The following is a 41,801-nucleotide window of genomic DNA, read 5'->3' as shown; positions in this document are numbered from 1 at the left end:
ACCGTGGCTTCATCTTCATCACACCTCCAGATCGAGGTGTTTCCCTGACCGCTTGAACCGAAGCGGACGATCAGCCCGCTTCTTGTGCAGTAGCACGTGGGGGAGGGTCGTCCACAGGTGGCGCCTTGGCCCCGCTCCGTCCACAGATCGGCTCCCTCGGCTGGGCGACCGGCCGGCCCATCGCCGAACGTGGCGTGATGAAGGAGCTTCCCGAGAGCCTGACCGCCCTGCTGAGGACCCAGTCCGGCGTCGCCACCCGCCGCCAGCTCCTGTCGCACGGAGTGTCGAAGGACGCGATCCGCTGGAACGCCGGCCGCACCTGGCGGGTGGTCCTGCCGTGCACCTATGTCATCGAGTCGACCCTGAGCAGCGAGCACCAGCGGCGCATGGCTTCACTGCTGTGTGCCGGGTCATCGGCTGCGCTGGCCGGTGCCACCGCCGCACGCCTCCACGGTCTGGGCAACGCCGAGGAAGGCGGCCGGATCCACGTCGTCGTCCCGGGCTCGCAGGCCTCCCGCGTCCGCGGGTTCGTCAGCATCCGGCGCAGCCTGCTCGAGGACTCCGCGGAGGTGGTGCGGGGCGGCCTGCGGATCTCCTCGGTCGCACGTGCCTGCGTCGATGCGGCCGTGGCGGAGCGCAGTGCTCGGAGCCGGACGGCGCTCCTCGTCGAGGCGGTGCAGCGCAACCTCACGACGGTCGACGAGCTGGCGGAGTGGTGCTACCGGCTGCGGACCCGCGACGTCGCCACCGTGCTGCCAGCGCTCGAGACGGCCGGACTCGGCGTGTGGTCGGTGCCCGAGGCCGAGGTGCTGAGCCTCGTCGACTCCTCGGCGCTGCTGCCCGAACCCTTCCCAACCCGCGGCTCGTCGACGCCAGCGGGCAGGCGCTGGTCAGTCCCGACCTGTGGCTCGACGATGTGGCGATGGCGGTGATGGTGCATTCACGGCAGTTCCATGCCGATGGCGACCAGTTCGTCCGGACGATCGAGCGCGACGGCGACCTGGTGGCTGCGGGCGTGGTGGTGGTGGGCGTGACCCCGTCGAGCATCCGCAGCGACCCGGTCGCGGTGCTGCGCCGGATCGAGGACACGTATGCCGTGGCCCAGCGCCGCCCGCGGCCGGACGTGCGTGCGATCCGGCGTCCGCTGGCCACCGCACCCCGTCCCGCAGCCTCTGCGCCGCCGCCTCACGCGCCGCCTACTGCACAGGAAGGGGGGTGATCACGCGCCCTACGGTGCAGTAGGCGGCGAGATAGCGAGGGGTCAGGAGGGGCTGGGGGTGGGCGTCGGGCTGGGCGGCGTGGCCGTCGGCGTCGGCGTCGGCGTGGGGGTCCGCGTCGACGTGGGGGTCGGCGTCGGCGACGTCACGGGGCGAGGAGGCCTCGGAGTCACCGGCGTCGGGGTGGGCGGCGGTGGCGGCAGCCGCTGCGCCACGGTGATCGTCACCTCGGACCCGATCGCGACGAGCTCCTTGTCCTCCGGGTCCTGGTCGACGACGGTGCCCTCCCTGGAGCGGGAGGTCTGGCGGTACTCCGTCTTCGGCTTCAGCCCGATCGCGAGCAGGGCCGCCGAGGCCTCGTCCTGGGTCTTGCCCTCGAGGACCGGCACCTCGACGGAGCCGGAGGCGACGGAGACGTTGATGACCGTCCCCGGCGCCTGCGACGAGCCGACCGCCGGGGTGGTCGAGACGATCCGGTCCTTGGGCTGGGCGTTGGTGTTGACCTTGACCGTGCGGCCGATGGCGAGCTTGGCCTCCCGGAGGATGGTGGTCGCCTCCGCGACCGTCCGGCCGGCGAGGTTGGGCACGGTCACCGCGGTCGGGCCGGTGGAGATGACCATCCGGACCGTCTGCTCGGCCGGGTCGACGCGTGTGCCGGCCCCGGGGTCCTGTGAGACCACCGAGCCCTCCGGCACGGTCTGGCTGCTCCCCTGGGTCTCGACGTAGCGCAGCCCGGCCTCCCGGAGCAGCCCGATGGCGGTGGCCCGAGGCTTGCCCTCGAGCACCGGGACCGAGACCTTGCTCGCCTCCGCGCGGACCTCGAGGTACTGCTGCACCCCGAAGGCGAGCAGGCCCAGCGCGATCAGCGCCATGATGACGACCGGTGCCCAGAAGCCGGCGCCGCGGCGCCGCCGAGGAGGCTCGTCACCGACGGCGGGGAACGTTGAGGTCGTCGACCCCGCCGCGGCCACGGGTGCTGACCCGTCGTCAGGACTGGTCTGGGCGGCATACACCTCGGTGGGTGCGGACGTGGCCACCGAGCCCGCTCCGGCGGTGAGCAGGGCGAGCGAGCTCATCGCCGACTGGCTGACCGGGCGGCCGAGGCGTGCGGCCTGGAGGTCGGCGCGGAAGGCCTCGGCGTCCTGGTAACGCTTCTCGCGGTCCTTGGTGAGGGCGTGGAGGACGACCGCGTCGAGCTCCTCGCTGAGGGTGTCCTCAAGAACCGACGGCGGGGTGGGTTGCTCGCCGACGTGCTGGTAGGCGATGGAGACCGGGCTGTCACCGACGAACGGCGGCCGGCCGGTGAGCAGCTCGTAGAGCATGCAGCCGGCGGAGTAGAGGTCGGAGCGGGCGTCGACGGGTTGGCCCTGGGCCTGTTCGGGCGAGAGGTACTGCGCCGTGCCGATGACGGCCTGGGTCTGCGTCATCGTCGCGGCGGTGTCGGCGATCGCGCGGGCGATGCCGAAGTCCATGACCTTGACCGTGCCGTCCTCCGAGATCATGACGTTGGCCGGCTTGATGTCGCGGTGCACGATGCCCATGCGGTGGCTGTAGCCGAGGGCGTCGAGCACCCCCTCGGTGACGCGGCAGGCCTGGTCGATGCCCATGCGCTCGTGCTCGGTGAGGACCTCACGCAGCGTGCGGCCCTCGACGTACTCCATGACCATGTAGGGCACGGCCACCCGCGAGCCCAGGGAGTCGACGACCTGGTCCTCGCCGGAGTCGTAGACCGCGACGATCGAGGCGTGGTTGAGCCCGGCCGAGGACTGCGCCTCGCGCCGGAAGCGCTTGATGAACGACGGGTCGCGCGCGAGGTCGCTGCGCAGCATCTTGATGGCGACCTGGCGCCCGAGGCGGGTGTCGTGGCCGAGGTGGACCTCGGCCATGCCGCCTCGCCCGATCAGCTCGCCCACCTCGTAGCGTCCGCCGAGGAGCATCTCCACCGTCATCGCGTGGTCACCTCTGCAGCCCTGCCTCGATCATGGCCTTGGCGATCGGTCCGCCGACGGCGCCGCCACCGCGGGCCTCGCTGTCCGGGTCGCCACCGTTCTCGACCACCACGGCCACCGCGATCTGCGGGTCGTCGGCGGGCGCGAACCCGGTGAACCAGGCGTGCGCCCGCGAGACACCGTCGGTCTCGGCGGTGCCGGTCTTGCCGGCGACCCGGACGCCGTCGACCTGCGCGGGCTCGCCGCTGCCGTTCTCGACGACGGCCTCCATCATCTCGGTCAGCTGCGCGGCCACCTCGGGCGTGACCGCCTCGGACAGCTCCTCGGGTTCGGAGCGCTCGATGACGCTGAGGTCGCTGGAGAGGACCGAGCGCACGAGGTGCGGCTTCATCACGGTGCCGCGGTTGGCGACGCCGGCGCTGAACATCGCGACCTGCAGCGGCGTGACGCGCACGTCGTACTGACCCACGGCCGACTGGGCGAGCTGCGGCTCGTTGAGCTCGGCCGGGACGCTGCTGGGGGTCACCCGCATCGGGACCGACAGCTGGTCGCCCACCCCGAACTTGGCGGCCTGGTCGCGCAGCGCGTCGGCGCCGAGCTCGAGCCCGAGGAAGCCGAACGCGCTGTTGCACGAGATCTCCATGGCCCGCAGGAAGGTCACCCTGTCGTTGTCGCCGCACGCCCGGTCACCGATGTTGGGCAGGTCGGTCGTCGTCTGCGGCAGGTCGAGCGCGGCCGGCCCGGGCAGCACCGAGTCGGGCGCGAAGCGCCCACTGGACAGCGCCGCGGCGGCGGTGACGATCTTGAAGGTCGAGCCCGGCGGATAGAGGTCGCCGCTGATGGTGCGGTTGACGAGCGGCTTGTCCTCGTCCCCGTTGAGAGCCTTGTATGCCGCGTCGACCTTGCCGAGGTCGTGACCGGAGAGCGTGGCCGGGTTGTACGACGGGTTGCTCACCATCGCGAGGATCTCGCCGGTCGAGGGGTTGAGGGCGACCGCCGCGCCCTTGCGCCCGTCGAGGGCCTCGATCGCTGCCTGCTGCACCCGGTCGTCGAGGGTCAGCTCGAGGCTGGCGCCGGAGGTCTTGCGGCCGGTGAAGAAGTCGGAGACCCGGCGGAAGGCCAGCTTGTCGCTGCTGCCCGAGAGCAGCCCGTTCTCGGCCTGCTCGAGCCCGCCCCCGGCGCCGTAGAAGGAGTAGTAGCCGGTGACGTGCGCGTAGCCCGCTCCCAGCGGGTAGGTGCGCAGCCACTTGTAGTCGTTGTCCGCCGGCACCGACTTGGCGATGGCGGTGTCGCCGACGAGGATCTGGCCGCGCTCGCGGGCGTAGCTGCTCAGCAGGGTCCGGCGGTTGTCGGGGCGGGCGTTGAGGTCCTTGGCGTAGACGAACTGGATCATCGTCGTCGAGACGAGGAGCGAGGCGAAGAGGAAGGCGACGACGAAGGAGAGACGGCGGATCGGTGAGTTCATCGGACCTTCACCACCTGGGTCTGCTCGTGGGACACGGGGTGGGGGACCTCGGGGTCGGGGACGGGACGGCGGGCGTGGTCGCTGATCCGCAGCAGCAGGGCGACGAGGGTCCAGTTCGCGAGGAGCGAGGACCCGCCCTGCGAGAGGAACGGCATGGTCAGGCCGGTGAGCGGGATGACCCGGGTGACGCCGCCCACGACGACGAAGCACTGAAGGGCCACCGAGAAGGCCAGGCCGGAGGCGAGCAGCTTGCCGAAGCCGTCGCGGGCGCCGATCGCCGTGCGCAGGCCGCGCTCGACGAGCAGCACGTAGAGCAGGAGCAGGGCGAAGAGCCCGACGAGGCCGATCTCCTCACCGAAGCTCGGCACGATGAAGTCGCTCTCGGCGAAGTAGGTCAGCTCCGGCCGGCCCCGCCCGAGGCCGGTGCCGAACATGCCCCCGCTGGCCATGCCCATGAGGCCGCGCGCCAGCTGGTCGGAGGTGTCGAGCGCCTCGCGGCTGAAGGTGTCGAGCCAGAGCAGGACGCGGCGCTGCACGTGGTCGAAGATCATGTTGGCGATCCAGGCGCCGACGCCGAAGAGCAGCAGGCCGATCGCCACCCACGACGTGCGCTCGGTGGCGACGTAGAGCATGGCGACGAAGAGGCCGAAGAAGAGCAGCGACGAGCCGAGGTCCTTCTCGAGGACGAGCACGCCGACCGAGAGCATCCAGGCGACGAGGATCGGACCGAGGTCGCGCGCTCGGGGAAGGGTGAGGCCGAGGATGCGCCGACCGGCCACGGACAGGGCGTCGCGGGTCTGGACGAGGTAGCCGGCGAAGAACACCGCAAGGACGATCTTGGCGACCTCACCGGGCTGGAACGAGAACGGCCCGAGCTGGATCCAGATGCGGGAGCCGTAGTTCTCACGGCCGAGGCCGGGCACGAGCGGCAGCAGCAGGAGCGCGAAGCCGAACGCCCCGGCGAGGTAGGTGTAGCGGCGCAGGATGCGGTGGTCGCGCAGGATGATGAGTGCCGCGATCGCGAGCCCGGCCGCGATGGCGCTCCACATGAGCTGGCGCAGCGCCATCCCCTCGGCGAGGTTGCGGCCGTTGGCGAGGTCGAGCCGGTTGATCATCACCAGCCCGAGCCCGTTGAGCAGGGTGGCGATCGGGAGGATGAGCGGGTCGGCATACGGCGCGCGCCAGCGCATCACGAGGTGGAACGCGATCGTGATGACGAGGAAGCCGGTGCCGACCGCGATGAGGCTCCGCGGGATGGTGCCCTCCACGGCCAGCCCGACGTTGACGTAGGCGAGCGCGACGATGCCGACCGCGAAGACGAGGAGCGCGAGCTCGACGTTGCGGCCCTTGCGGGCGGGGATGGCGGAGACGGTCGTCATGGTGCGGCCGTGGCGCTGGGCGTGGCGGTGGCGGTGATGGTGCCGGTGGGGGTCGGGACCGAGCCGCTCGGGGTGGGCGACGCGGTGGGCGTCGGCGTGGGAGAGGGGGTCGGGGTGGTCCAGGTCGACGGCACGGTGGTGCAGGCCTGTCCCTGCGTCTTCGCGTAGCGGCACGCCTGCGCCTGCACCTCGAGGTTGCGCACGAGGGCGGACGCGTCCGAGCGGGTGCTCATCGTGATGCCGCGGCCGAGCTGGCCGCGGTAGAAGTCCGGCAGGTCGTCGACGTCGATGCCGCTCGTGGTCTCGGCCTGGGAGAGGTCGATCGGCCCCAGTGCCTGGTCCACGCCCTTGAAGACCGCGACCCGTCCGTCGTTGACGCCGACGTAGAACTGGGACTGCGTCCAGGCGTATGCCGCGTAGCCGCCGGCCACGAGGACCATGACGGCGAGCAGCGAGGCGCCGAGCGCCCGCAGCACCGTGGTGCGGCGGCTGCGCGGGCCCTCCTCGGCGAGCTGGACGTCGTCGTCGTCGGCGCCGGTGGCCTCCTTGGACAGGGCCGCCGCCTTCGAGGCCGGGGTGACCGGGATCGGCCGGGTGCGCTGGCGGCGGGCGGCGGCGGCACCGACGACCTGCGGGGAGTCGCTGGGCACCGGGCCGCGGGTGAGGTCGACGACGTCACCGATGACGACGGTGACGTTGTCAGGTGCCCCGGCGCGCAGGGCGAGCTGGACGAGACGCTCGGCGCACACGTCCGGCTTGCGCTCGGTCGTGAGGACCTCGTCGATGGTGTCGCGGGCGACATAGTCGGACAGGCCGTCGGAGCAGATGAGGTAGCGGTCGCCGACCACGGCCTGGCGCACGACGACGTCCGGCTCCTCCTCGTCGCCACCGGTGAGCACGCGGGTGACGAGGGAGCGCTGCGGGTGGGTGCTCGCCTCGTCGGGCGTCAGCCGGCCCTCGTCGACGAGAGACTGCACGAAGCTGTGGTCCTTGGTGATCTGGGCGACCTTGCCGTCGCGCACGAGGAAGGCGCGGGAGTCGCCGATGTGGGCGAGGACGAGCTTGTCGCGGGCACGCAGGATCGCGATGAGCGTCGTGCCCATCCCGTCGAGGTCGGGATCCTCCTGGACCATCCGGCCCAGCTCGGCGTTGGCGGCGGTGATGCGACGGAGCAGCGCCCGGGTGGCGTCGGCGCCGGAGAACGACTCGCCGTCGAGGCCGACGAGGGCGCCGAGGATCGTCGACGAGGCCACGTCACCCCCGGCGTGGCCACCCATGCCGTCGGCCATCGCGAGCAGGTGCGGGCCGGCATACCCGCTGTCCTCGTTGTTGGACCGGACCATCCCGACATCGGAGCGGGCGGCGAAGTGGAAGGCGATCGCCACCGGCTACCTCCGCAGCTCGACGACGGTCTTGCCGAAGCGGATCTCGGTGCCCGCGGTCACCGGCGTCGGCGTCGCGAGGCGCATCGGCCCGATGAAGGTGCCGTTGGTCGAGCCGAGGTCCTCGACGACCCAGCCGTCGGCGCCCTTGTAGATGCGCGCATGGCGACCAGACGCGAAGTCGTCGTCGAGCACGAGCGCGGACTCCGGGCTGCGGCCGATGAGGATGCCGGACTCGCGCAGCGGCAGGCTCGTGCCGGCGAGCGGACCGCTGGTGACGCGCAGGTGGTTGGGCTCGCGGTCGGCCGCGCGCGGGTTGAACCGGCGGGCCGGCGGCCGGCTGACCGGGCGCTGCTCGGCCGGGACCGAGGCCGGGCTGGCACCGCGGGCGACCGGGCGCGGCGTGGGGTTGCGTGGGGCGGGTGCGCGTCGCGGCGTCACCTGGGTGCCGTACAGGTCGCCGCGGAGCACGCCGACGACGGCGATGACGAAGGCCCACAGCGCCACGAGGAGTCCCAGGCGCATGAGGGTGATGGTGAGCTCGGTCATCGGGTGCTCACTCCTGTCATCGTCGACCCGCGCGGTAGGTCACCGAGGTGCGGCCCACGGTGACGCGGTCGCCGCTCTCGAGGTGCTCGCTGGTGATCCGCTCGCCGTTGACGAAGGTGCCGTTGGTCGAGCCCAGGTCGCGGATGGTCGCCACCGTGTTGGGCCCGTCCTGGGTCACCCGGATCTCGCTGTGCCGGCGGGAGATGCCGGGGTCGTCGAGGATGATGTCGGCGCTGTCGTCGCGGCCGAGGACGGTGATGGCACCCATGAGGGGGTAGCGCTCGCCGTCGACGTCGAGCCACGGGCGGTCGGCGGGGTTGGTCCGCCGCTTCGCCGCGGGCGGCTTCGCCGGTCGGTATGCCGCGGTCTCACCGAGCTCGTCCGCGTCCACCTCGCGCTGTGGTGGGCGAGAGCGGGGGCGCTCTTGCGCCACTGGGTCGGGTGTCGGCGCTGGCGCGGGGACGGCGTCGGGTGCGGCACCGGGCGCCGGGTCGGCATAGGCGTCCTGGCGGGGCGAGCGGCGCACGGGCTGGTGCTGGCCGGTCGTTCCGGTGGCGCGGGGGCGCTTGGCGGTGCTGGGCCGGATGCGGAAGACGCCGGTCTCGAGGTCGACGTCCTCATCGAAGATGATGTCGATCGGCCCGCCCTGCTGGTAGTGCTGGCTCTCGGCGTGCTCCTCGGCGGCCGCGACGAGCTCGTCCTCGAGCTCGACGCCGTGGTCGGTGAGCCGCTCGTAGTCGGTCTCGCTCAGCTCGATCGTGAAGACGTTGGGGACGAGGCTGCGCCCCTTGCCGGCGGTGGCGGCCCGGTCATCCATCGCGCGGCGGATGGCGCTGGCGATCTCGACCGGCTGGACCTCGGAGCGGAAGGCCTTGGCGAAGACGCCGTTGACGGCGCGCTCGAGCTTGCCCTCCATGCGGTCGAACAGGCCCATCGCTCGCCACCCTTCGCTCGTCGGTCGTCGGTCCAGTCGCTCCCGTCGATGCTACTTGGCGGGGCTGTGGTGACTCGTGAGGCGGGCGTGAAGGATCAGCGCAGACGGCCCGGGCGAACCCCGCCACCCGCCGACCACAATCGACCAATAGGTCACGTTCTGTCGCCGATAATTCGTGACCTATTGGTCGAAAAATGTCAGGTACACAAGCCGCGTGCGTGGGGCTCGGCGGCTCGGCGTCGTCCCGATGGGCGTCAGAGTCCGAGGTGCTCGAGGATCGCAGGGGTGATGGTGGCGGGCTGCTCGTCGTTGGCGAGGTGGGCGGACTGCGGCACGACGAGGCAGCGACCGTGCTGCACGGAGTCGGCGATGAGCTGCAGGTGCGGCGGGGGGGTGGCCGGGTCGTCGGCGCCGGCGATGGCCAGCGTGGGTGCGGTGATCGAGGGCAGGTCGGGACGCAGGTCCATGCCGGCGATCGCCTCGCAGCACCCGGCATACCCCTCGGCGGGGGTGGCGCTGACGGTTGCCACGGCCGCCGCGACGCGCTCGGGATGGGCGGTGCGAAAGGGCTCGGTGTACCAGCGCTCGACGACGGCGTCCGCCACGACGGCAGCTCCCTGCGACCGCACGGTCGCGGCTCGGTCCAGCCAGCCCTGGGTCGGCTCCAGCCGCGCCGATGTGCAGAGGACGACGAGCCGGTCGACCCGCTCGGGGTTGCGGGCGGCGAGCCGCATGCCGGTCATCCCACCGAGTGAGAGGCCGACGAGGTGGACCCGGGCCAGGCGGAGCCGGTCGAGGAGCGCGATGACGTCGTCGGCGAGGTCGTCGATCGAGTACGGGCCCGGCACGACAGGAGACGCGCCGTGTCCGCGAGTGTCGTAGCGGACGACCCGGGCGACCCGGCTCAGCTCGGCGACCTGGGCCTCCCACATCGCCATCGTCGACCCGAGCGAGTTGGAGAGGACCACCGTCGGTGCGTCGTCGGGCAGCGACGGGTCGCCGTCGATGCGGTGGGCGACGTGGACGCCGGCCATCAGGCGACGCGCTCGAAGACGGCGGCGAGACCCTGGCCTCCGCCGATGCACATGGTCTCGAGGGCGTAGCGGCCGTCGCGACGGCGCAGCTCGTGGGCCATCGTCGCGAGGATCCGTCCGCCGGTCGCCCCGACCGGGTGGCCCAGCGAGATGCCGGAGCCGTTGACGTTGACCCGCTCGACCTGGGCGTCCGTGAGCTCCCACTCCCGGATGCACGCGATCACCTGCGAGGCGAAGGCCTCGTTGAGCTCGATGAGGTCGAGGTCGACGAAGCCCAGCCCGGCGCGCTCGAGGGCGAGGCGGGCGGAGGGTACCGGGCCGATCCCCATGACTTCGGGGTCGACACCGGAAACTGCCCACGACGTGAGTCGCAGCATCGGGTCGAGCCCCCTGCGCTCGGCCTCGGCGCGGGTGGTGACGACGCACATTGCGGCCCCGTCGTTCTGCCCGCTGGCGTTGCCGGCGGTCACCGTGGACTCGGGGTCGAGCTTCGCCCGGATGGGCCGGAGACCAGCGAGGACCTCGGCGGTCGTGTCCGGCCGGGGGTGCTCGTCGACCGAGACGGTGACGGGCTCTCCGCGACGGGCGGGGACGGTCACCGGCACGATCTCGTCGTCGAAGCGCCCCTCGGCGGCAGCAGCGGCGGTGGCCTGCTGCGAGCGGAGCGCCCAGCCGTCCTGGTCCTCGCGGCTGACGCCGTACATCGCGCGGACGTTCTCGGCCGTCTCGAGCATCCCGCCCTCGATCGGGTGCTGGCGACCGCCGGCGGTGACGCGAGCGCGGGCGAGGCGGTCCATGAGCTGCACGCCGTCGCCACGCACCCCCGTGCGCAGGCCCAGCGCGTAGTGCTCGACCTGTGACATCGACTCCACGCCCCCGGCCACGACGGTTCTCGCGCCGCCGGACGCGACCTGCATCACGGCATACAGGACGGCCTGGAGTCCCGACCCGCAGCGGCGGTCGAGCTGGACGCCCGGGACGCCGGAGCCGAGTCCGGCGTCGAGTGCGGCGATGCGGCCGATGGCCGGCGCCTCGCCGTTGGGGTAGCACTGCCCGAGGATCACGTCGTCGACGTCGCCCTCCCCCAGCCCGGTGCGGCTCGCGAGCTCGCGCAGGAGACCGCTCGCGAGGTCGGCCGCCGTGAGGGTGGCGAAGGCGCCACCGAACCGGCCCACGGGAGTGCGCAGCGGCGAGCAGATGACGACGTCGTCGAAGGTCATGCTCGCCAGCGTAGGGTCGCCCGATCGATACGGGCCAATACCTATTCTGCCGCGACTGGGACGTCACAGGTCTGGACACCGTCGGTTGGCGGGCCTAGCGTCCACAGGATGGAGCTCCGTCACCTGCGCTACTTCGTCGCCGTCGCCGAGGAGCTGCACTTCGGCCGGGCCGCGGCGCGGCTGCACATGGCACAGCCACCCCTGTCGCAGCAGATCAAGCAGCTCGAGGCCGAGATCGGGGTCCAGCTGCTGACGCGCTCGACGCGGCGGGTCGAGCTCACGCCGGCCGGGAAGCGCTACCTCGCGCGGGCCCGGGCGGTGCTCGCCGACGTCGACGACGCGGGGGACGAGGCGCAGCGCGTGGCCGCCGGCGAGGTCGGCCGCGTGGCCCTGGGCCTCATCGGGTCGGCGACCTACGACCTGCTGCCCACGATCGTCCCGGCGCTGCGGGAACGGTGCCCGGACATCGTGCTCGACCTGCGCGGCGAGCTGCTGACCCCGGCGCAGGAGGAGGGGCTGCGCGACGGCTCACTCGACATCTGCATCCTGCGACCGCCCGTCCGGGACCCCGGGCTGCGCGTGCGGGTCCTGCGGCGCGAGCCCCTCGTCGCGGTCCTGCCCGCCACCCATCAGCTCGCCGACAGGGACAGCATCCGGCTCGCGGACCTGCGCGACGAGCCGTTCATCACCTATCCGTCCCGCCATCGTTCCGTCCTGCACGACGCGACCTTCGACGCCTGCCAGCGCGCCGGGTTCGTGCCGCAGGTCGTGCAGGAGGTGAGCGAGACCTCGACCCTCGTCGTCTTCGTGGCCGCAGGTCTCGGTGTCGCCCTCGTCCCCGAGCCGGTGCGCCATCTCACCATCACCGGCGCGGTCTACCGGCCCCTCGAGGGTGCCCCCTCGTCGGTCGAGCTCGCGGTGGCGACCCGAGGTGACGAGCGCTCGCCCCACGTGCTCCGGATCCTCGGCGCTCTCCGCTCGCTCCTCGCGCCCGAAGCCGCCCCGTCCGCGAGCTGACGTCCGCGAGGTGGGCGGACGGCATACCTCGGCAGGGCTGAGAGGTGCAGCCTCTCAATGGCAACGAACTGCGTACTTCACACGACAAGATCACCCGAGCAGACTCGAAGGACCCGGACAACGGCGCCGGCGATCCCAGGAGAGCTCGTGAAGATCACCGCAGTCGAGGCGATCCCCTACGCGATCCCCTACCGCAAGCCCCTGCGCTTCGCGAGCGGCGAGATCCTCGCCGCCGAGCACGTCCTCGTCCGGGTCCACACCGACGACGGCCTCGTCGGCACCGCCGACGCCCCGCCGCGGCCCTTCACCTACGGCGAGACCCAGGCGTCGGTCACCTCGGTGATCCGTGACCTCTTCGCCCCCGCCGTCCAGGGGTTGGGCGTCCTCGAGCGCGAGGTCGTCCACGCGCGGCTCAACCGCACCGTCGCCAACCCCGTGGCCAAGGCCGCGATCGACATGGCCGTGTGGGACGTGCTCGGCCAGTCGCTGGGGGTCTCGGTGAGCGAGCTCCTCGGCGGGTTCACCGACCGGCTTCGCGTCTCGCACATGGTCGGCTTCGCGCCGCCGGAGCAGATGGTCGCCGAGGCCGAGCGGATCCGTGACGAGTACGGCATCACGACGTTCAAGGTCAAGGTCGGCCGCGACCCGTTCACCGACGACGTGGCCGCGGTCCGCGCCCTGCGCGAGGCACTCGGCCCCGACGTCGAGCTCTACATCGACGGCAACCGCGGCTGGACCGCCCGCGACGCTGCCCGGGCGCTGCGGCAGATGGCCGACCTCGACCTCACCTTCGCCGAGGAGCTCACCGACGCCGACGACGTCCTCGGCCGCCGCTGGCTCGTCTCGCAGAGCACCATCCCGATGTTCGCCGACGAGAGCGTCTCCCGGCCGGGTGAGGTGACCCGCGAGCTGCTCGGCGGCTCGGCCAACGGGATCAGCATCAAGACCTCGCGCACCGGGTTCACGACGAGCCAGCGCCTCGTCGGCCTGTGCGAGGGCCTCGGCGTCGACGTCGTCATCGGCAACCAGATCGACACGCAGATCGGGTCGCTGTGCGCGGCGGCGTTCGGAGCGGCCTTCCGGATCACGTCACGGCGGCCGGCCGAGCTCTCCAACTTCCTCGACCAGACCGACGACCTGCTCGCCGAGCCGCTCGAGATCTCCGACGGCGCCCTCCGGGTCCGCCAGGGCACGGGCCTCGGCATCGAGATCGACGAGGACAAGCTCACCCGCTACCGCAAGGACATCTGAACCTCCCTACCGACGGCAACGACGCCGTTCCCGATGAAAGGCACGCCCATGACCACCGAGACCGACCAGCTCAGCGAGACGGACGCCAGGGCCGCCGTCACCGGCGCCGACGCGACGCGCTACTTCAAGGAGAAGGAGAAGTCCGGCGCCGCCGTCAGTCAGGAGCGCGTCTCCGCCGTCGCCGGGGCTGCCCTCGCGGCCCTCCACGACGTCATCCGCGAGCACGACGTCACCTACGCCGAGTACGACGCCCTCAAGGCGTGGCTCATCCAGGTCGGGGAGGACGGCGAGTGGCCGCTGTTCCTCGACGTGTTCGTCGAGCACGTCGTCGAGGAGACGGTCAACAAGGAGCGGGGCGGCACCAAGGGCAGCATCGAGGGGCCGTTCTACGTCCCGAACTCGCCGAACCTCGGCGCCGACGGCACGCTGCCGCAGCGCGACGACGAGCCCGGCACCCCCCTCGACTTCGGCGGTGTCGTGCAGTCCGAGGACGGCACCCCGCTTCCCGGCGCAACCGTCGAGCTCTGGCACGCGGACGACCTCGGCTTCTACAGCCAGTTCGCTCCTGGCCTGCCCGAGTGGAACCTGCGCGGCAGCTTCACCACCGGCGAGGACGGGCACTTCATGGCGCACACCGTGCAGCCGGCGCCCTACCAGATCCCTCACGACGGGGCGACGGGCGCAATCATCGCGGCGGCCGGCTGGCACGCCTGGCGGCCGGCGCACCTGCACCTCAAGGTCGCGGCCCCCGGGCACCAGACGATCACGACGCAGCTGTACTTCGAGGGCGGCGAGTACCTCGACTCCGACATCGCCTCGGCCACCAAGCCGGAGCTGATCCTCGCTCCGACCCCCAAGGCCGACGACAGCGGTGTCGAGGTCACCTACGACTTCACCCTGGCCAAGGCCTGACGTGCTGTATGCCGTGACGATGGTCGTCGACATCCCGCGTGACCTCGACGAGGCCGAGCGGACCGAGACGCTGGCCCGGGAGAAGGCGTACTGCCAGGACCTGCAGCGCGGCGGTGAGTGGGTGAGCATCTGGCGGCTGCCGGGGCAGTACGCGAACCTCAGCATCTTCGACGTCGCCGACCACGACCGCCTGCACGAGATCCTCTGGAACCTCCCGCTCTTCGCGTTCATGGAGATCGACGTCCAGCCCCTCGCGCAGCACCCGTCGGCGCTCCCTCCGGGCGAGCGCTGATGGTCGACTTCGTCTCGACGGCGGCCGAGGCCGTCGCGGGGATCGGGAACGGCGCGACGGTGATGGTCGGCGGCTTCGGCGCCGCCGGCCAGCCGGTCGAGCTTCTCGACGCGCTGATCGAGTCAGGCGCCCAGGACCTCACCATCGTCAACAACAACGCCGGCAACGGCGACCTCGGGCTCGCGGCCCTCATCCGCGAGGGCCGGGTCCGCAAGGTGATCTGCTCGTTCCCCCGGCAGAGCGACTCGTGGCACTTCGACGAGAAGTACCGCGCCGGCGAGCTCGAGCTCGAGCTGGTCGCCCAGGGCAACCTCGCCGAGCGGATCCGCGCCGCCGGGGCCGGGATCGGCGGGTTCTTCACTCCGACCGGCTATGGCACGCTGCTGGCCGAGGGCAAGGAGGTCCGTGAGATCGACGGCCGCCACTACGTCCTCGAGCTGCCGCTGCGCGCCGACATCGCCCTCGTCAAGGCGCACGTCGCCGACCAGGCCGGCAACCTCACCTATCGCAAGACGGCGCGCAACTTCGGCCCGATCATGGCAGCGGCCGCGACCACGACGGTCGTCCAGGTCGCCGAGGTCGTGCGGGTCGGCGGCCTCGACCCCGAGAACGTCGTCACCCCGGCGATCTACGTCGACCGGGTCGTGCGTGTGACAGGAGCAGGACAGTGACGCCCACCACCGGGCCCACCCCCGCGGCCGGGACGGCCGAAGCGGCGGGCGGACACGGCATACCGCTGGACAAGAACGGGATGGCCGCCAAGGTGGCGGCCGACATCCCCGACGGGTCGTTCGTCAACCTCGGGATCGGCCTGCCGACGACCGTCTCCAACCACCTCGACCCGGCGTCCGGCGTCACCCTCCACACCGAGAACGGCATGCTCGGCATGGGCCCGGAGGCGCACGGCGACGACGTCGACCTGGACCTCATCAACGCCGGCAAGATCCCCGTCACCGAGCTGCCTGGGGCGTCCTACTTCCACCACGCCGACTCGTTCGCGATGATGCGCGGCGGACACCTCGACATCTGCGTCCTCGGTGCCTACCAGGTGTCGGCAACGGGCGACCTCGCCAACTGGCACACCGGCCGGCCCGACGACATCCCGGCGGTGGGCGGCGCGATGGACCTCGCGCTCGGGGCCAAGGAGACGTTCGTGATGATGACGCTCCTCGCCCGCGACGGAACGCCGAAGCTCGTGCCCGAGTGCACCTTCCCGCTGACCGGCGTCGGATGCGTCTCGCGGATCTACACCGACCTCGCGACGTTCGTTCTCACCGAGGCCGGGGTCGAGGTGCGCGAGACCTTCGGCACGACCTTCGCCGAGCTCGAGTCCCTGCTCGACGTCCCCCTCGTCAACGCCACCGCCTGACCCCGGCTCATCCTTCGACCAAGAGGTCACGAACTGTCGCGACAGTTCGTGACCAATTGGTCGAAGGATGTGCACGGGGCGGGCAGGAGTCGGCCGCCGCACCGGAGGGATGCGACGGCCGGGCCAGGTGTCGTCAGCGAAGGATGCTGTCGCTGCCGACGATCCTGCTCCACCAGCGACCGAGCCCGAGCGTGTCGCCGGAGAAGGTGTAGGCGAGGACGATGAGGGCCAGCGCCTCGATCCAGTGGCTGTCGAAGATCGGGTTGGTGAAGCCTTCACCGTCGCGGCCGATGGGGAGCTCCGCGACGTACATGAGGGCCATGAGCAGGGTGCCACCCCAGGCCGCGATCTTCATGCCGGCTCCGGCGAGGAACGCGACGCCGATGCCGAGCAGGCCGAACATGAACAGGTAGTCCCAGACCCCTCCGGCGAAGTTGGCGAAGAAGCCGCCGAACGGCCCCTCGACGACGGCGGGGTTCTTCGTGAGGAACCCGGTCGTCGGTGAGCCTCCGTTGACCCAGGCGTTCTCGGCCGGCGTGCTGTAGCCGAGGCCGAAGAGCTTGTCGAGGAAGGGCCACAGGAAGGTGAAGCCGAGGACGTAGCGGAGTCCGACCAGGGCCCACCGGGCGACCGGGTTGCGGACGACGTCCTCCATGTGGGTGATGCCGTCGACATCGTGGGCGGTGTGGTCGCGGGTCGTGATGGTGGCCCGGACCGCCTCGGTGCTCTTGGTGGCGTTCATGGTGTCTACCTCCAGTTGGTAGGTGGTCCGGTGGGGCGGTCCCTCCGGTACCTCCGACGTTAGGTGTGGCGACGAGAACGCGCTTGGGACATAGGTCCCGGCGTCACGACGGTCGTCGCGTGACCTGCGTCACCGGGTCAGGCGACGCGTGAGCCGAGGCGCTCGCGGGCCGACCGGCCGCGACGCTCCACCGGGACGGTGCCCACGATCCCGCCGAGACCGACTCCTTCGGCACCGCCGTAGATCGTCTCGACAGCCCCTGCGCGGACGGCATACGTCTCGTGCCAGATGCCCACGGCGCCAGGGCTCTTGCGCACCGACTGGTTGAACGCCCGCCACGCCGGCAGGTGGGCGTTGTCGGTGGAGCCGGCATAGGCGTAGAGCTGCTCGGTCGAGCGCCACCACTGCAGGACCGTCGGACCCTTCGCGCCGACCATGGTGTTCGCGCCGAGGAAGCCGAGGTCCTGCGCCTCGCCGCGCGCGGCAGCGGCCTTGTTGCGCTCGAGCTCGGCGATCATCCTCGGCATCGCGATGAAGACGGGCAGCCACAGGTCCGGACGGTGCGGCTTGCGGACGACCATTCCGATGTGGAAGACGACGAGGTCTCCGTCGTGGGAGTGCGTGGTGCGGGTGTAGGGCGCGGACATGGGACGACTCCTCAATAAGATAGTGGCACTATCTGATGCTCGTCCCAGTTTGGGGAGCGCTACTATCCAATGTCAAGAACTTTCCCGGTCGAACCCCCAGAGCAGGAGGTATGCCGTGCGGCTCGCCGAGCTGTCCGACTCCACCGGCGTCGCGGTCGCGACCCTGAAGTACTACCTGCGCGAGGGCCTGCTCCACCCCGGCCGCACCGTGTCGCGCACCCAGGCCGACTACGACGAGACCCATGTCGACCGGGTGCGGCTCGTGCGGGCCCTCATCGAGGTCGGCGGGATGTCCCTGGCGGCCGTCAAGCGCGTCCTCGACGTCCTCACCACGCCGGGGGAACAGCGGCTCGAGGTGCTCGAGGCCGCCCAGCGCACGCTGGCGCGCGAGGGCAGCGCCCCGGCGGCGTGCGGCGTCGACGGTGGGCCCCCCCGGGGGCGCGTGCACGAGTGGATGGACCGCCGCGGGTGGCTGGTGGACCCCGCCGACCCGTTCATCGCGGACCTCGAGCGGACCTGGTCGGCCTGCGACGACGTCGGCATCGGCTTCGACGAGGAGCGGCTCGACCGCTACGCCGACCACATGGAGGGGGTCGCCGAGGTCGACGTGCGCTCCGTGCCCGCCGATCCGCAGGCGGCCGTCAGGCACGTCATCCTCGGCACCGTGCTCGTCGACCCGGTCCTCATCGCCCTGCGCCGGCTGGCCCAGCAGCACGTCTCGCGGACGCTCGAGAGGGTGGACCCGGCGGGCCCACCCTCTCGGTAGCAGCTGCGGGAGCAGCCGGTCAGCTCACTCGTTGTCGCCGCCGGTCTCGGCCACGCGGTCGGCGTTGGGGCCGCCTTCCTTCGTGCCGGTCTCGCCCACGTCGGACCAGACCCAGTCACGGACCTCGGGCAGGTCCTCGCCGTGCGTCACGGCATACGCCCGCGCCTCGAAACGCTTGTCCTGCATGCGTTGCCGCAACCCGGCTGCTCGCGAGCCGAGGCTCGGCACGCGGTCGATGACGTCGATGACGAGGTGGTAGCGGTCGAGGTCGTTGAGCATGACCATGTCGAAGGGCGTGGTCGTCGTGCCCTCCTCCTTGTAGCCGCGCACGTGCAGGTTCGCGTGCCCGGTGCGGCGGTAGGTCAGCCGGTGGATGAGCCACGGGTAGCCGTGGTACGCGAAGATCACCGGCTTGTCGGGGGTGAAGATCGTGTCGAAGTCGCGGTTGCTCAGACCGTGCGGGTGCTCGAACTCGTCCTGGAGCCGCATGAGGTCGACGACGTTGACGACGCGCACCCTGAGCTCGGGAAGGTTCTCGCGCAACAGGTGCACCGCCGCCATGACCTCGACGGTCGGCACGTCACCCGCGCACGCGAGGACGACGTCGCACTCCTCGGAGGCGCCCTCCGTGCCGGCCCACTCCCAGATGCCGAGGCCACGGTGGCAGTGCAGGATCGCCTCGTCCACGGACAGCCACGTCGGCCCGGGCTGCTTGCCAGCGACGACGACGTTGACGTACTGGTCGGTGCGCAGCAGGTGGTCCCACGTCGACAGCAGCGTGTTGGCATCCGGCGGCAGGTAGACCCGGATGATGTCGGCCTTCTTGTTGACCACGTGGTCGATGAAGCCGGGGTCCTGGTGGCTGAAGCCGTTGTGGTCCTGGCGCCACACGTGCGAGCTGAGCAGGTAGTTGAGCGAGGGGATCGGCCGCCGCCACTCGATGTCGTTGGTGACCTTGAGCCACTTGGCGTGCTGGTTGAACATCGAGTCGACGAGGTGGATGAACGCCTCGTAGCTGCTCATCATCCCGTGCCGCCCGGTGAGCAGGTAGCCCTCGAGCCAGCCCTGGCACTGGTGCTCGCTGAGCATCTCGAGCACCTTGCCGACGCGGTGCATCGGCTCGCCAGCGTCCAACGGCTCGTATGCCGCGTTCCACTGCTTCGGGGTGACGTCGAAGACGCCGCCCAGCCGGTTCGACGCGGTCTCGTCCGGCCCGAAGATGCGGAAGTTGTCGGGGTTGGCGCGCATCACCTCGGCGAGCCAGTTGCCGAGGACGCGGGTGGCCTCGGCCACCGTCCCGCCCGGCTCGTCGACCTGCACGGCGAAGTCGCGGAAGTCGGGCAGCCGCAGCGGCCGCTTGAGCAGGCCGCCGTTGGCGTGCGGGTTCGCGCCCATCCGCAGCTCGCCCTCGGGAGCCAGTGAGGCAATGTCGGCGTCGAGCCGGCCCTCGTCGTCGAAGAGCTCGTCGGCGGCATAGGACTGCAGCCAGTCCTCGAGGTCCTGAAGGTGCTCGTCGGTGTCGCGGGCGCTGGCGAGCGGCACCTGGTGGCTGCGCCAGTGGCCCTCGGTGACCTTGCCGTCGATGGTCTTCGGCCCGGTCCAGCCCTTGGGGTGCTCGAAGACGATCATCGGCCAGCGGGGCCGCTCCACGTTGTCGGCGCCAGCGGCCGCGGCATCGGCCTTGATCGTCGCGATGTGGTCCATCACCTCGTCGAGCAGCTCGGCGAAGCGGCGGTGGTAGTCCTCCGGCGACTCGTCGTCGAAGCCGGCCCTGAAGAAGTACGGCGTGTGGCCGTAGCCGACCATGAGCGACTCGAGCTCCTCGTGGCTGATCCGGGCGAGGACCGTCGGGTTGGCGATCTTGTAGCCGTTGAGGTGCAGCACCGGCAGGACGACGCCGTCGGTCGCCGGGTTGGCGAACTTGTTGGCGTGCCAGCTGGTCGCCAGCGGCCCGGTCTCGGCCTCGCCGTCCCCGACGACGGCGAAGACGAGCAGGTCGGGGTTGTCGAGCGCCGCGCCGTAGGCGTGCGAGAGGGCGTAGCCGAGCTCACCGCCCTCGTGGATGGACCCGGGGGTCTCCGGTGCGACGTGCGAGGGGATGCCACCGGGGAAGCTGAACTGCTTGAACAGCCGCCTGATGCCCGGCTCGTCGGGCGTGATGTCGTGGTAGGTCTCGCTGTAGGTGCCCTCGAGGTAGGTGTTGGCGACGAGGCCGGGTCCGCCGTGGCCGGGGCCGGTGATGTAGATCGTCTGCTGCTTCCGCTCGTCGATCACCCGGTTGAGGTGTGCGTAGAGGAAGTTGAGGCCGGGCGTGGTGCCCCAGTGCCCGAGCAGGCGCGGCTTGACGTGGTCGCGGTGCAGCGGCTCGCGCAGCAGCGGGTTGTCGAGCAGGTAGATCTGCCCGACGGAGAGGTAGTTCGCGGCGCGCCACCACCGGTGGATGCGGTCGAGCGTCGCCGTGTCGAGCTCGGCGGCCCCGCTGTCCCCCCTCGACTGCCAGACGGGGGCTGGGTCGGGCCTGGAGCTCATACAGCGGTCCTCTCGTCGGGGTGTCCACGTGCCCTACCCACGATAGTGACGGGCCACTCCCGCCCACGTGGCATCGGGAAGGACGGCCGGCTGACACAGTGGGGACATGAGGTCCTGGTGCGCGGTCTACGTCGACGTCGGTTATCTGCTGGCGTCCGCGGCCACCCGCGTCACCGGCTCCTCGCTGCGCAGCAGCGTCGAGGTCGACTACCCCGGGCTCGTGGCGGCCCTCGTGCGGCAGGTCGAGGCCGACTCGGGGCTGCCCGTCCTGCGGGTCAACTGGTACGACTCCGGCGCCCGCCCCGGCGGCCAGCCCGACCACCACCAGGACCAGATCGGTCTGCTGCCGCAGGTCAAGCTCCGGCTCGGACGGTTGTCGTATGCCGGGGAGCAGAAGGGTGTCGACGTGCGCCTCGGTCTCGACCTCGCCCTCCAGGGCAGGTCCCGCGTCGCCGACGTGGTCTACCTCGTGTCGGGCGACGACGACCTCACTGAAGCGGTCGAGGAGGCGCAGGGGGCGGGCGTCCAGGTCAAGCTCCTCTCCGTCCCCGACGTCAACGGGCTGTCCCACGCGGTCTCCAAGCACCTGCGCCGGGCGGCCGACAGCGAGCTCCTCGTCGACTGCGAGACCATCGACACCTGCGTGCGCTCGCGGGCCCTCGCGCCGGGGCTCGTCCCGACCGCCGGTGACGAGGGCGGCGACCTCGAGATCGACGTCGAGGTCGCTGACGCGGTGGTCGCGTCGGCGTCGGCCGACGACGATCTCGACGGAGCCACGGTGGCCCCGGTGGTGCCAGAGGAGGTTTCGTCGCCCGTCGACGCTGTCCCCCAGGCCGAGCTGGTCCCGGAGCCCGAGCCGGACGGCATACCGGTGGGGGTGCCGTCCCCGGCCGTCCTCGGACGGAAGCGGGCCACGGAGCTCGTGCTGCCGCCGCCGCCCGGGTGGTCGGCCGGCGGGGACGTCGAGGCGGGCGTCGCGCTCTTCGACGCGGTCGCGTATGCCGTCGTGTCGTCGTGGTGCCGCACCGCCACCCCTGCGTCGCTCGCCGAGCTGCGGGCGTCGCGCCCGACCATCCCGGGGGAGCTCGACCGCGCGCTGCTGCTCGACCTGTCGAGCCGGTCCGGTGCCTACGACATCGACGACACCGCTCGCCACCAGGTGCGAGAGCGCTTCTGGCACCACGTCGGCCGGGTCCGCCTGTCGTGAAGGTCAACGTCCTCGCGGCCGGGTCGCGCGGTGACGTGCAGCCGATGGTGGCCCTCGGCGTCGGCATGACTCGAGCCGGGCACGAGGTGACGATCTGTGCCGGCGACGACTTCGAGCCGCTGGTCACGGGGCACGGCCTGCGGTTCGTCCCGGCCGGGCTGCGGATCGAGGAGCTCATCGGCTCCGAGCTCGGGGTGGCGTGGCTGGGGCACTCGAGCAGCAACCCGTTCCTCGAGCTGCGGGCGCTCAAGCGGTTCGTGCGGCTCAGCGTCGAGGAGTATGCCGGCGCGTTCCTCCCGCTCGCCGGCTCCGCCGACCTGTGGCTCAGTGGGTTGCTCACGCTGCACGCGGCGGATGCCCTGGCCTCGGTGGGCGGCGGGAGGCATGTCGTCGCCGAGTTCGCGCCGATGCGGCCGGCCAAACTGGGCGCGTCGGGTCTGGGGCCGGTGCTGCCGGGGCGGTCGTCGTGGCTCAACGCGGTGGCGGGGCGGACGCTGCTCGAGGTGGTGGGCTCGGTGTTCTCCCCACCGGGCGACGAGGTGCGGCGCGAGCTGGGTCTGGCGGCGACCGGGCGGCGCGGGGTGGTCGAGGCGATCCGGCGCACTCCCGGGCTGGTCGCCGCCTCTCCCTTGGTCGTGCCGCCGGCGCCGGACTGGCGCGGGAAGGCCGAGGTCACCGGCTACTGGTTCCTCGACGACACGCAGGCGCCGCCGGCCGGGGACCCGGGGCTCGCCGGATGGGTCGCGGGAGGCGAGCGGCCGGCATACGTGGGGTTCGGGTCGATGTCGACGCGGGAGGCGGACCGGGTCAGCGCCCTCGTGGCGGAGGCCGCGCGGGCCGCCCGGGTCCGGGTCGTGCTGCACCGCGGCTCGGCCGGGCTGGAGTCGCTCGACGACGCGTGGGTGCGAGCCGCGGGGGATGTGCCGCACGGGTGGCTGCTGCCGCGGATGGTGGGGGTCGTGCACCACGGCGGCGCGGGGACGACGGGGGCGACGCTGCGGGCGGGGGTGCCGCAGGCGGTGGTGGCGCACATCGGGGACCAGCCGTACTGGGGGCGGCGGGTGTGGGAGCTCGGCGTCGCGGCGCAGCCGATCCGACGGCACGAGCTGTCGGTGGGGTGGCTCACCGAGGTGCTGCGGGGGTTCGCGCGGGGCGAGTGCGCGTCGCGGGCCGCAGCGGTCGGGGCGCAGGTCCGGGACGAGGACGGGGTCGGGCGAGCGGTCGAGCTGCTCTCCCGCTGACGGCTGCCCCGCGACCTACCGCACAGGAAGGGGTGTGACCACGCCCCTTCCTGTGCGGTAGGTGCGGATGCGGCTGGTGCAACGGGGGAGTCGGAGCCGACCGAGTCGTCGCGGGCGGGCGGACGGCATACGGGCTGGTGGTTTGGATGAGGTGGGGTGCGTGCGGCACACTGGTCCACGTTCCCGGCGCAAGTGGCGGAACGGCAGACGCGCTGCGTTCAGGTCGCAGTGTCCGAAAGGGCGTGGGGGTTCAAATCCCCCCTTGCGCACACATGTGATGTCTCAGGACATCGGCAAGACCCCGGACCTCCACGGTCCGGGGTCTTGCTGTGTGTGCCACGTGCGCGCGCACCGGTTGGGGCGTCGCGAGCGCCGTCCGAGGGGTGGCTAGGGTGGACGGCGTGATGGCGTTCCCGTCGGCGACCCTCTCGGCCCAGACCGAGCGGTCCCACGTGCCATCGCACGTGCCGTCCGGCGCCGCGCTGCTCGCGCTGAGGGCCAGCGAAGAGGCTCGCGGCATCACCGGCCTCGACGTCCTGCGCCGCAGCGTCGACCGCGCGCCGCCGACCTCCGTCTGAGTCCTCGCCACCCCCCGCTGAGCTCAACGCTCGCGGCTGCCCAGTCCCCACTTCATATCTGTCGCAGAAGGTCTCTCATGTCTCAGCACGTTGCCGTCGTCGGTGCCGGAATGGTCGGGCTCTCCACGGCCTGGTTCCTCCAGCAGCACGGTCTCCAGGTCACGGTGTACGACCGTGACCACGTCGCCGCCGGCTCCTCCTGGGGGAATGCCGGGTGGCTCACGCCCGCGCTGACGGCGCCGCTGCCGGAGCCGGCCGTCCTGGGCTACGGGATCAAGGCGGTGCTGAGCCCGTCCTCCCCGGTCTACGTCCCACTGTCGCCCAAGCTGCGGCTGCTGCAGTTCCTCGCCGGCTTCACCCGTGCCAGCACGCACCGGCGGTGGGGCCTCGGCATGCGCGCCTACGCGCCGCTGAACCGACTCGCGCTCGGGGCCTTCGACGAGCTGACCGGGGGTGGCGTCGACGGCGAGACGCTCGAGGCCGACCCGTTCCTCGCCTGTTACCGGACCGAGGCGGAGCGAACCGCCATGCTCACCGAGCTCGAGCACATCGCCGCCGCGGGTCAGGACGTGTCGTTCGACCTCCTCACCGGTGACGAGGTGCGGACGGCGGAGCCGTCGTTGTCGCCCGCCGTCGGCGCCGCGGTGCGCCTGCACGGCCAGCGCTACCTCAACCCACCCGAGTTCGTCCGAGCCCTGGCCGCGTCGGTCCGTGACCGCGGGGGCGAGATCGTCGAACGCACCACCGTCACCGACGTCGAGCAGCTGACCGAGGGGGCGCGCGTCACTGCCCACCGAGGCGCGGCCGACGACCGGGTCGAGGTGACCGACCGCTTCGACTCCGTCGTGCTCGCGCACGGTGCGTGGATCGGCGGTCTCGCCCGGAAGTTCGGGGTGCGGGAGCCGGTGCAGGCCGGTCGCGGCTACTCCTTCAGCGTCGCGTGCGAGCGTATGCCGTCCGGCCCGGTCTACTTCCCGAGCCAGCGGGTGGCCTGCACGCCCCTGCTCACCGAGACCGGTCCGCGCCTGCGGGTCGCGGGGATGATGGAGTTCCGCTCGCCGGACGCCGCCCTCGACCCGCGCCGCATCGACGCGATCGTCGAGGCGACCCGTCCGCTGGTGACCGGTGTCGACCTCGACGACCGCAGGGACGAGTGGGTCGGCTCGCGACCCTGCACCGCCGACGGGCTGCCGCTGGTCGGCGCCACCAACGCTCCGTCCGTCTTCGTGGCCGGTGGTCACGGGATGTGGGGCATCGCCCTCGGTCCGCTCACCGGCCGGCTGCTGGCCGAGCGGATCGCCTCCGGGCGCACGCCGGCCGAGCTCGTGGCGCTCGACCCGCTGCGCTGAGCCGGCGCCCCGCGCGCTGAAAGGCTCTGGCGCGAGGCGGGAAACCGGAGGATGGTGAGGAGGCGTGAGTCCCGGCCCCACGCCTCTGCCGGCCACCTGTCCCATCGGGTGGCAGCCACAGCCGTTGGCTCCCGTGTTCCACGGGGCCCGAAGCCTCGGTCCGGCTGACGGCGCCCCGGTGCCGCTGCGGATCTGGTTCCCCAGCCTCGATGGGGCCGTCGAGAGTGCGCCGCTGCTCGAGGGGTGCGGTCGCTACCCGCTCATCCTCTTCTGCCACGGCCACTGCAGCGGTGACACCGAGCACTACCGCCGGTGGTCGTTCCTCCCGTCGCTGCTCGCTCGCGCCGGCTACGTCATCGTGGTGCCGCACCTCGCCGGCAACGCCAGTGGCAGCAGCCCGTCGGTGAGCACGCACCCCGACGAGGCCACCCTGGACGCCGTGCTGGCGTGGGCGCGCACCGGGTGGGAGCACGCCGACGTGCTGCTGCCACCGCCCGCCACGGCCGTGGTCGGCCACAGCTTCGGCGCGATGCTCGGGGCCCGGTTCGCGGTCGGTCGCCCGATCTCTGCGTATGCCGGTCTCAGCGGCGGTTGGCAGGACTGGTTCGGGGACGAGCCGTTCCCGCTGACGTTGCTGGACCTGCCGACCCTGCTCGTCTGGGGGAACGGCTTCGACCTCTTCTCGCCACTGCCGCAGGCGACGTGGGACGCGATGCGCCGACCACGACACCGGGTCGTCTTCGCCGAGGGCGAGCACTGGGACTATCTGGGGAACCACATCGCGGCGCCGTGCCGGCCCGGCGCCGGCGCGTGTCCGCACGTGGCTGCGGCGACGGGCGACCTGCTCGCGATGTTCCTCGGTCGTCACCTGCCTCCGGAGTGCGCCACCGCGGGGGTTGATCGGATCCCGCAGGACCTCGCGCCACCGGCCCTGGTGCTCACGGCGGAGCAGGAGTTCTTCGCCGGGGCGTGGCTGGGCGACTTCTCTGCGCTCGGCGGCAACGCCGAGTGCGGCGTGACCGTCACCGTCGAGCCGGCGCCTCTGGTCGCGAACCGCCGCACGAGAGAGACGCATTCGCTCGACCACCCGTGCGAGTGGGTGTCACAGATCGCCTTCGGCAACCGTCGGCTGGTGACCGAGAAACCTCCCGGCGATCGCTGGTGCGACTACTGCTTCCCGAGCCTGGCCGACGGCTGAGACGGGTTGCGGCCCTGGCGGAGGCCGAAGGACCGGTGGTCGACCCAGCGGGGCGTCGTTGCCCGGTAGGCGTCGTAGGCCGGCCCGAACTTCTCGAGCAGCGCCTCCTCCTCGGGCCGGATCTGGGCACGGTCGATGAAGGCGACGAAGCCCGCGACCGGCAGGACGGCCTTCCACGACCCCCGCCAGAGCGCGTGCGCCAGAAGGAGACCGGTCAGGCCGGCATACATGGGGTTTCTCGTGATGGCGTTCGGACCGCTCGTCACGAGGGTGGACGCGCGGTCGGGCTGGAACGGCTCGAGGGTCGTCCCGCTCCGAACGAAGCGGCTCGCTGCTCCGCCGGCCATGGCTGCCGACGCTAGTGTCATCGCGGCCGCCGTTGCGGTGCGGCTCCGCGATGTTGAACGGGTCTTCCCGGCGAGGGCGCGCTGGGCCAGGGCTGCCGCGAGGGCAGCAACCGGGGGTGGGATGACGGGCACGTTCCCACCTTCCGCCTCCTGCTTGCTCTTGTCGAGGGGCCCGGCGATGTCGGACGTCCCGAGGGCGGCGGTCAGGTCTCGTGAGGGGCGTACTCCTCGTCCGGGTCGCCGACCACTTCCTGCGCCTGCTCGAGGCGGTCGGCCTCGTCCCCGTCCGGGCCACCGGGAGCCGGCCACTCCTCGTCGACACTGACCCTCGGGTCGGCCTGCTGCTCCTGTTCGAGCCGGTCGACCTCCGGGATCGCGCCGTCGAGGGGGGTCTCGTCAGATCGAGCCATGGGTGCGCCTCCGTTCGTGTCGCAGTCGAGCGTTCTCCGCCTCCAGGTACAGGACCATGGCGATGCCGGCCAGATTGAGACCCGCAGCGAGAAGCTCGCCGATCCGCCGCAGCCGGTCCAGGTCGTTGGCGCTGTAGCGGCGGGTGCCCCCGTCGGTGCGCTCGGGCGTGAGCAGACCGCGCGCCTCGTAAAGGCGGAGGTTCTGCACGCCCATGCCGACGAGGTCAGCGGCCACGGAGATGCCGTACACGCCGCGGTCCCCGTCGTGAGGGCTCTTCGCCATGTCCCGGTCCTTCCCTTGCACCATCTGGGTGGTGCCTCTTGCCATCACTATGCCGGTCGTGCTACAAAAAATCTATAGCGGTTGCCACAGAAGTGCGCGGCTGGGGCGCCGCCCACTCAGTCAAGTTCGAAGCACCATGGAGGTGAACACGATGCTCATGCGCACCGACCCATTCCGTGAGCTGGACCGCCTGACCCAGCAGCTCCTCGCCCCGCAGGGCCGCCTGGCGCAGCTCGCCGCGATGCCGATGGATGCGTGGCGAGACGGCGACAGCTTCCACGTCGAGTTCGACCTGCCCGGTGTCACCCGGGACTCGATCGACATCGACGCCGAGAGCAATGTCGTCACCATCAAGGCCGAGCGCCCGACCCGGGCCAGCGACGCGGAGCTCCTTGCGTCCGAGCGCCCGCGTGGGGTGTTCAGCCGCCAGCTCGTCCTCGGTGACAACCTCGACACCGAGCGCATCGAGGCGGCATACGAGAACGGTGTGCTCACGCTGACGATCCCGATCGCCCAGCAGGCGAAGCCGCGCAAGATCGAGATCGGCGGCAGCACCGAGGGTCAGAAGGCCATCGACGCCTGACCCGTGGTCGCCCGCTCACTCGAGCGGGCGACCTCTCTCGACCGACCTCGCCCGGGCCGCGTTCGTTTCTGGCGCCAGACGCAGCCTGCGCGACGCCCACGCCTTGACGGCGTACCCGTTCGCACCCGGGCGAGGTCCACCTATTTCTTCACCCAGCCCGTCAGGGCACTCAGGTCAGAGGAAAAGGACTGTCGGCGAAGCCGTGACCAGCGAAGCGAGCGACCTCTACCGCGTCCTGGGCGTGACACCGGGAGCGACCCAGGCGGAGGTCCGGCGTGCCTACCTGTCGTTGATGCGCCAGAACCACCCGGACACGCGCCCGTCGTCCGACCCGTCGGGCCCTGGGGTCTCGGACGCGGCGCTCCAGGAAGCGCTGGCGGCATACACGATCCTCGGGGACCCGGAGCGCCGAGCCGGCTACGACGAGCGCGTGGCTCGCCAGCACACCCCGTCTGCCAGCCCGGCCGCGCCCCGCCCGGTGCCGCGCTCCTTTCGAACCGATCCACGACAGCCGCCGATCACGGTCGGCCCCGTGCGCTGGCACCGCAGCCGGTGACCGCCGGCGCGGGCCGTCACAACGGTGGACCGTCGAGCACCGTGGGCACGTACTCCATCATCTGCAGCCGGCCGTCGAACGTGCGGTGCTCGACGGTCTCGAGCGCCACGTCGGGCCAGTCGGTGTAGAAGTGCTCGCGGCCCGAGGCGCCGGTCACGACCGGGAAGACGACGACCCGGAGCCGGTCGACGAGGCCCGTCATGACGAGCGAGCGACAGAGGCTGAGGCTGCCAATGGTGCGCAGCTGGGTGTCGCCCTCCTGCTTCATCTCCCGCACGGCCTCTACGGCATCCCGGTCGACGAGGCGCGTGTTCGCCCAGGCGAGCGGCTCGGTCAGGGTGGACGAGAACACGACCTTGTCCATCTCGGTGAGGGCGGTCATGTCCTCCTCGCCCGACTCGACGAAGCCGGCGAACATCCGATAGGTGGTGGCGCCCATCAGTGACGTGGACGGGGTGTTCGCCTGTTCCTCCAGCCAGGCGAAGTACTCCGGCCCGCCCATTCCCCACAGGCCTGGCCAGCCCTCCGCCGAGGCGAAGCCGTCCAACGACGTGATGACGTCGACCATGAGCGGCGACATCGCTCCTCCTTCCTTTCCTGCTCTCTCGAGGTTGGCGCGTCCACGCAGCGGGCACAACTCCCCGAGGAGGTCAGGAAGGCGATCGTCCGGGATCGGCCCTACCGTGCCGGCATGGACGAATTGCAGACACCAGGCTTCCCCGAGCCGCCGGCCGGGGGCGACGAGGTCCTCACCCTGTTGGGGTCCCTCGAACGGCAGCGCGCCACCTTCGCGGCGGAGCGAGGCGGTCATGCAGATGCAGGACCGTCACATGCCGAGCCGTGGCGTACACCGGCACGCGGCCGCCGTCGACATCGAAAGGCGGCACACTGACCGGCGCGTGTCATAGCCTGACCTCGTCATTGCGGCCCGACGGGCTTCCCACGGACATGCCCCCACCCGCACGAGTTACTTCGTGCTGCTTGGGGACCCTTCGTGCACCTGCTTCGCACCTCCGTCGACGGGCTGTCGGCACTCGAGGCTCATCTCGCTGATCGTTTGGCGGAGCAGATGGCAATCCAGGTCGGGCACCGCCCCTCTCCAAGTGAGCGTCATTCGTGGGAGCGATCGATCCCGGCCTTGCGCGCGGATCTCTTGGACGCCGGTCTCGGTCAGGTTGAGGTGCTCCTCGAGTACCGACTCCCACTGACGAGCAAGCGAGCCGATGTTGTCCTTGCCGGCCAGCATCCAGCCACGGGCAACCCGTCGTTCGTCGTCGTCGAGCTCAAGCAGTGGAGCGAGGCCGAAGGCATCGAGGGATCGGACACCCTCTTCCGCGTCTCTCCGCACATCACGCGTGAGTACCTCCACCCCGGCCTCCAGGTCGACGGCTACTGCGACTACCTCCGCGACTTCACCACCTACCTCGCCGAGAACGATCACTCGCTCGTCGGGGCGGCATACCTGCACAACGCCACGGATGCGGGCGTCGGCGACATCGTCGCGGCGCCGAGTGGGTCACGTTCGCGCGTCTTCACCGGCCAGCGGCGCAGCGACTTCGTCGGCTTCCTCCGCACCCATCTCGCACCGAGCAATGGCGCCGAGGTGGCGGACGCGCTTCTGGCGAGCCGTATAGCCCCCAGTCGTCATCTCCTCGCCGTTGCCGCGGAGGAGGTCCAGCAACGCGAGATGTTCACGCTCCTGGACGAGCAGCGGTTGGCCTACGAGCAGGTACTCCATGGTGTGAGCCAGGCACGAGGCGCGGACACCAAGACGGTGGTGATCGTGACCGGTGGTCCCGGCAGCGGCAAGTCGGTCATCGCCCTCTCAGTCATGGGTGAGCTGGCCCGGCAAGGAAGGGCAGTCATGCACGCGACCGGCTCACGGTCGTTCACCCAAACCCTCAGGAAGGTGGCGGGCAAGCGAGCGCCAAGGGTGCAGAAGCTCTTCGCCTACTTCAACTCGTTCATGGACGCAGAGAAGAACGGGCTCGACTGCCTCATCCTCGACGAGGCACACCGACTTCGTGAGACCTCGGTCAACCGATACACACGCAAGGAGGTGCGCCTGGTCGCCCGCCCGCAGCTCGAGGAGCTCGTTGACGCGGCACGGGTGCCCGTCTTCCTCCTCGACGACCATCAGGTCGTACGCCCCGGCGAGCTGGGTACTGCAGACGAGATCGAGGAGTATGCCGTCGCGCGTGGTCTTCGCGTCCGGCGCATCAGCCTCGACGACCAGTTCCGCAGCGGCGGCTCGGAGGTCTACGTCTCATGGGTGCAGCAGCTACTGGGACTGGAGGGCGGCACACCTTCGGTCTGGCCCGGCGACCCGCGCTTCGAGCTGAGGACCGCCAGCTCCCCGGAACAGATGGAAGCGTGGCTCCGCAGGCACCAGGACGACGGGCTGACGGCACGAATCGCTGCCGGCTACGCCTGGCCCTGGAGCGACCCGCGCCCCGACGGCACTCTCGTTCCAGACGTTGTGATCGGTGGCTGGGCGAGGCCTTGGAACTTGCGTGGTGAGCGCTCGGTCGGCGGAGCACCGCCCGCAGCGCTGTGGGCAACCGACCCGGCCGGGTTCGACCAGATCGGGTGCGTCTATACCGCACAGGGCTTCGAGTACGACCACGCCGGCGTCATCATCGGTCCCGACCTCGTGTGGCGCGATGGTCGATGGGCGACCGTGCGTGAGGCGAGCAAGGACCCGGACTTCCGTAGCCGCAAGACGGTCGGTGATGATGACTTCGACCGACTGGTCCGCAACGTCTACAAGGTGTTGATGACGCGCGGGATGCGTTCGGTAGTCATCTTCGCCACCGACCCTGACACCCAGTCGCATCTTGAGTCGCTCATCCCGGGACGACTCAGCGACGACGAGTAGGACATTCATGGAGACGACCGGCTGGACGGACAGGTTGCGCACCTTTGCCGAGGAGCGGGAGTGGGAGCAGTTCCACACGCCGAAGAACCTCGCCATGGCGCTGAGCGTCGAGGCCTCGGAGCTCCTGGAGATCTTCCAGTGGCTCACGCCAGAGGAGTCCGCCGGGGTCATGCGCACCGAACGGGGACAGGCCGTCCGCGACGAGGTGGCTGACGTCATGACCTACCTGCTGCGCTTGGCCGACGTCCTCGACATCGACCTCAATGCAGCCATGGCCGCCAAGGTCGCGGCCAGCGCGAAGCGCTACACCGTCGAGCACTCGAAGGGCAGCGCCGCCAAGCGCTGACCATCGACCGTTCAGCAGAACGTATCTGGACGGCATACGTCGCCTCCTTCCCCCTGTAGCCGCCACCGTGACGGCGCAGCGCAACGCAAGGGAGCACGACATGGCCAAGTACGTCGGGTCTTGGTGGATCAAGGACGGCATCGACGGACGCCGGCTCGAAGCCGAGGGCTTCGCCTCAACGCTGGGCGGTCTGTCCGAGTTCGACTGGACCCAGAACCATGGCGAGAGCGACGTCAAGGAGTCCGACTTCGTCACGACCGCGAGGACGACGCAGCGCAGCGACCAGGTCGACGCGATGCAGATGAGCTCGCACGGCTGGCAGGACGGCTTCCTCGTCTGGGGTGGTGACGTCACGACGAGCGAGGCGGTCGACTTCGGCAAGAACGACCTCGAGATCTTCGCGACGCACGCCTGCGACCTTCTCCACCACGGCTCCGACAACTCGGTCGGGCGCTGGATCCCGGCCTTCTCGCGGCTGCACTACATGTTCGGCTTCCACAACAGCAGCTACTCAGGCGGCGGCCAGAACTCCCGCGGCACGTGGTTCGCGATGTACGCCGCGTGGTTCTACTACGGCCCACTGAGCTGGCTCTTCCGGATCGACATGCCGGTCCGCGAGGCATGGGCCGAGGCCAACGAGATCGTCGAGGGCAGCAATGTCCAATGGGCCTACCTGCGGGCCGAGGCGCCCGGCGCCCCCACCTACAACGAGCGGCTGCGCGCCGCCGAGACCACCGACCCCGTGAGCAACCGGTCCTTCTGGACCGCGCGCGGCACCTGCTGAAGGCCGAGGAGCCAGCCATGCCACTGACATTCGACGACATCGACTTCACGGTCGACCTGCCTGACATCCCCCGGTCCACCCCCGTGGTTTCGCACGCCGCGCCCTGCCTCAAGGAGCACGACGAGACGGCGCGGGCCATCGCCGAGGTTCTCGACATCGACGTCCGCGGCACCGCCCAGGTGCCCCACGGCTACGCCATCGGCAGCAGCCGCGGCCAGGTCGAGGTCTTCGCCGCGAGCGGCGCGGTCCGCGCGCGCAACACCGAGCGGCTCACGGCATACGAGGACGAGAGTCGCCGGTGGGAGGGCGTCGAGCGCGACGACGACGGCACCTACCGGCTCTCGGACGATGTCGGCAAGCGCCTGAGCCATCACGGCCTCGAGGTCCTGAGCCGGGTCGGCATCCGCTCCGAGTACGCCGGACTCGACGTCACCCTCGGCCAGTGGGCTCGGCTCAACGAGGACGGCACGGAGGAGGACTCCGGTCCCGGACGTGCCACCGTCCGTCTCTCGTATGCCGTCCACGGCCTGCCGCTTCTCGGTCCGGGCGCGAAGACGAACCTGCACTTCGACCCCGAGGACGACGGCCAGACCCCGGGGCTCGCCCGGATGTTCCACGTCAACCGCGGCATCGAGACGACCGCCGAGGTCGCGACCCAGTCGCTCGACGAGGCGTTCTCAGGTCTGCTCCGGCAGAGCTGGTCCGGCAAGGGCGTCCGCGAAGGCGAGGGCCGGATCACGATCACGGCGGCGACGTTCGGGCTGCTGGCGCTGCCGGCCGACGTCGTGCAGACGTTCGCGGCACCGACGCTCATGGTCGAGGGTTCGGTCAGCGGCATCGAGGTCGGCAAGGACGAGACGGTGACGGTGCGATTCGGCCAGTACCTCCCGCTCGCCCACCCCAAGGCGCTCGCCGAGGCGGGCTACGGCGGCGGCCAGCTGGAGCCGGGCGTCGTCGTGAGGGGCCGTGCGAAGGGGCAGTGACTCCTGGCGGCCCGCCGCCGCCGGGTCCTGCAGGACGCGTGCCAGGGGACGCGTTCGCAAGGACCGGGAGCGGCACCCTGTGTGGGCGCGCGGGCGTAGCGTCGGTTCATGGACACCACGGCACCCGAACCCACCGCCGACCGACCGGTGATCCCGGAGGGCTACGGCATCCCGACAACGACGAGGGGCCAGCTCGCCTGGGGCGACGTCGAGCCGCGTCTCGTGCGGTCGATGCACTACTGGCTCAGCAGCGTCCGACCCGACGGCCGACCCCACTCGGTGCCCCGCTGGGGAGTCTGGCTCGAGGGCAGGTTCTGGTACGACGGGGCGCCGAGCACACGGCATACGCGCAACGTGGAGCTCAACCCTGCCGTCACGCTGACGCTCGAGAGCGGGACCGAGGTCGTCATCGTCGAGGGCGAGTCCGTCGCGACCCGCGCCGACGCCGAGAGCCTCGGTGCCCGGCTCGCGGAGGCGTTCACGAAGTACGCCGCGAGCGGCTACAACCCAGGGCCGGACTCGTGGGCGGGCGAGGACGGCGGCGGCCTGCGGGTCATCACTCCGCACCGGGTGATGGCATGGTTCTCGTTCCCCACGGACTGCACGCGCTTCACCTTCTGACGCAAAGACACTCCTCCACGTGGCCCCGTACGTCGTCGAGGCGCTACCGGCCACTGACGAGCGTCAGGTGCCGTGCTTCGACGTGCCCTCGTGGGGCGACAGCAGGGCGAGGAACCGCTCGGCGTCGCCTGTGCGGGGCAGGTTGTTGAACATGACGTACGGCGTGGGTCGCCCGTCGACCAGGTCCCGCAGCCGGCGCAGCTCGTCATCTGTATGGACGTGCCGCGAGCCCGTGGTGCCGTGCAGCCGGTAGTAGGTCTGCTCCGGTGTCACGGTCTCGGACTGCATCGGATCGACGACGTGCACGAGGTCCAGCTCGCCACAGAGCTCCGTCACCAGCGTCGTTGGCCAGTCGCCGCGGGGCTCCCACAGCAGCCGACCGGCTGGCCGCTCAACCTGCGACATGAAGCTGCGCAGCCGTGCGATGTTGTCGGCCGTCGGGCGAAAGCTCTTCGGGCACTGGAGCAGCACGGCTGTGGCCTGCAGAACGCGGGCGCACTCGAGGGTCCGTTGCCAGGCCTCGAGGACCGGAGGTGTTGTCCGGAAGGCTCCGACCTGGCCTCGCGCACTGTCTGCCGAAGGCTGCTTCATGCGTCGGTACGTGGGGCTGTTGGACTCGTGCGTGATGACCTGCCACGCCTTGATCGTGAACTCGAAGTTGGCTGGCACCTGCGCCCTCCAGCGCGCGAGCACGGCGTCCGCGGGCGGCTCGTAGAACGTGTGCTGCACCTCCAGGACGGGGAATCGACGCACGTACGAGGACTGGGAGACGGTCCAACCACACAGCCCGACGCGGGCGTCCACGCGACCATCCACTCCTATCAGCTCGGCTGCACGGTCCACTCCGGCGGCTCGTCGCTGCCGGCCTCCTCGTCCTTCTCCGCATCCTCCGCCGTCTCGTGCACGGTCCCCTTGGCGTGGTGCGAGGGGGCGTAGATCGCGTAGAGCTGCAGCGGCTCGTCGCCGGTGTTGACGACGTCGTGCCACGTGCCGGCGGGCACCTGGATCGACCAGCCGTCGGTGACCTCGGTGTCGGTGAGCTCGGTCTCGGACGGACCCATGCGGCATACGCCAGAGCCGGCATCGAGACGCAGGAACTGGTCGGTCTCGGGGTGGACCTCGAGCCCGATCGAGGAACCGGCGGGGATCGACATCAGCGTCACCTGGAGATACTTGCCGGTCCAGGCGACAGCGCGGTATGCCGTGTTGTCCCTGGTCGCCGTCTCGATGTCGAAGGCGTTGGGCTGGGGTCCGTTGTCGGTCGTGCTCATGACGGGAAGGTCCTCTCAGTCGGCTGCCTCGAGCCTAGCCCGGGCGCTGTGGCCGTCGGTCTGGTGCCGCTGCGTCCGGCGCTGCTAGCGTCGACCCACGCAGTTCCCCCACGACGGGACGCATCATGGACATCGCACTGTGGGTCGTCGCAGCACTCCTGGCGGTCGTGTTCCTCGGGGCCGGTGTCACGAAGCTGATGCTTCCGAAGGACGCGCTCTACGAGAAGAAGATGACCTACGTCGAGGACTTCTCCGACGGGCAGATGAAGGGCATCGGAGCCCTCGAGCTCCTCGGTGCTCTCGGGCTCATCCTCCCGGCCTTCGTCGACGGGCTCGAGTGGCTCGTTCCGCTGGCCGCGACCGGGCTGTTCCTCGTCATGGTCGGCGCGGTCCTGACGCACATTCGTCGCAAGGAGGCCTTCGTGCCCCCGCTCGTGCTTGGGCTGCTCGCCGCGTTCGTGGCCATCGGCCGGTTCTGGATCGAACCGCTCTGACGAGCTTATTGCGCTCCGTCAGCTGCTGACGACGGCGCCCTCGACCGCATGCGGATAGGTCGCGTCGCGGTGCTGGAACGACAAGATGTTCGGGTTCTTGATCTCGCCGTCCTGGATCTCGATGGCGCGGGAGATCGTCGGGTCGTCCTTCCAGACGTCCGGGCCACCGAGCACGGTGCGCAGGTGTGGCAGGAGCGCCGAGCTGATCTCCCAGGTCGCGGAGTTCCAGAGGTAGGACGGCGTGTGGTCGACGGCGTAGTAGGTGATGTTGTCACCCACGACGAAGGTCGGCTCCGCGAACGTCGTCGGCTTGGCCCAGCTGAAGCCCATGCCCTCGTCGCAGGACACGTCCACGATGAGGCTGCCCGGGCGGAAGAGCGGCAGGTCCGCCTCGGTGAGGAAGGTCCACGGCGACTCGGTGTCCTGCAGGACGCAGTTCACGACGATGTCGTTGTCGGCGAGGTAGTCCGCCAGGGGGACTCGCCCCTCGTTGGTGACGACCATCGTCAGCGACGGGTCGTCGGCGTGGTGGTCGAGGTGGACGATCTCGACGGAGTGGATCGGGGAGGCGACGGCGGCGACCTTGCGGTTGGTGAGGACGCGCACATCGCCGATGCCGAGGGCGCTCAATGCCGTGACCGCACCGCGTGCCGTGGCGCCGAACCCGATGACCACCGCGCGCAGCCGTCGGCCGTAGCTGCCGGTGGACCCGATCTGCTCCAGCGAGTGGAGCACCGAGCAGTAGCCGGCGAGCTCGTTGTTCATGTGGAACACGTGGAGCAGGAAGCTGCCGTCACGGGACCAGTGGTTCATCGCCTCGAACGCGATGAGGGTCTGCCGCCGGTCGACCGCCTGCTGGGTCAGCGCTTGGTCCTGGACGCAGTGCGGCCAGCCCCAGATGATCTGGCCGTCGCGGAACTCGGCCAGGTCCTCGGCCTGGACCTTGGGCTGCAGGACGATGTCGCACTCGGCGATCAGCTCGGCCCGCGGGCGGACCCCACCGATCAGCTCGGCGACGGCCTCGTCGGACATGCCGAAGGGAACGCCGTACCCCTGCTCGACGAAGATCTGGGACCGGAGGTCGTCGTCGATCCTGGCGAGGTGCTCCGGGTGGATCGGTAGCCGGTGCTCGTTCTCCTTGCGGGAGTGAGCGAGGACGGCGACGGTGAGCAGGGGGTCCAAGTCAGCGCTTCTTCCCGTGGAGGGTGCTCTCGATGCCGGAGGTCGACGTGCCGTCCGCCTTGGCCTTCTTGTCGGCGCGCTTCTCCTTGATCGACTTGCCGGACTTCTTGGAGAGCGAGTGGCGTGGAGATTTGTCGGACATGACCGGCTCCTAGGTGAGGAGACCCGAAGGGTCCCGCTCCTCCGGAGGGTACGCCCCCGCGACGAGGTGACGCTGACTCCCCTCGCGACGAGATGGACCTGTCCAGGAGGGCCGGGGTCCGAAGAGGCGACGCCCAGAGGTTATTGGCGGTTCGTTCTCGCTGAGAATCACCGATTGCAGCCAGCTTCGTTGACTGAACGGCTGTGCCGCAGGCGAATTCGCGCAGACAAAGTTGTGGACAAGGATGGTGCTCGAACGCACGTTCGAGTATGATTGCAGCATGGACGACGACGTCAGCACCGACCCGAGCAGCCTGCGTGGCGCGCTCGAGTCCGCGCGTGCGTCCTTGGCGCAGGTCCGCGATGTCCTCCCGACGCTGACCAGCGCTGAGCTCGCCGAGGCCCTCGGTCTCGTGGACGCGGTGAAGGTCGAGGCGTCTGCGGTGCAGGTCGTCGTCACCACCGAAGCCGCCCACCGCGGAGAGTTCACCTCCGCCCACCGCGGAGAGTTCACCTCCGCCCGTCGCGGTGCCGGGTCGGCCCACGACTGGGTGCGCGAGCACGCCCCGTCCCTGCGGCAGGGTGGCGCCGGCCAGCTCGCGTCCTTCGCGCAGGACGTCGCCCACGCCACTCCCGGCGGTCAGTGGTCGACGTCCGGCCCGTATGCCGGTGCGTATGCCGATCCGAACCGTCCCGAGGGCGTGGTCTGGGCTCGCGTGGTCACCGGTGAGGTCACCGTGCCGCTTGCGCTGACCGCCCTGTCGGAGGTGCGGCGGATGAAGGACCTCCTGCACCCCGAGGCGGTGCCGACGGTCACGACCGCGATCCTCGACCATGGCGTCCAGTGGGGCGCCGCAGAGGCGAAGAAGATCCGGCCGAGGCTCCTGGCCATGCACGGCTTCGAGGGAGAGTTCGACGACACCCAGAAGCGGCTGCGCGCCGGAGCGCACCTGTCGAGCCCGCGGATCCTCGACGGCGACCTCACCGGGTACTCCCTGCAGCTCACCCCTGAGCAGAGCGCGATCCTCGAAGCGGCCCTCGGACCGCTGTCGGCTCCAGCCCCCAACGCGGAGACCGGTGAGCGCGACCTGCGCCCTGTCGGTCAGCGTCGCGCGGAGGCCCTGACGGCGGTGTGCGCCGGCCACGCGTCCATGGACGCTGCAGACCGGGCCCCGGCGGCGGCTCCCACGGCCCTGCACGTCCGGATGAGCCTGGCCGAGCTGCTCCGACTGACCGGCGCCGACCGCGATACGGAGGCGACCGGAGGCGAGGCGACGAGAGGATGCGGCATAGTGATCGGTTCGGTCGCCGAGGGCACGCTCCTCAGCCCGGCCACGCTGCGCCAGCTCGCCTGCGACGCCGACGTCATCCCCGTGGTCCTCGGCTCCGACGGCGAGGTGCTCGACGTCGGCCGCGCGGTGCGGCTGTTCACCCGGGGGCAGCGCCGGGCTCTGTGGCACCGTGACGCCGGCTGCACCTGGCCGGGGTGCACCGCACCACCGGACTGGGCCAAGGCTCATCACCTCATCCACTGGACTGACGGCGGACGGTCGGACCTGTCCAACGCCGCCCTGCTCTGCCAGCGCCACCACACCCAGGTCCACGACCAGCGCCTCATCGCGGACGTCCATCCGCCCGACGAGTCCGGCCGCTCGGTCACGTGGGATCTTGCCCGAGGCAGCTATGACCGCACCCTTCCTGCCCGGCTGGCCGAACAGCGACGAGCCGAGCAACGACGACAACGCCGAGCCGCCGAGCCCGACACCGGCGGACCTGACCCGTGGCTGACCGCTGCGCCTGACGACCCCGACTACGCCGACCGACTTCTCGAGTGGCATGACTGGAGCCTGCACGCCGCCTGAGGTGCCGCTCGGGTGACCGTTTTGACAGGTCACCACGACACGGTGACGTCGACCTCGTCGCCCGGCTCGACACCGAGCGCCCGGCGCACGCTTTTGCGCACCGGAAGCACATACGTGCTCCGTTGGCGCGAGGGGAACACGCTGGTCTGCCACTCCTGCGTCCCGATCCGTACGGTCACGCGGACCGACCCGAAGGCGCTGGCCGGTTCCGCGCGCGTGTAGGCCATCTCGTCCGCGACCTCCGGCGGGAGGTCGACGAAGACCCACGAGTCGGGCTGGTCGCTTGCGGGGTAGGGCGCGCCGGTGAAGCTGCGGTCAGGCACGTCACGACGGTAGCGCCGTGCCACGACACCGGCCCGCCCCGTAACGTGAGCGGATGCCTGAGCCGACTGCCCTGCTTGCCCTGCCCGGACTGGGACTTGGTCCTGAGGCATGGCGGCCCACGCTCGAGCACCTGACGGCTGCCGGCGACCGTCGGGCGGACGTTCTCGTGTGTCCCGGCTACGGCGCGCCGGCCCACCCGCGGCGCGACCTGGATCCACGGGCCATCGCCGAGGCCGCCCTGGCGCGCCTCCCCGCCGGCGACAGCCGTGTCGTCCTGCTGGGCCACTCCGCCAGCTCCCAGCTCGTCGCCCACCTCGCCAGGCTCGACCCTGCCCGCGTGGCGGGCCTTGTCCTCGTCGGCCCGACGACCGACCCCAGGGCGGCGACGTGGCCACGGCTCCAGGCACGATGGCTGGCGACCGCGGTCCACGAGACCCCGCAGCAGGTGCCCGCACTGGCACGGCAGTACACGCGCACAACGTTCCGCGCCATGGCCCGAGCGCTGGACGCCGCACGGCACGACGCGATTCTCGAGACCCTCGACGCGGTCTCGGCGCCCGTCCTCGTCATCCGTGGCCCTCTCGACCGCATCTGCCCGGCGGACTGGGCCGACAAGGTCGCCGCGAGTGGAGGCAGCGGCAGCCGGCACGTCACGCTTGCCGCCGGCGCCCACATGGTGCCGCTCACCCACGGCCACCTCGTCGCCGACGCCGTCGCCGGCTTCCTCACCGAGCTGGACCAGCAAGACGCGTCGGACCAGCCGGCTCAGCTCAGCTGAGCACCGGCCCGAGCGCCGTCCGGTAGTCGCCGACACGCAGGCGCTCGTCGCTGAGCAGCCGGAAGATCGCCGCGCGCAGCATCGCCTGTCGTCGTGGCCCGCTCGACCACCCAGCCATCACCCCGGCATCGGCGCCCATCGACACCACGCCGTCCAGCACGGTCACGGCCTCCGCCCAGAGCACCGGCCGCCAGTACGCCGAGACGTCGATGACCAGAGGGATGCCGTCGGCGTCGAGCAGGACGTTGCCGGCGAGGTCGCCGTGGACGAGCTGGTCGGGCCCGAAGCCGGTGTCGTCCAAGGCGGCCATGAGGTGGGAGACGAGCGGCACCATCTCGTTGGGTATGCCGGTCGGCTGGCTCTCCCCGAACGCCACCCGCGCGGCCCGCGCCCACCGGTCGGTGCGGTCGCCGATGCCCGGCGGAGGAGAAGTGACCCGCGAGGCCAGTCGAGCGTGGAGCAGCCGCCCGGTCGCCAGCAGCACGTCGAGGTCGCGGCACTGCCTCGCGTCCGGCTCGAAGCGGGTCGCGCCCCACCCGTCGACGACCCACTGCAGCTCGCGCGTGGGGATCGGCATGGCCACCCGCAGCGACCGCGGCCGCTCGTGGTCCAGCTCGGCGGCCAGCGGCGCGAGGATCGGGTTGAGCCAGCCGGACACCGCCTCGTCACGTCCGGGCGACAGCACGAGGTCGCCGGCGACGACGCTGTAGCCCCGGCCGCCCGGCACCGACCGGACGTCGTCCGGCACGGCGAAGAGGTCGAGGACGTGAGCTGACGGCTTCACGAGTCCAACCTGTGACACCGGGCCGCGGCGCCGCGCCACGCCGGTGCGCGGTCGGAGGAGGCGGTCAGCGCAGCCCGATGTCCGAGGGCGACAGCCCGTCGACCGCCGGCGGCGATGCTGGGGTCAGCGAAGCCGCCGGCGTCCCTTCGAGGCGGGCGAGCGCTGCCTGCACCGCCGGCCGGTGCTCAGGACGAGCCGCCGACTCGAGGTCCCGGAGGGCGACGAGCAGGCGCTGCACGATGCGCGGGTCCTCGCGGCCCCAGTGGGAGATCTCGTCGAACGCGAGAGCGAGGTGGTCGGCGAAGCTGGGCTCCGGCACCGACACCACGAGGTGGCCGGCCTCGCTCGTGACCTGTCGCGGTGGAAGGGGTCGGGTCGCGAGCCGGCGGAGGAGGTCGTGCAGCTGGTCGATGGCTTGCACTGCGGTCGTGGGGTCGTTGATACCGGGAGAGAGTGCCCGCTCGGCGATGTCGACGAGCTGACGCTGGCCGAAGCCGAGGTCCTCCTGCATGCTCCGCTCGCGCCCCATGTGCACCGCCGAAAGGACGGCGGCGTCCTCCAACGTCCCGTCCCCGTGGACGACCGCCAACGGACCTCCTGTCGGGACGAACTCACCCACCGCCCGCAGGAGCTCGACGCAGACGCCCTGTGTCTGCGCCGCGTGGCCGAGCGCACGGTCGTCGACCCACTGCACCACTCCCGGTCCGTCGGCGAGCACCGTGCGACCCGGCCCGGACGGGACAGGGAGCTCGGCGAGCCGCGGGGAGTCGAGCGGAAAGCGTCGATCCAGCAGCGCCCGTGCGTCGTCCGCGATCGAGGCGATGATCGTCGACGCGCGGATGGACTGCGCGATGTGGTGGATGTAGGCGAGGAAGACCAGCACGGACGTGAGGACGAGGACGAACGCGACGGTGACGGCGATGTGCGGCACGAAGGGGTCAGCCTGC

Annotated in this window: 46 protein-coding genes and 1 tRNA gene (1 of these 47 only partly in view); 25 read left to right on the top strand and 22 right to left on the bottom strand. The window is 71.0% G+C overall.

The window, feature by feature from the left end:
* Positions 1-125: 125 nt before the first annotated feature.
* Together ACOJV9_RS11820 and ACOJV9_RS11815 are read left to right on the top strand one after the other, a co-directional pair.
* A complete protein-coding gene (locus ACOJV9_RS11820) occupies positions 126-932 on the top strand; it encodes a hypothetical protein (RefSeq protein WP_420185413.1) in 807 nt (268 codons plus the stop codon).
* Positions 923-1,219 carry a hypothetical protein gene (locus ACOJV9_RS11815; RefSeq protein ID WP_420185412.1) on the top strand — a complete coding sequence of 99 codons (297 nt, stop codon included), beginning with the start codon at positions 923-925 and terminating at the stop codon, positions 1,217-1,219. Before ACOJV9_RS11820 ends, ACOJV9_RS11815 begins: the two co-directional genes overlap by 10 nt.
* Before the next feature lie 42 nt (positions 1,220-1,261).
* Here ACOJV9_RS11815 and pknB read toward each other — a convergent pair whose 3' ends face one another.
* The 8 genes from pknB to ACOJV9_RS11775 all read right to left on the bottom strand — a co-directional run bounded on the left by pknB (position 1,262) and on the right by ACOJV9_RS11775 (position 11,129).
* Positions 1,262-3,166, bottom strand: a complete 1,905-nt coding sequence (gene pknB, locus ACOJV9_RS11810) for a Stk1 family PASTA domain-containing Ser/Thr kinase (protein WP_420185411.1) — start codon at positions 3,164-3,166, stop codon at positions 1,262-1,264.
* Between the two features lie 7 nt (positions 3,167-3,173).
* The gene (locus ACOJV9_RS11805; protein WP_420185410.1) at positions 3,174-4,631 is read right to left on the bottom strand and encodes a peptidoglycan D,D-transpeptidase FtsI family protein; all 1,458 of its coding nucleotides are present in this window, start codon (positions 4,629-4,631) and stop codon (positions 3,174-3,176) included.
* Positions 4,628-6,010, bottom strand: a complete 1,383-nt coding sequence (locus ACOJV9_RS11800) for an FtsW/RodA/SpoVE family cell cycle protein (protein ID WP_420185409.1) — start codon at positions 6,008-6,010, stop codon at positions 4,628-4,630. The genes ACOJV9_RS11805 and ACOJV9_RS11800 overlap by 4 nt, the downstream gene beginning before the upstream one ends.
* The gene (locus ACOJV9_RS11795) at positions 6,007-7,395 is read right to left on the bottom strand and encodes a PP2C family protein-serine/threonine phosphatase (protein ID WP_420185408.1); all 1,389 of its coding nucleotides are present in this window, start codon (positions 7,393-7,395) and stop codon (positions 6,007-6,009) included. Before ACOJV9_RS11795 ends, ACOJV9_RS11800 begins: the two co-directional genes overlap by 4 nt.
* Before the next feature lie 3 nt (positions 7,396-7,398).
* Positions 7,399-7,941: an FHA domain-containing protein FhaB/FipA gene (locus ACOJV9_RS11790; protein WP_420185407.1), complete on the bottom strand. Its 543-nt coding sequence runs from the start codon at positions 7,939-7,941 to the stop codon at positions 7,399-7,401.
* 16 nt (positions 7,942-7,957) lie between these two features.
* On the bottom strand, positions 7,958-8,875 hold the full coding sequence (locus ACOJV9_RS11785) for an FhaA domain-containing protein (protein WP_420185406.1): 918 nt from the start codon (positions 8,873-8,875) through the stop codon (positions 7,958-7,960).
* 254 nt (positions 8,876-9,129) lie between these two features.
* Complete coding sequence (gene pcaD / locus ACOJV9_RS11780) at positions 9,130-9,909, bottom strand: 3-oxoadipate enol-lactonase (RefSeq protein WP_420185405.1); 780 nt, start codon at positions 9,907-9,909, stop codon at positions 9,130-9,132.
* Positions 9,909-11,129, bottom strand: coding sequence for an acetyl-CoA C-acetyltransferase (locus ACOJV9_RS11775; protein ID WP_420185404.1), 1,221 nt, complete (start codon positions 11,127-11,129; stop codon positions 9,909-9,911). The genes pcaD and ACOJV9_RS11775 overlap by 1 nt, the downstream gene beginning before the upstream one ends.
* Before the next feature lie 108 nt (positions 11,130-11,237).
* On the opposite strand from ACOJV9_RS11775, the gene ACOJV9_RS11770 reads away from it, so the two are divergent.
* From ACOJV9_RS11770 to ACOJV9_RS11745, 6 genes are all read left to right on the top strand, one after another.
* Positions 11,238-12,146, top strand: a complete 909-nt coding sequence (locus ACOJV9_RS11770) for a LysR substrate-binding domain-containing protein (protein ID WP_420185403.1) — start codon at positions 11,238-11,240, stop codon at positions 12,144-12,146.
* Between the two features lie 147 nt (positions 12,147-12,293).
* Positions 12,294-13,397: a mandelate racemase/muconate lactonizing enzyme family protein gene (locus ACOJV9_RS11765; RefSeq protein ID WP_420185402.1), complete on the top strand. Its 1,104-nt coding sequence runs from the start codon at positions 12,294-12,296 to the stop codon at positions 13,395-13,397.
* A gap of 48 nt (positions 13,398-13,445) precedes the next feature.
* Positions 13,446-14,309, top strand: a complete 864-nt coding sequence (catA, locus tag ACOJV9_RS11760) for a catechol 1,2-dioxygenase (RefSeq protein WP_420185401.1) — start codon at positions 13,446-13,448, stop codon at positions 14,307-14,309.
* 1 nt (position 14,310) lies between these two features.
* A complete protein-coding gene (locus ACOJV9_RS11755) occupies positions 14,311-14,601 on the top strand; it encodes a muconolactone Delta-isomerase (protein WP_420185400.1) in 291 nt (96 codons plus the stop codon).
* Complete coding sequence (locus ACOJV9_RS11750; protein WP_420185399.1) at positions 14,601-15,272, top strand: 3-oxoacid CoA-transferase subunit A; 672 nt, start codon at positions 14,601-14,603, stop codon at positions 15,270-15,272. Before ACOJV9_RS11755 ends, ACOJV9_RS11750 begins: the two co-directional genes overlap by 1 nt.
* An 80-nt stretch (positions 15,273-15,352) precedes the next feature.
* Complete coding sequence (locus ACOJV9_RS11745; protein WP_420185420.1) at positions 15,353-15,970, top strand: 3-oxoacid CoA-transferase subunit B; 618 nt, start codon at positions 15,353-15,355, stop codon at positions 15,968-15,970.
* 133 nt (positions 15,971-16,103) lie between these two features.
* Here ACOJV9_RS11745 and ACOJV9_RS11740 read toward each other — a convergent pair whose 3' ends face one another.
* Positions 16,104-16,712, bottom strand: coding sequence for a DoxX family protein (locus ACOJV9_RS11740; protein ID WP_420185398.1), 609 nt, complete (start codon positions 16,710-16,712; stop codon positions 16,104-16,106).
* 137 nt (positions 16,713-16,849) lie between these two features.
* Positions 16,850-17,359 (bottom strand): DUF4188 domain-containing protein, encoded by a 510-nt coding sequence (locus tag ACOJV9_RS11735; protein ID WP_420185397.1) that lies wholly within the window; start codon positions 17,357-17,359, stop codon positions 16,850-16,852.
* Between the two features lie 115 nt (positions 17,360-17,474).
* Here ACOJV9_RS11735 and ACOJV9_RS11730 point away from each other — a divergent pair, with 115 nt between their 5' ends.
* Positions 17,475-18,125, top strand: a complete 651-nt coding sequence (locus ACOJV9_RS11730) for a MerR family transcriptional regulator (RefSeq protein ID WP_420185396.1) — start codon at positions 17,475-17,477, stop codon at positions 18,123-18,125.
* A gap of 24 nt (positions 18,126-18,149) precedes the next feature.
* On the opposite strand, the gene ACOJV9_RS11725 is transcribed toward ACOJV9_RS11730, so the two are convergent.
* Positions 18,150-20,654, bottom strand: a complete 2,505-nt coding sequence (locus ACOJV9_RS11725; protein WP_420185395.1) for a phosphoketolase family protein — start codon at positions 20,652-20,654, stop codon at positions 18,150-18,152.
* Positions 20,655-20,760: 106 nt separating this feature from the next.
* On the opposite strand from ACOJV9_RS11725, the gene ACOJV9_RS11720 reads away from it, so the two are divergent.
* The 6 genes from ACOJV9_RS11720 (at position 20,761) to ACOJV9_RS11695 (ending at position 26,227) form a co-directional block, all read left to right on the top strand.
* A complete protein-coding gene (locus ACOJV9_RS11720; protein WP_420185394.1) occupies positions 20,761-21,861 on the top strand; it encodes an NYN domain-containing protein in 1,101 nt (366 codons plus the stop codon).
* On the top strand, positions 21,858-23,102 hold the full coding sequence (locus ACOJV9_RS11715) for a glycosyltransferase (protein ID WP_420185393.1): 1,245 nt from the start codon (positions 21,858-21,860) through the stop codon (positions 23,100-23,102). Before ACOJV9_RS11720 ends, ACOJV9_RS11715 begins: the two co-directional genes overlap by 4 nt.
* A gap of 186 nt (positions 23,103-23,288) precedes the next feature.
* A tRNA-Leu gene (locus tag ACOJV9_RS11710) sits at positions 23,289-23,371 on the top strand.
* 132 nt (positions 23,372-23,503) lie between these two features.
* Positions 23,504-23,680, top strand: a complete 177-nt coding sequence (locus ACOJV9_RS11705) for a hypothetical protein (protein ID WP_420185392.1) — start codon at positions 23,504-23,506, stop codon at positions 23,678-23,680.
* A gap of 77 nt (positions 23,681-23,757) precedes the next feature.
* A complete protein-coding gene (locus ACOJV9_RS11700; protein ID WP_420185391.1) occupies positions 23,758-25,029 on the top strand; it encodes an NAD(P)/FAD-dependent oxidoreductase in 1,272 nt (423 codons plus the stop codon).
* A gap of 64 nt (positions 25,030-25,093) precedes the next feature.
* Positions 25,094-26,227, top strand: coding sequence for an alpha/beta fold hydrolase (locus ACOJV9_RS11695; protein WP_420185390.1), 1,134 nt, complete (start codon positions 25,094-25,096; stop codon positions 26,225-26,227).
* Here ACOJV9_RS11695 and ACOJV9_RS11690 read toward each other — a convergent pair.
* From ACOJV9_RS11690 to ACOJV9_RS11680, 3 genes are all read right to left on the bottom strand, one after another.
* On the bottom strand, positions 26,197-26,595 hold the full coding sequence (locus ACOJV9_RS11690; protein ID WP_420185389.1) for a methyltransferase family protein: 399 nt from the start codon (positions 26,593-26,595) through the stop codon (positions 26,197-26,199). The two genes, ACOJV9_RS11695 and ACOJV9_RS11690, sit on opposite strands and share 31 nt — an antisense overlap.
* 182 nt (positions 26,596-26,777) lie before the next feature.
* Complete coding sequence (locus ACOJV9_RS11685; RefSeq protein WP_420185388.1) at positions 26,778-26,984, bottom strand: hypothetical protein; 207 nt, start codon at positions 26,982-26,984, stop codon at positions 26,778-26,780.
* A complete protein-coding gene (locus tag ACOJV9_RS11680) occupies positions 26,971-27,267 on the bottom strand; it encodes a MerR family transcriptional regulator (protein ID WP_420185387.1) in 297 nt (98 codons plus the stop codon). The genes ACOJV9_RS11685 and ACOJV9_RS11680 overlap by 14 nt, the downstream gene beginning before the upstream one ends.
* A gap of 151 nt (positions 27,268-27,418) precedes the next feature.
* On the opposite strand from ACOJV9_RS11680, the gene ACOJV9_RS11675 reads away from it, so the two are divergent.
* Both ACOJV9_RS11675 and ACOJV9_RS11670 read left to right on the top strand, forming a co-directional pair.
* Positions 27,419-27,850 carry an Hsp20/alpha crystallin family protein gene (locus ACOJV9_RS11675; RefSeq protein ID WP_420185386.1) on the top strand — a complete coding sequence of 144 codons (432 nt, stop codon included), beginning with the start codon at positions 27,419-27,421 and terminating at the stop codon, positions 27,848-27,850.
* Positions 27,851-28,052: 202 nt separating this feature from the next.
* A complete protein-coding gene (locus tag ACOJV9_RS11670; protein WP_420185385.1) occupies positions 28,053-28,406 on the top strand; it encodes a J domain-containing protein in 354 nt (117 codons plus the stop codon).
* A 16-nt stretch (positions 28,407-28,422) separates the two neighbouring features.
* Here the strand turns inward: ACOJV9_RS11670 and ACOJV9_RS11665 are convergent, their stop codons facing one another.
* Positions 28,423-28,986, bottom strand: coding sequence for a dihydrofolate reductase family protein (locus ACOJV9_RS11665; protein ID WP_420185384.1), 564 nt, complete (start codon positions 28,984-28,986; stop codon positions 28,423-28,425).
* A 558-nt stretch (positions 28,987-29,544) separates the two neighbouring features.
* Between ACOJV9_RS11665 and ACOJV9_RS11660 the strand changes: the two genes are divergently transcribed.
* The 5 genes from ACOJV9_RS11660 to ACOJV9_RS11640 all read left to right on the top strand — a co-directional run bounded on the left by ACOJV9_RS11660 (position 29,545) and on the right by ACOJV9_RS11640 (position 34,018).
* Entirely contained in the window at positions 29,545-31,284 is a 1,740-nt protein-coding gene (locus ACOJV9_RS11660; protein ID WP_420185383.1) for a DNA/RNA helicase domain-containing protein, read from the top strand.
* A gap of 7 nt (positions 31,285-31,291) precedes the next feature.
* On the top strand, positions 31,292-31,630 hold the full coding sequence (locus ACOJV9_RS11655) for a nucleotide pyrophosphohydrolase (protein ID WP_420185382.1): 339 nt from the start codon (positions 31,292-31,294) through the stop codon (positions 31,628-31,630).
* A gap of 100 nt (positions 31,631-31,730) precedes the next feature.
* Positions 31,731-32,414, top strand: a complete 684-nt coding sequence (locus tag ACOJV9_RS11650; protein WP_420185381.1) for a DUF6345 domain-containing protein — start codon at positions 31,731-31,733, stop codon at positions 32,412-32,414.
* A gap of 17 nt (positions 32,415-32,431) precedes the next feature.
* Positions 32,432-33,397 (top strand): hypothetical protein, encoded by a 966-nt coding sequence (locus ACOJV9_RS11645; protein WP_420185380.1) that lies wholly within the window; start codon positions 32,432-32,434, stop codon positions 33,395-33,397.
* Between the two features lie 108 nt (positions 33,398-33,505).
* Positions 33,506-34,018, top strand: a complete 513-nt coding sequence (locus tag ACOJV9_RS11640) for a pyridoxamine 5'-phosphate oxidase family protein (protein WP_420185379.1) — start codon at positions 33,506-33,508, stop codon at positions 34,016-34,018.
* A 63-nt stretch (positions 34,019-34,081) separates the two neighbouring features.
* Here ACOJV9_RS11640 and ACOJV9_RS11635 read toward each other — a convergent pair whose 3' ends face one another.
* Positions 34,082-34,771, bottom strand: coding sequence for a DUF72 domain-containing protein (locus ACOJV9_RS11635; protein ID WP_420185378.1), 690 nt, complete (start codon positions 34,769-34,771; stop codon positions 34,082-34,084).
* A gap of 68 nt (positions 34,772-34,839) precedes the next feature.
* Complete coding sequence (locus tag ACOJV9_RS11630; protein WP_420185377.1) at positions 34,840-35,289, bottom strand: cupin domain-containing protein; 450 nt, start codon at positions 35,287-35,289, stop codon at positions 34,840-34,842.
* Between the two features lie 125 nt (positions 35,290-35,414).
* Between ACOJV9_RS11630 and ACOJV9_RS11625 the strand changes: the two genes are divergently transcribed.
* Positions 35,415-35,783, top strand: coding sequence for a DoxX family protein (locus tag ACOJV9_RS11625; RefSeq protein ID WP_420185376.1), 369 nt, complete (start codon positions 35,415-35,417; stop codon positions 35,781-35,783).
* Between the two features lie 18 nt (positions 35,784-35,801).
* Here the strand turns inward: ACOJV9_RS11625 and ACOJV9_RS11620 are convergent, their stop codons facing one another.
* Both ACOJV9_RS11620 and ACOJV9_RS11615 read right to left on the bottom strand, forming a co-directional pair.
* Positions 35,802-36,965 carry a N(5)-(carboxyethyl)ornithine synthase gene (locus tag ACOJV9_RS11620; RefSeq protein ID WP_420185375.1) on the bottom strand — a complete coding sequence of 388 codons (1,164 nt, stop codon included), beginning with the start codon at positions 36,963-36,965 and terminating at the stop codon, positions 35,802-35,804.
* Between the two features lies 1 nt (position 36,966).
* A complete protein-coding gene (locus ACOJV9_RS11615; RefSeq protein WP_420185374.1) occupies positions 36,967-37,107 on the bottom strand; it encodes a hypothetical protein in 141 nt (46 codons plus the stop codon).
* 280 nt (positions 37,108-37,387) lie between these two features.
* On the opposite strand from ACOJV9_RS11615, the gene ACOJV9_RS11610 reads away from it, so the two are divergent.
* Positions 37,388-38,968: an HNH endonuclease signature motif containing protein gene (locus tag ACOJV9_RS11610; RefSeq protein WP_420185373.1), complete on the top strand. Its 1,581-nt coding sequence runs from the start codon at positions 37,388-37,390 to the stop codon at positions 38,966-38,968.
* 29 nt (positions 38,969-38,997) lie between these two features.
* On the opposite strand, the gene ACOJV9_RS11605 is transcribed toward ACOJV9_RS11610, so the two are convergent.
* Positions 38,998-39,291, bottom strand: a complete 294-nt coding sequence (locus ACOJV9_RS11605) for a DUF1905 domain-containing protein (RefSeq protein ID WP_420185372.1) — start codon at positions 39,289-39,291, stop codon at positions 38,998-39,000.
* Between the two features lie 53 nt (positions 39,292-39,344).
* On the opposite strand from ACOJV9_RS11605, the gene ACOJV9_RS11600 reads away from it, so the two are divergent.
* Positions 39,345-40,070 (top strand): alpha/beta fold hydrolase, encoded by a 726-nt coding sequence (locus ACOJV9_RS11600; RefSeq protein WP_420185371.1) that lies wholly within the window; start codon positions 39,345-39,347, stop codon positions 40,068-40,070.
* Here ACOJV9_RS11600 and ACOJV9_RS11595 read toward each other — a convergent pair.
* The gene (locus ACOJV9_RS11595; RefSeq protein WP_420185370.1) at positions 40,063-40,854 is read right to left on the bottom strand and encodes an aminoglycoside phosphotransferase; all 792 of its coding nucleotides are present in this window, start codon (positions 40,852-40,854) and stop codon (positions 40,063-40,065) included. The genes ACOJV9_RS11600 and ACOJV9_RS11595 overlap by 8 nt on opposite strands.
* A 64-nt stretch (positions 40,855-40,918) precedes the next feature.
* Positions 40,919-41,801: the 3' portion of a DUF2254 domain-containing protein gene (locus tag ACOJV9_RS11590; protein WP_420185369.1), read on the bottom strand. It continues 368 nt past the right edge of the window; 883 of the gene's 1,251 nt are visible here — the last part of the coding sequence; its start codon lies beyond the right edge, outside the window; it ends in the stop codon at positions 40,919-40,921.

The organism is Knoellia terrae, from assembly GCF_048606435.1.
GTDB classification, from domain to species: domain Bacteria; phylum Actinomycetota; class Actinomycetes; order Actinomycetales; family Dermatophilaceae; genus Knoellia; species Knoellia terrae.
The sequence above is the reverse complement of the archived record's forward strand: the minus strand, read 5'-3'. Positions and strand labels throughout refer to the sequence as shown.

Excerpts from the sequence above, each read along its gene's own strand:
- ACOJV9_RS11815 (WP_420185412.1), top strand. The coding sequence starts at position 923 with ATGGCGGTGATGGTGCATTCACGGCAGTTCCATGCCGATGGCGACCAG.
- pknB (WP_420185411.1), bottom strand. The coding sequence starts at position 3,166 with ATGACGGTGGAGATGCTCCTCGGCGGACGCTACGAGGTGGGCGAGCTG.
- ACOJV9_RS11805 (WP_420185410.1), bottom strand. The coding sequence starts at position 4,631 with ATGAACTCACCGATCCGCCGTCTCTCCTTCGTCGTCGCCTTCCTCTTC.
- ACOJV9_RS11800 (WP_420185409.1), bottom strand. The coding sequence starts at position 6,010 with ATGACGACCGTCTCCGCCATCCCCGCCCGCAAGGGCCGCAACGTCGAG.
- ACOJV9_RS11790 (WP_420185407.1), bottom strand. The coding sequence starts at position 7,941 with ATGACCGAGCTCACCATCACCCTCATGCGCCTGGGACTCCTCGTGGCG.
- ACOJV9_RS11785 (WP_420185406.1), bottom strand. The coding sequence starts at position 8,875 with ATGGGCCTGTTCGACCGCATGGAGGGCAAGCTCGAGCGCGCCGTCAAC.
- pcaD (WP_420185405.1), bottom strand. The coding sequence starts at position 9,909 with ATGGCCGGCGTCCACGTCGCCCACCGCATCGACGGCGACCCGTCGCTG.
- ACOJV9_RS11775 (WP_420185404.1), bottom strand. The coding sequence starts at position 11,129 with ATGACCTTCGACGACGTCGTCATCTGCTCGCCGCTGCGCACTCCCGTG.
- ACOJV9_RS11770 (WP_420185403.1), top strand. The coding sequence starts at position 11,238 with ATGGAGCTCCGTCACCTGCGCTACTTCGTCGCCGTCGCCGAGGAGCTG.
- catA (WP_420185401.1), top strand. The coding sequence starts at position 13,446 with ATGACCACCGAGACCGACCAGCTCAGCGAGACGGACGCCAGGGCCGCC.
- ACOJV9_RS11750 (WP_420185399.1), top strand. The coding sequence starts at position 14,601 with ATGGTCGACTTCGTCTCGACGGCGGCCGAGGCCGTCGCGGGGATCGGG.
- ACOJV9_RS11745 (WP_420185420.1), top strand. The coding sequence starts at position 15,353 with ATGGCCGCCAAGGTGGCGGCCGACATCCCCGACGGGTCGTTCGTCAAC.
- ACOJV9_RS11740 (WP_420185398.1), bottom strand. The coding sequence starts at position 16,712 with ATGAACGCCACCAAGAGCACCGAGGCGGTCCGGGCCACCATCACGACC.
- ACOJV9_RS11735 (WP_420185397.1), bottom strand. The coding sequence starts at position 17,359 with ATGTCCGCGCCCTACACCCGCACCACGCACTCCCACGACGGAGACCTC.
- ACOJV9_RS11725 (WP_420185395.1), bottom strand. The coding sequence starts at position 20,654 with ATGAGCTCCAGGCCCGACCCAGCCCCCGTCTGGCAGTCGAGGGGGGAC.
- ACOJV9_RS11720 (WP_420185394.1), top strand. The coding sequence starts at position 20,761 with ATGAGGTCCTGGTGCGCGGTCTACGTCGACGTCGGTTATCTGCTGGCG.
- ACOJV9_RS11700 (WP_420185391.1), top strand. The coding sequence starts at position 23,758 with ATGTCTCAGCACGTTGCCGTCGTCGGTGCCGGAATGGTCGGGCTCTCC.
- ACOJV9_RS11690 (WP_420185389.1), bottom strand. The coding sequence starts at position 26,595 with ATGACACTAGCGTCGGCAGCCATGGCCGGCGGAGCAGCGAGCCGCTTC.
- ACOJV9_RS11685 (WP_420185388.1), bottom strand. The coding sequence starts at position 26,984 with ATGGCTCGATCTGACGAGACCCCCCTCGACGGCGCGATCCCGGAGGTC.
- ACOJV9_RS11680 (WP_420185387.1), bottom strand. The coding sequence starts at position 27,267 with ATGGCGAAGAGCCCTCACGACGGGGACCGCGGCGTGTACGGCATCTCC.
- ACOJV9_RS11675 (WP_420185386.1), top strand. The coding sequence starts at position 27,419 with ATGCTCATGCGCACCGACCCATTCCGTGAGCTGGACCGCCTGACCCAG.
- ACOJV9_RS11665 (WP_420185384.1), bottom strand. The coding sequence starts at position 28,986 with ATGTCGCCGCTCATGGTCGACGTCATCACGTCGTTGGACGGCTTCGCC.
- ACOJV9_RS11655 (WP_420185382.1), top strand. The coding sequence starts at position 31,292 with ATGGAGACGACCGGCTGGACGGACAGGTTGCGCACCTTTGCCGAGGAG.
- ACOJV9_RS11650 (WP_420185381.1), top strand. The coding sequence starts at position 31,731 with ATGGCCAAGTACGTCGGGTCTTGGTGGATCAAGGACGGCATCGACGGA.
- ACOJV9_RS11645 (WP_420185380.1), top strand. The coding sequence starts at position 32,432 with ATGCCACTGACATTCGACGACATCGACTTCACGGTCGACCTGCCTGAC.
- ACOJV9_RS11640 (WP_420185379.1), top strand. The coding sequence starts at position 33,506 with ATGGACACCACGGCACCCGAACCCACCGCCGACCGACCGGTGATCCCG.
- ACOJV9_RS11630 (WP_420185377.1), bottom strand. The coding sequence starts at position 35,289 with ATGAGCACGACCGACAACGGACCCCAGCCCAACGCCTTCGACATCGAG.
- ACOJV9_RS11625 (WP_420185376.1), top strand. The coding sequence starts at position 35,415 with ATGGACATCGCACTGTGGGTCGTCGCAGCACTCCTGGCGGTCGTGTTC.
- ACOJV9_RS11615 (WP_420185374.1), bottom strand. The coding sequence starts at position 37,107 with ATGTCCGACAAATCTCCACGCCACTCGCTCTCCAAGAAGTCCGGCAAG.
- ACOJV9_RS11610 (WP_420185373.1), top strand. The coding sequence starts at position 37,388 with ATGGACGACGACGTCAGCACCGACCCGAGCAGCCTGCGTGGCGCGCTC.
- ACOJV9_RS11600 (WP_420185371.1), top strand. The coding sequence starts at position 39,345 with ATGCCTGAGCCGACTGCCCTGCTTGCCCTGCCCGGACTGGGACTTGGT.